Genomic DNA, 56,623 nt, shown 5'->3' with positions numbered 1-56,623 from the left:
ATTTCTGGTCACCTCCGGAGCCTTCAACGGCCTCGGGAGTCTCAGAAATTTCTCCTGTATAAATATCCTTCTTCAAAACCTTGACAAGTCTGAATTTCTTCATCTTGCTCAACGGTCTGCATTCCTCGATCTCTACTGTGTCTCCCATTCCAGCAAGACCATTGGGATCATCTGCGTGATACTTCTTAGTAGTTTTCATCGTCTTCCCATAGAAGGGATGTATATGCGTTCTTGTTACACTTACTACAATCGTTTTATCCATCTTGTCACTTACTACCGTTCCTACTAGTGTCTTTCTTGGCATGGCGGACTACCTCCTTATCCCCAGCTCACGACCGCGAAGGATAGTCTTTATCCTGGCTATGTCGCGCTTTACTACAGTTATCTGGGAATGGTTCTTCAACCTGTTCATTTCCAGCTGGAACCTGAGGTCCATCAGCTTTCTTTTTGAATCTTCGAGCATCTGAGTGAGTTCTTCATCGGTGAACTTTTGAAGTTCGACTGCTTTCATCAGAGCTCACCTCCTATCTGATACCTCGGTACTATCTTTGTTCTGATAGGTAACTTAGAAGCAGCTTTTTCGAGAGCCTCTTTCGCAAGCTGGTCAGGCACTCCTCCTATTTCGAACATGATCTTCCCGGGCTTCACGACAGCTACCCAGCCTTCGACATCTCCCTTTCCCTTCCCCATTCTCACGCCAATACCTTTTGATGTAATAGGTTTGTCAGGGAAGATTCGAATCCAGAGATTACCATTCCTCTTAAGTGTTCTCGTAATCGCAATTCGGCAGGACTCGATCTGCTGAGCAGTTATCCAGTGTGGTTCGAGAGCCTTTATTCCCCATTCACCAAAGTGAACGATTGTCCCGCCTTTTGCCTTGCCGTTCATCTTACCTCTTTGTTGCTTCCTGTATTTTACCCTTTTGGGCATTAACATTATGAACTACCTCCCCTCTTGCAATTACACCTGTACGTCGCCTTTGTAGATCCATACCTTCACTCCGATTATTCCCATCTTAGTAAAGGCTGTGGTGTAACCGTAGTCCAGATCAGCTCTGAGGGTCTGGAGAGGAAGTCTTCCTTCCAGGTACCACTCTGTCCTGGCAATATCAGCTCCGTTCAGTCTTCCGGAAACCATTATCTTGATACCTTTAGCTCCCTTTCTCATTGCAGTGAATATCGCTCTCTTCATGGCTCTCTTATAAGAAGCTCTCTTCTCAATTCTTGACGCAATATCCTCAGCAACAAGAATCGCATCGGTCTCGGGTGTTTTCACTTCTTCGATATTCAGCTGGAACTGCCTGGTTATAAGCTTCTCCAGCCGCTGCCTTAGCAGCTTCACTTCACTGCCTTTCTTTCCAATCATCACACCAGGTCTGGCGCACTTGATGGTAATAACCACCTTACCTGGCTCCGGCCTTTCGATGTAAATGTCGGAAACTCCGGCAGCCATGTAATTCTTCTTAAGAAAGTCCCTTATCTTAAGATCTTCGAGTAGATATTCTTTGTAGTTCCTCTCGTTAATCCATCGGGCTTTCCAATCTTTACTTACACCAAGCCTGAATCCATAAGGATGTACCTTCTGACCCACTTATGTCACCTCACTCCTGAGGATTGCTAGTTTCTTCGCGGTTTGCTACAACAACGGTTATGTGGCTAAATCTTTTCTGCTGAATATCTGCTCTTCCTCTACCTCGCGGCCACAATCGCTTCATTCTCGGACCGTCATCAACTACAGCTTTTTCAACATAGAGACTATCGATATTCAGTCCAAAATTGTTCTCTGCATTTGCTACTGCAGAGCGCAGAACTTTGTAAACCAAACGGGAGGCCTTTTTTGGTGAGAACTCTAGAATCTGAAAAGCCTCGCCCACTTCCTTATTTCTTATTGCGTTGACAACTGATCTCGCCTTTCTAGGGGAGATTCTGACAAACTTCGCAACTGCCTTTGCCTGAGTGACAGGAGTTGCTGCTGCTTCTTCTTTGCGCTTCCTATGGAAAACAGAACGCTTATCTCTCTGCGTAGCCTGCGCCATCTCAGCACCCTCCCTCATCTTACTTCACCCTTCTTGCTTTTCTTATCGGCATGCCCACCGAACCTCCTGGTGGGAGAGAACTCACCCAGTCTGTGACCAATCATATTCTCTGAAATGTAAACAGGTATATGCTTCATCCCGTTGTAGACAGCTATTGTGTGTCCGATCATTTCAGGAAGAATCATGGACGCCCTGCTCCAAGTCTTTATGGGTTTCTTTTCTCCCTTTTCATTCAGCTCTCTAATCTTTTTCAAGAGACTCGGGTGTACGTATGGGCCTTTCTTCTTAGATCTCGACATCTTCAACTACACCCCCTGATCAATTCTGGTTCCTGCGCTTCACTATGAGGTTATCTGAAGGCTTCTTGTTCTTCCTTGTCTTGTAACCTCTGGCCGGCTGGCCCCAGGGGCTCTGAGGAAGGTGTCCCTTAGAACGCCCTTCTCCTCCACCCATCGGGTGATCGACCGGGTTCATCGTCATGCCTCTGACCGACGGTCTAACTCCAAGCCATCTCTTTCTACCTGCTTTTCCATGGACCTCATTCGAGTGTTCTTCATTTCCGACCATGCCGATAGTTGCCATGCATTTCACAACTACTCTTCTCAACTCACCAGACGGCATCCTAAGAAGAGCGTATCTTCCCTCTTTTGCCATTAGCTGTGCGTAGGTACCCGCAGCTCTCGCAATCTGGCCGCCCTTGCCTGGTATAAACTCAACGTTATGCACGATCGTGCCGACCGGTATTCGCTCCAGTGGCATTGAATTTCCAACTGAAATTTCAGCCTGGTCGCCGTTCTGAATACCATCTCCGACCTTCAAACCCTTCGGAGCCAGCATGTATCTCTTCTCACCGTCGATGTATTGGAGAAGAGCAATCCTCGCCGTTCTGTTCGGGTCATACTCTATCGATACGACTTTCGCAGGAATACCTATCTTGTCTCTCTTGAAATCGATAACCCTGTAACGCTTTTTGGTTCCGCCACCCTGATGTCTAACAGTTATCCTTCCATGATGGTTTCTACCCGCGTTCTTGTTGATTGGCTCCAGAAGAGACTTTTCCGGTTCAGTCTTTGTAACTTCCTTGAAGTCTGGAAGAAGCATAAACCGTCTGCTTTTGGTGACGGGATTAAACTTTCTCAATGCCATATCATCTCACCTCACCTTAGTGTTGGCCTTCGAGTTCTTTAATCCTGTATCCAGTCACAAGCGTAACGATTGCTTTCTTCCAGGACCTCGACTTGCCAACAAAGACACCGCGCTTCTTTGGTTTTCCCTTCATGTTCATGATATTTACCTGTTTAACCTTCACATTGAAAAGCTTCTCAACGGCGTCTTTGACTGTCTGCTTATTGGCATCTCTATGAACCTCAAAAATGTACTTGTTCAATTCACCAGAAGCAACTGTCTTTTCAGTGATCAACGGTCTGAGGAGAACGTCTCCGTAATACTTCTTTTCAGTCATTACCCGAGCACCTCCTCGATCTTACGAACAAGATCAGTAGTGATCACAAGCTTTTCATGATTTACTATGTCGTAGACGTTAAGCCCGTCGATATTCGCCTTACTGGTGACGGCTGTATTTCCGGGATTGTCTGCGATTATTACCTTCACGCCATAGATGTTTTTCCCGGAGAGTCTAACGTTCTGATACTCATCCTTCTGCCACGGCAGAACGAAGAGCGTCTTCTGCGACTTATCGAGTCCAAGGTTACTCAAGACCTCCCTGAGCTGCTTCGTCTTTGGTTTGTCGAATTTGAGATCATCCAACACAATTAAATTGCCTTCATTGAGTCTGATACTTAGAACTGATCGTAGCGCAACCTTCTTCATTTTCTTGGTCATATTGAACGACCAGTCTTTTGGCTTCGGTCCATGAATCACTCCACCGTGCCTCCAGAGTGGACTTCTGGTTGAACCGACTCTGGCTCTTCCTGTGTGTTTCTGGGCCCAGGGTTTTCTTCCCCCGCCCCTAACCTCTGATCTTGTCTTCGCCGAAGCCAGTCCGGCACGTCTGCCTGAAAGCTGCATATTAACGTATCTGTACATCAGATCCTTGTTAGGTTCAACGTTAAAAACGCTTTCACTCAGTTCTACTGTGCCAACTTTCTGGCCGGCCATATTCACAACGTCGGCTTGAGCCATTGTTGCGTCCTCCTTCCAACACATTTTCGGGGCTATCTGTTTGCGCTCTTGATTATTAAGAGGCCGCCCCTCGCTCCTGGAACTGCGCCATAAATGGCTAAGAGTCCATTCTCTGCATCGACTTTTACTACGGTTAGATTCTTTACTGTCTTCTTTTCGTTACCGTACTGACCGGGCATCTTCTTGCCCTTCCAGATCTTCGCCGGATCAGTGTGGTTACCTACTGAACCTAGCTCTCTGTGGAATTTCGAACCATGAGAAGCCTCTCCGCCTCTAAAGTTCCATCTCTTCATCGCGCCGGAAAAACCTCTCCCCTTCGAAAATCCAGTCACATCTACCTTCTCGCCTTCAGAAAAGACGCCGACTTCTATGATATCACCAACATTGAAGTCATTGACGTTACCAAACTTGAACTCTTTGAGAACTCTATGTGGTTTGACCTTTGCTGCTTCAAACTTTTTCACCAGAGGCTTTGTAAGTATTTTCTTTGCTCTTTCCGGTGTAAGCTCTTCGAATCCAACTTGAACGGCGTCGTATTCGCCACCTTCACTCGTCTTTTTCTGTACTACTGTACATGGACCGGCTTTCACTACGGTAACTCCGAAGGCTTTTCCATCTTTGTATATAGTTGTCATACCGAGTTTTCTACCCAATATACCTTTCATCTATCACACCTCCGAAGTCTCTTTACAGTTTAATCTCCACGTCTACACCCGCGGGGAGGTCGACTTTCATAAGAGAATCTATCGTCTTTGGTGTAGGATCTAGGATCTCAATCAACCTCTTATGAACTAGCTTCTCAAACTGCTCTCTTGCATCCTTGAACTTGTGTGGCGAAGTTAGAACAGTGTAGAGCGTCCTCTCCGTTGGCAATGGCACCGGACCCGATACCTTAGCATTGGTGAGCTTTACAGCTTCGACAATTTTCTTGGCCGACAAGTCAAGCAGTTTATGATCGTAAGCCTTCAAGCGAATCCTGATTTTTTGCTTGGCCATGCCTAAATGTTCCCTCCTTCTGTTAACAGGGAAGGGAGATTACTCCCCCTTCTCCTGGAAAGACCGTTAATCACTCAATTATTGAGCTGACGACTCCGGCGCCAACTGTCCTGCCACCCTCACGGATTGCAAATCTCAAACCCTTTTCAATCGCAACGGGGTAGATAAGCTGGATAGTCATTTCAACGTTATCGCCAGGAATAACCATTTCGACACCCTCGGGAAGATCCGCGATTTCTCCAGTAACGTCTGCTGTCTTAATGAAGAACTGAGGCCTGTAACCCTTTGTAAACGGAGAATGGCGACCTCCCTCTTCCTTCTTCAGAACATAGACGTTTGCAGTGAATTTCTTGTGAGGTGTTATTGATCCTGGTTTTGCAAGTACCTGCCCTCTCTTGACTTCTTCCTTTGCCACACCTCTCAGAAGTGCCCCGATATTGTCGCCGGCCTGCCCCTCATCAAGGAGTTTTCTGAACATTTCCACACCGGTACATACTGTCTTCTTCGTCTCATAGGAAAGTCCAATTATCTCAACTTCATCACCGACATGAACAGCTCCGCGCTCGATTCTTCCAGTAACTACCGTTCCTCTTCCTGTAATGGTGAAGATATCCTCCACTGGCATGAGGAATGGCTTGTCAGTTTCTCTGACAGGCTCCGGGAAGTAATCGTCGCAGGCATTCATCAGCTCGTATATGCTCTCTGTCCATTCATTTGGACTATCTGCTTCAAGTGCCTTCAGCGCAGAGCCCTTGATAACTGGAAGCTCGTCACCAGGGAACTCATAGGAGGAAAGAAGCTCTCTTACTTCTTCCTCAACCAGTTCGACCAATTCTTCATCGTCGACTGCGTCGACCTTGTTTATGTACACCACCATTGCGGGAACGTTGACCTGTCTCGCAAGGAGAACGTGTTCCCTCGTCTGAGGCATGACACCGTCAGTAGCAGCGACAACAAGAATAGCCCCGTCCATCTGAGCGGCTCCGGTGATCATGTTCTTGATATAGTCAGCGTGACCTGGACAGTCGATGTGGGCGTAATGCCTTTTGTCAGTCTGGTACTCGATATGAGCAACGTTGATTGTGATTCCTCTTGCTTTTTCCTCCGGCGCCTTGTCAATTGAGTCAAACGGGGAGAAGTCAGCAAGACCCTTGAATGCCAGACTCTTTGTAATTGCCGCAGTAAGAGTAGTCTTACCGTGGTCAATGTGTCCAATCGTACCGATGTTAAGATGTGGTTTTGAACGTTCAAATTTTTCCTTAGCCATGGTTTCCCTCCTCCAAAAACTTATTTGGGATCTCTATCTTCCAAGAATCTTATCTGCAATTTTCACTGGAACTTCCGAATAGTGGGAGAACTGAATAATGTGGATTGCTCTTCCCTGCGAGAGGGATCTGCAAACTGTCGCATAACCGAAAAGCTCGGAAAGAGGAACGTGAGCCTTAATAATCTTGAGACCAGCCCTGGTCTCGAAACCCTCAATCTTGGCTCGCCTGGAATTCAGATCAGCAATCAAGTCTCCCATATATTCTTCAGGCGTATTAATCTCTACAGCCATTATCGGTTCAAGCAAAGAAGGACTCGCTTTGCGTACAGCTTCTTTGAAGGCCATCGATCCAGCAATACTGAAAGCAATCTCCGAAGAATCCACTTCATGGTAAGAACCGTCCAGCAAAGAAACTTTCACGTTGACCATTGGGTAACCAGCAAGAAATCCCGAATCCATCGCTTCTCTGACTCCACGCTCAACAGGCTTTATGAACTCCCTCGGAATTGTTCCGCCAACCGTACTGTCTTCAAAAACGAAGTTGGAATTCTTGTCAGTGATGGGCTCAACACTTAAGATCACATGCCCGTACTGACCCTTGCCACCGGTCTGTCTTATATACTTCGCTTCACCAATGGCTTTCGCTCTTATTGTCTCTCGATAAGCGACCTGTGGGTTTCCAACCCTTAGGCCAACGTTGAACTCTCTCTTGATTCTCTCAACAATTACCTCAAGATGAAGTTCCCCCATTCCCGACAAGATCGTCTCTCCCATCTCGGTGTCAACATAACTCCTAAGGGAAGGATCCTCCTCTACGAGAGCAAAAAGCGCTTTACTCAGCTTAGAAGCATCATCTTTAGTCTGTGGTTCTATCGCAATCGAGATTACAGGTTCCGGAAACTCGATCTTCTCCAAGATAATCTTTTCATCAGCACGACCCACTGTTTCTCCGGTCATGGTATTCTTTAAACCAACGACTGCAACTATATCCCCGGCACGTATATAGTCAACCTCTTCTCTCTTATCTGCATGCATAAATAGTAGTCTGGAAATCCTCTCCTTGACGTTCTTGTTTGCGTTAATTACGTATGATCCCTTCTCTAGAGAACCTGAATACACCCTTAAAAAGGTCAATTTTCCAACAAATGGATCAACCATTATCTTGAAAGCCAATGCAACAAAGGGTCCGTTCTCGTCCGGGTGAACCTCAATTTCATTTCCACTGTCAATTAACTCTCCTATTACGGGGGGTAGATCCTTCGGCGATGGCAGGTAATCGACAACAGCATCGAGCAGCAGCTGAATCCCCTTGTTCTTAAAGGCAGATCCACAGAGAACCGGAGTCAATAGTCCCGCAAGAGTAGCTTTCCTTATTGCCGCTTTCATTCTATCTGACGGAAGATCCTTACCCTCTATATATAACTCCATGAGTTCTTCATCAAACTCAGCGACGTGAGTAACCAGATCTTCACGAGCCTCTTCCACCTCGTTCAGCATACTCTCAGGTATCATGGAGACTCCGTATTCCGTCCCGTTTTGGTTAGTCCATCGAAACGCTTTCATCTCGACAAGGTCAATAACGCCTTCGAAGTTTGCCTCAGAACCAATTGGGAGCTGAATTGCCACGGGGTTGGCCTTCAATTTAGCAATCATGGAATCAACTGCCGCCTTGAAATCAGCTCCGATTTTATCCATCTTGTTCATGAAGGCAATTCTAGGGACATGATATTTGTCTGCCTGTCTCCAAACTGTCTCGGACTGCGGCTCTACTCCAGCCTGAGCGTCAAACACGGCAACGGCGCCGTCAAGAACCCTCAACGATCTTTCGACCTCAACCGTAAAGTCAACGTGCCCGGGTGTATCAATAATATTAATCCGATAATCCTTCCAAAATGCTGTAGTTGCTGCAGAAGTGATAGTGATGCCTCTTTCCTTCTCCTGGTCCATCCAATCCATTGTTGCGGTACCTTCGTCAACACTACCGAGCTTGTAATTTTTTCCAGTATAGAAGAGAATACGCTCGGTGGTAGTTGTCTTACCCGCGTCTATATGAGCCATTATTCCTATGTTTCGGGTCTTTTCTAGGGTCGTGACTCTCTCTTTCACTATCCTTCCTCCTGCCGAACTGCCTCTACCATCTGAAATGAGCGTAAGCCTTTCCAGCCTCCGCCATTCTGTGCACGTCTTCTCTCTTCTTAACTGCGTTTCCCTGTCCATTGTATGCGTCAACAAGTTCCAAAGCGAGCTTCTCTTTGAGTGGTTTGCCCGACTTCGACCTAGCGGATGTTACTATCCATCTTATCGCAAGCGCAACTGCACGTCTTTCAGGAACTTCGAAAGGTATCTGATATGTAGACCCCCCAACTCTTCTTGGCCTTACTTCCAAAAGAGGCTTCACGTTGTTAAGAGCTTTCTTAAATGCCTCCATCGGGGGCTGCTTAGTTCTCTCAGAGAGAGCTTCGAGTGCTCCATATACCGTTGCTTCTGCCTTGCTCTTCTTTCCATCAATCATTATCTTGTTGATTAATCTTGTTACTACTGCGTCATTGTAGATTGGATCAAGTACTACTTCTCTCTTCTCAGACTGACGTCTTCTCATCTAGAACTGCCTCCTTATTTCTTCGGCCTCTTGGCGCCATATCGACTTCTCGACTGCTTCCTGTTCGCTACACCTTCAGCGTCTAAAGTACCTCTCACTATCTTGTATCTTACGCCAGGAAGGTCCTTCACTCTTCCACCTCTCACAAGAACTACGGAATGCTCCTGCAGGTTGTGACCTTCACCAGGAATGTAGGCCGTTACTTCTGTCCCATTTGAGAGACGTACTCTCGCGATTTTCCTCAGAGCTGAGTTCGGCTTCTTAGGTGTCATTGTAGAGACCCTTACACAGACTCCTCGCTTCTGAGGATTGTTTTCAAGAGCCGGAGAAGCAGACTTCTGCTTCAACTGTTTCCTTCCGTGTCTTATCAATTGATTTATAGTGGGCATCTGGTTGCGATTCGCCTCCTTATAAGCATTTTGCCGAAAGCAATTGTACAATGCGCTGGTGGTACTGTCAATTGAAGCTAGCTGAACGGGATGTTTCAGGTAGAAAATGTTACCTAAGAGTTACTTCAAGTTTGAAGATTCTCCGACTAACTGAAAAAACGAAAGTTGCTGATTTGATTGCCCATTCTTTATTGATTCATCGAGCTCTTGAAGAAAGACGATTAGATTCTTCAGAAACAACCTGGAATGCAAAAGACTGAGATTTACTCTCTTCTCTCTCATGTTTGAAAAACTGTACCCCAGAAGTTTTGCAACTCTTGCACTAGCTATACCGGTCGAACTAGAGATATCTTTTATCTCCGTCCAAGTCACTCCTGTTCGTCCTTTTCTCTTCTCCAGTATCGTACCCAAATCAATAGCAAGCTTAGCCAGTACCGAGGAGAAGTAAGTAAATGGAACCGATGATTCCTTGGCGAAGCTAAGAAAACTCTCATCATTACTCAAGAAGCAAACCGCAAGGAATTCAACCTCTGTAGCGATATCGAAATCGATAAACTTCTCAACAGTTTTCTCATCTATTTCGGGAGAGAGTACGGATAATTTTTCAAGTTCACGGAGGATTCTGAATTCTTTCTTTCCCACTCTGCTTAAAATGACCTCAGCAGCAGCCCTAGAGATCGTTTTCCCGATAAGTTTGGCAATTTTCATTGTGTGCAACTGCCACTTGTCGTCTTCCCACGGCTTAGGAAGAACGAAGATGTGCTTTTCTGACTCAACATCTATGTTCAAACGTCCCTCGATGAAAACATCGATCTCCTCACCTAAGGAAAAAATCAACGCCTCAACGGCCTTCCTCTCCTCTTTCTTCCAAAGATCAAATTTGGAGAGCTTCACAGGTTTCGGTCCGAACATCCCCACGGTCGAAATAGCCGTCCTGAACTTTACGCTCTTGTCAGGCATATCTTCGCTTATGTGGAAAAAACCCGTTGCTCTCTCTCGAATGAAGAAGTCTTTCAGAACCTCACTGTCCCCCGTTATCTCGTATATCATAGCTTAATGCTCCTAACCACACTTCAAATCTATCTTCAACAGGCTGGCCTATCTCCGGATACTGGCTTATGACACAACCCGAGCCGTGAATTACTATCTTGTCGACCCCATAGATCTCCGCAATTTCTCTTACATCTAGTAGTGAGTATCCTCCTAGATCGGGCATCTTCCAGCTGTAAACACCTTCGTAGATCTCTTTTTCAACACCTATCCCGTATAGATTTCTCACAATTGACGCAAACATCGGAGCCGCTACGAATCCTCCGTAGTAAGCGCCTGCCTTCGGTGTATCTATCATTATATATAAAGTGTATGTCGGATTTTCAACAGGAAAGAAACCGTAGAAAAGTGAATAATAAGTCTCTTCGTTATACCCTCCCGGTCCAGCCTTTTGAGCAGTTCCGGTCTTCCCGGCTATTCTGATTCCATCAACTCTGGCCATTGTGCCGGTTCCCTCGATCACTACGCTCTCAAGTATTGGAAGCATGGTTGAAACTAGTTCTGGGGAAAACAGAGTCCCATCAACTTTCTTAGGAATGTTTGTCAGCCCCTCACCGCTCCTTATGGCTCTGACAAACGTTGGAGTAATGAATTGCCCCCCTGAAGGAAAGACATTGAGAGCTTTTACCATCTGGAATATGTTAACCCCGAGACCCTGACCTATTGGGAACTGGTAGGGAGAAATCAAAGACCAATCCTTTGCCCTGGGTAGAATTCCGGGAGTCTCGCCAGGAAGATCTACTCCTGAGAGCCTACCAAACCCAATATTTCTTAACTGATTGTACATTTCCTCCTTACCAAGAGTATTAAGTATCTTCCCGCCCACCTGAACTGCAGCAACGTTGCATGAATTGATGATTGCCTCCCTGAAAGTCTGAACACCGTGTCGTTCGCCCTCTACATCTCTGATAACTATGTCGAGTCCAGGAACAGGCTGGATCCTTCCAGTGCATTGAAAAGTCATGGTTTCTGTAATAGATCCGCTTTGCAACGCCAATGAGTAGATCAACGGTTTTATTGTTGAACCTGGTTCAAAGATTCCCATCAATCCAACGTCCCAGTCGTAAGCACCTGCATACGCCAGTATCTTTCCCGTCTTGCTCTCTATGAGGAGCGCAACTCCACCGTCTGCCATGTTCTTCTCGACGGTTGTCATTAGTTCTTCGTATACCATCTTCTGAATGTCTATGTCAATCGAGAGATATATGTCATCGCCATTTGTTGGTTCTTCTCTCCAGGCACTTGTGAGCGTCCTTCTTATCAAACCGTCCTCTTTGCCTGAAAGATGCTCGTTGTAGCTTAGCTCTATACCATTAAGCGGAACCCCGCCCTTGTCAAGCTTACCGATTATCCTATCTAAACCATATTCTCCAAAACTCAATCTCTCCCTCTGCATTTCCAGGGAGATATACCGTCTTGTTATCGGTGTAATTCTTCGTTGCATCTCATCGTTAGTCGGCGCAGTGCCAAGAAGGAGAAAACTCTTTGTGCTCTGAAGATTTTCCTGAAGCTTCTCATAAGAAATGCCGAAAGAAAGCTCAACATTCTTGAGAACACGATCCACTTGATCGGACGAAGTCGCAAGTCGTAGATACCCAAGATCAAGCCATGCTTCATAGATCAGTGAATCACTAGCTAGAAGTCTGCCTCTTGAATCGTAGATAGAGCCTCTCAGAGCAGGAATCTTGTTTACTCCGAGCATCACCGGCAAATCCGGGTCAGTAAACAGGGAGATATATCCCGCTCTTACCGCGAAGACTCCTACACAAAGTATAAGAAGAACATACAACAGTGTAACTCTGCTAGCCAGTCTCTTGATTTAAGATCCACCTCGACAAAGTTCTACTTTTCTGCTCTCACCCCAACAACCGTCTGTAAATATGAAATTTCCCTAGAGACATCTCCTAGTCGAGACTTCATGACTGTGATGCTCTGCTCTCTATTCGTCGCCACCTCTGTAATTTTATCAACTTCATTGCCAAAATAGAACGGGAGAGCAATTGAAACTGCCAGTGAAAGAAAAATCACAAGAACTTGCAGAAAACCAAATAAACCCCATACTTCACTGTTCGTTAAGGCTTCGCCGCCCTCACGCGCCAGCGATTTCCGCTTCGCTGTTATGGCTTGCACGAGATGTTCCTCCCTTCAAATCCGCTCCGCTGCCCTCAACCTTGCACTTCTTGCTCTTAGATTGAGTTCTACTTCTTCTTGTGACGGCTGTATGGGTTTCTTCGTAAGGATCTTCAACTCTGAGTCCGATTTCTCCCTGAATACCCTTTTTGCTATGCCGTCTTCCAAAGAATGAAATGAAATAAAAACGATCCTACCGCCTTGCTTAAGAAAACCGGGAATGCTTCTCAGGACACCTTCGATGTTCTCTAATTCCTTGTTAACTACAATTCTTATCGCTTGAAACGTCTTTGTTGCGAAATGTCTTTTCCTCTTGTACCTTTCGGCCGGTGGCATTGCTGCTTTCACTGCATCGTGCAACTCTCTGGTAGTAGATAAAGGTCTTCTGTTAACTATGCATTTCGCTATTCTTCTGGCAAATCTCTTCTCGTCACCATACTCAAAGATGATCCTCGACAGTTCACTTTCGCTGTAGCTGTTCACAACATCTGCTGCTGTAATCTTATTTGAGAGATCCATACGCATATCGAGCGGTTCGTCCAGTTCGTACGAAAACCCTCTTCCTTTAGCCTTCAGCTGAAAAGTGGAAGTGCCAACATCCAACAAAACTCCGTCTACCCTTTCAACGCCTGCCTGCCTTAATACTGTTTCGAAATCAACGTAAGAAGAATTAAATAGTCTGAACTTGCCCCGGTATTCTTCGAGATTCTGCTCCGCTAAATCCAGAACCTCACGGTCTACATCCAGTCCAATGACTCTTGCCTGACCGTTGGTGGCCTTCAGTATTGCCTTTATGTGACCACCCTCTCCAGCGGTACAATCAAGATAGGTACCCTCAATACGTCCACCAAGCAAATAATGGAGCGCTTCGTGAACCATAACGCTCCTGTGGTGTTCATCATATTGCCTGGACACTGAATTCACTCCGCTCGGAAGAATAATAACATTTTTCTATAGCCAAAGTCAAACTCATAGCGATATTCATTCGAGAGATTTTTCTATTGATGAGAAGAAAAGCAGTTCCTTCTCAATGAATTCGTCTATCTCTCCATTCATTACAGATTGAATGTCGCCAGTCTCCGCATCTGTTCTGTGGTCTTTAACCATTGTGTAAGGCTGGAATACGTATGATCTTATCTGATTTCCCCACGAAATATCTTTTTGATCACCCATTAGCTTGAGTTTCTCGTTACGCTTTTTCTCTATCTCGATTTCAAATAGCTTTGCGTAGAGCATCTTCATTGCATTTGCCTTGTTTTGGTGCTGAGACCTTTCCGTCTGACATGCAACAACTATTCCTGTTGGAAGATGAGTAATTCTAACGGCAGAGTCTGTTTTGTTCACATGCTGCCCACCGGCACCGCCGGATCTGTATGTATCGACCTTGAGGTCTTCAGGTTTTATCTCGATTTCAGGTACTTCATCCATCTCGGGAAAGACACTAACAGAAGCAAAAGAAGTGTGTCTTCTGTGATTTGCATCAAATGGAGAAATTCTTACTAGCCTGTGGACACCCGCCTCAAACTTCAGCTTTCCATAGGCATGTGGACCAGCCAAATTCAGGGTTACACTCTTGATTCCTGCCTCATCTCCAGGCAATTCATCGACTATAGTTATTCTGTATCCATTTCCTTCGGCCCATCTCATGTACATCCTCATTAGCATTGACGCCCAGTCCTGGGACTCGGTTCCTCCGGCACCTGGGTGAATTGACATAAAACAGTTGTTATTATCGTACTTTCCGCTCAGGAGGATCGTTAGCTCAAACTCCCTGACCTTCTTTTCCGCCGATCTTACAAGCTCTTCAACGTTCTTGACGAAGCTTTCGTCTTCTCCCGATAGCTCAACAGCAATGTCAATGCTTTCAAACTCCTCTTCCACATCCCTTAGAAGAGCAAGGATTCCGCGGAGCGACTGCGCATCTATTCCCAGCTTGGAAGCCTCTCTTTGGTCGTTCCATATTGAGGGATCACTCATCCTTTTTTCGATATCCTTCAGTTTCTCATCTATCTTCTCGAGATCAAGAGTCTCTCTTATTGAATCGAATTTCTCCCTCAGCTCTTGAATTCTCAAGTTTGTTTCATAGCTAATCAAGTTACACCTCCGGACTAACGTTTCACCTTGAACCTTTTTGTGCCCTTCTTCTTGCCGCCAGTGTCTGCCTTTTTTTCTCCTCCGACTCCACTGAAATCCGAGTGCATAGCTTGAAGACTTCTGAATTCCTTGTCGGCGTTTTGCTTGGCCTTATCACTATCGACTCTAACTATTCTGACTATGGCACTGGCAATGTCATCATAAAGAGAATCGGTCAACTGCTGAAAAAGAATGAAAGACTCTTTCTTGAATTCTATCACAGGATCTTTCTGACCGTAAGCTCTTAAACCCACCGAGTCTTTGAGGTGCTCAATAGATTCTAGGTGTCTTCTCCATCTCTCATCGATCATCCTTAGCATAATGTACTTCATCACCTGAGGGAACTCATCTCCAAATGAAGCCTTCTTTTCGGCATAAATCTTCTGCAGAAGCGACAAGGTTACGTTTCTAAGCTCCTCGACGTTCTTAATGTCCTTGAGCCGCTCAATGTCCCCTGCAGGCAGGAAACTGAAGGAGACTTTAATATCTTCAAAAGAAGGAAGCTGCGCAAGTCCCGACAGTCTTCTATCAACTACATCTTCAATAATCTCAAAGACATTCGAATCGATCTCTTCGCCCTTCAATACCCAGTTGCGGTGAGCATATATGGCGCTCCTCTGCTGATCAATAACCGAATCGAGCTCGTAAAGGCGTCTCCTAATCTCGAAATGCATTCCCTCAATCTTTTTTTGAGCAGACGAAATAATCCTGCTTAGAAGCGAATGCTCTATTGGTTGACCTTTTTCGATCTTGAGGGTATTCATAATCGATTGCATTCGTTCGCCACCGAACAGTCGAAGAAGATCATCTTCAGTAGAGAGGAAGAATCTTGACTCTCCTGGGTCGCCCTGTCTACCTGATCTGCCAACTAGCTGATTGTCAATTCTTCTGCTCTCGTGCCGCTCCGTTCCAAGAACGTACAGTCCTCCAAGTTCCACAACCCCATCACCAAGTTTTATGTCAGTTCCTCTCCCGGCCATATTAGTGGCTATAGTAACGGTTTTTCGCTCACCTGCATTAGCCACGATTTCTGCTTCTCTCTCATGGTATTTTGCATTTAAGACTTCATGAGGAACCCCCTTTTTCTGCAGCATTTTGCTCAGGAGCTCACTCTTTTCTATTGAAGTAGTACCAACGAGCACTGGCTGTCCCTTCTCATATCGTTGAGCGATCTCAGCAGTGATCGCTTCGTTTTTCTCCTCCCTTGTCTTATAGATTGCATCTTCTTTATCCAGCCTAATTACTCTCTTGTTCGTCGGAATAACGGCGACCGGAGTATTATACATAGAAATGAACTCGGATTCTTCAGTCGCGGCCGTACCGGTCATTCCCGATACCTTTTCATAGAGCTTGAAGTAATTCTGAAAGGTAATAGTTGCGAAAGTGACTGATTCCTGTCTTATCTGCACGTTTTCTTTGGCTTCTATGGCCTGATGAAGACCCTCAGAGTACCTTCTTCCAGGGAGCAACCTGCCGGTGAACTCGTCAACAATGACAACTTCACCTTCATTAGTAACAAGATAATCAACTTCTCGTCTGTAGAAAATCATAGCCTTCAATGCATTCAAAAGATGGAAGATGTAGTCATAATTACTGGGGTCGTAAAGATTTTCTATCTGAAGAAGCTTCTCAGCCTTTTCTATTCCTTCATCTGTAAGGGTCACCGTTCTGTCCTTTTCATCGACAACAAAATCTTTTTCGGCCTGAAATCGCTTTGCAAAGAAGGCGAACTGTCTATACAGACTTGACGAGTCCTGAGCGGGACCAGAGATGATCAGTGGCGTTCTCGCCTCATCTATGAGGATTGAATCGGCCTCATCTACAATCACGTAGTTGTGGCCTCTCTGAACTTTGTTCTCGAGAGAGTAGACAAGATTGTCTCTCAAGTAGTCAAAACCAAACTCATTTGCAGTTCCATAAGTTATATCGCAATCATAGGCTTTTTTTCTCTCCATAGGCTCCATTGCTGCTTGGATGAACCCAGCTTGCAACCCAAGATACTCATAAACCGGCCCCATCCATCCCGCATCCCTTTTTGCAAGGTAATCGTTCACAGTTGCGAGATGACAACCCTTACCTGACAGAGCATTTAGATACAGGGGCATCGTTGCCACAAGAGTTTTTCCTTCACCGGTTTTCATTTCTGCGATCTTGCCTTCGTTTAGAGAAAGAGCACCCATAAGCTGCACGTCAAAGGGTCTCATCTTCACTGTCCTCTTGGCAGCTTCTCTTGCCAGCGCAAAGGCCTCCGGCAGAACAGACTCAAGCGACTGGCCCTCGTCAATCCTGGCTTTGAATTCCTCAGTTTTCTTCACGAAATCTAGTCGATCGTACTTACTGACCTCTCGCTCTAATTCATTTATCTTTTCAACTGTTTTTGAATACTTCTTGAGAAGCATTTTGTTTTTGTCGAATATCTTCGAGAAAATCCCCATCAAATCACCTCAATAGAAACGTAGCGCGTGAATCATATTACCGTTTTCATAGAAGGTTTGCTGGTAGAGGAGAGCGCTATCTACAGAAATCCCCATGAGAGATCTAAAAACCTTCTTCATGTCAATAAATGCATGCAAGATATCGTTGTCCATGCCCAATCTTCTGACGAATTCGTAACTTGTGTTACTACTCAAAACCTCTGCATTAGAAAGCAATCTGTAGTATTCGTCGGGTGTAAGCGAAGTGAGCACGGTTGTCTCGGCTGAGAAAATGAAATATATGGTATCAAAATCATTCTCAAGTTCGTAGATACGGCTGCCCCTGTACGAGGACTGAACCGCACCCCACTCTTTGAGCGGTCCTTCGAGTCTTTCGGTATCCGGGCTTCTGTTAGTAAACACCGCTGTTACTCTCGGAGTCTCAGAGACCAAATCACCATATATCCTTGTATTTCCTGTGCTTTCTCTCGAGAGAAGGACAACAAAATCCGCAAGTTCTCTGTAAGGTTCGAGATCAAGCTCAAACCAGTGAGCGAGCTCCTTCCTCAAGGTCTCTACAGATGAGGAAGGAAAGAAAACCGTGTAGTCACCAAGAGTTGCCTTTGATGCCTCTACCTCCTTGGCATCAGACAAGGAAATCATCTTCTCAAGCTCTTCACTGTCCACAAACATCGTATCCTGAACAATCGTAGCTGTAAGTGTATGTCCTTCCGGACGAGCAAAAACCACAGTACTTTCGATTGAAAAGGTAGACTCAAGTCCCAGATCAAGCTGAAATCGGTCTCCATCAATATAACCGGCAAGAGTGAAGTCATAACTCTTCTCCGCAACCTCTCTGCCCTTACCGTTTGACTCCAGTAACCTACCACCTTCTCCAGCATATGTCTTCATAGCCAGAGTAACAGCCTCTTTATTACCGCCGATTATTAGGTAGTCATCTGCGGCATTGTAGAAGAGAGTTCCTGTACTGCTCCTCAACTCGTTAACTGTCTCTCCAGGTTGAACGAATATTGCCATATCCAGAAGGGCTGCCGTAGCTTTCAATAACTGAAAGGAATTAGAGGTTCTCCAAGCTATGAAAACTCTGTTCCTGGTGAGCTTCAGTTTCTCAAGGAGATAAAACGGATCAAACATCAGCAGATCATCAAGAGAGAGATCGATACCTTCGCCAACGAGAAGAATGTCATTATTCAAAGCGTTCTTAAGAAAACTCGTATCGACCTCCGCATTGTATCCAGCAGCATCGATTATCCCATAAAAGGCTCGTTCAGCACCGAACCCGTCATCCCCGAGATAGGCACCGAAAAAATTGGTGCTGTCCCTGAGAACTTCCATCGTTGATCTCAACCCACGAAGAATGAGAAAATAGCCGACATCTTCAGGAACGAAATCGAAAATATCTTGTGCCACTAATGCGGAAAAAGAAACAAGCACCAGCATAAAAACGAGTAAGGATTTCAAGCTCTCCCGGATCACTCAAGTGAACCGGGGTTTTCCCTCCCTTCAAACCAATTGGTTGCTATCCCGATCGAAAAACGCGAAAGCCTTCTCAATCAAATAGTCATAGTCTAACTCAACAAATGTCTCCCCAGCAACCGAATAGAGAAGATACTCGATGTTACCTCTTTTGCCTTTGATTGGAGAAAACGTTATTCCTACGGGAAACATGCCACTACTAACAAAAGCCTTTACAAATACTTCTATAACTTCGCGATGAGCCATACGTGAGCGCACCAATCCCTTCTTAACAACACCCGGACCAACTTCAAATTGTGGCTTTATTAGGACCACCGCTTCTCCGTTGTCTTTCAGAAACATCCTAAAGAGCTCTGCCAAACCTGCTGTAGAGATGAATGATAAGTCCGCGGTCAATAGATCAACTTCGCCCCCAAACTGCTCAATAGAGAAATCTCTTATGTCAGTTGACTCAACTGACAAGATTCTGCTGTCCTCTTTAAGTTTGTTACTGATCTGGTCTTTCCCAACATCTACACAAATCACACTGGCTGCACCATTTTCCAGCAGAAGTTGTGCAAAGCCACCGGTTGATGCACCAACATCAAGTACTCTCCTACCTTCAGGTTTTATTCTGAACTCATCGATAGCTTTCTTCAGTTTGTAATACCCTCGCCCTACCGGCATAAAGGAGTTCGAGGCGACTATTTCTCTGTCAGAATCCACCTTGTAACCCGGCTTAAGAACAATCATACCATCTACAGTAACTTTTCCGCTCCTGATCAGTTCTGCTGCTTTCGTTCTACTCTCAGACAGCCCAAGCCCAAACAATAGTTCATCAAGTCTACGTTTCAAACTCATCAAACACCGCTTTGTAGAATACAAGTCCCTGAGGAGGGGCAGTTCCTGGAAGCGTTGATCTATCCTGTGAAGAAAGGAATTCAGAGACGGCTTCTTCAGAAGTGCTCCCGGTGCCAACTTTCACAAGCGTACCGACGATATTCCTTACCATTCTCTTGAGAAAGGAGACTCCCTCGACCCTAATGAGTATAAGACGAGGGCTCGTCCTGACAATTCTAATGGCTGAAACGGTCCTTATTGGATTTCTGTCATCCCGGCCAGTCCTGAAAGCAGTAAAGTTGTGTTCTCCAAGAAGTCGACTCCCTGCTCTCCGCATCGATTCAATATCCAGAGTATACGGGAACCACCAGACAAACCTTCTTCTGAAGATGTCCGGTTCGCTTGAATTGAGAATGTAATAGTGATAGATCCTCTTCTTCGCAGCAAATCTTGGGCTGAAATTCTCCGCTACTTCATACACTTTTCTAACATACACGTCCGCCGGAAGATTCGCGTTGAGCGCAGCTTTCATTGTTGGAGCATCCAATCTATCGAGGTTCGAATCAAAAGCGATTACCTGACCATAGCCGTGAACTCCCGTGTCTGTTCGACCGGCTCCCTGACTCGAGACTCTGAACTTGTGAATTCTTTCCAGAGCTTCTTCGAAGATGCCCTGTACAGTTCGCATATCCGGCTGATTCTGAAAACCGAAGAAATCGGTCCCGTCATACGACACTACTGCAGCGAATCTCTTCACAGTCATTTTGAACCCGTAAGATCTAGCATCTCGGTGTAGAGATAAACCATTGAAGAGAGGTCCTTTCCCATTCTCTGTAAATCCCCATTATAAACAGTCCACAAAACCCTTCCAACTATGGTCTCGACGTACTTTATCAAGGAGTTTTCAAGCTCCTTCTTCTCGCCATCACTTAGCAGAAGGCCTCCAACTTTTCCTGCAAGCCATGAGGAAAAGCCCTGATCATTAAATCTCAGAGTTCCCTCTTCATAATCCTTAAGCATTTTATAGACTTCCTCAGTTGTCTCTCTTACGGAAAGATTCTTAGAAAGCACTTCGAGTATCGTTGGATCGAAGTAACCTTCAAGCGCTTCAGGAACTTCCAGCTCGTACTTGAAGTAAAGAAGGTTCGCATCACTGTGCTTTCTTTCGAAAGAGATCTTGCGTCTAGTAGCACTTTCAAGGCCATAAGCGCTAAGACAACTCCAGTATTTGTGTTTGAGTAAATCGGTTGAATGCTCAGTGGACCACGTGGTCATAAAGCCTGTCTTAGTTCTGTGATCAAATGTTGCTCTCTTTGGAGAGAGAAAATCATCCCCACGGTACAAAATGTGAGCGTACCTGTAATTCATAGGCCTACAATCCCTTCGATCAGTTCTTTTAGCTCATCGATTTTTCTTCTTGCTTCATCATTGGTTACTCCCTTTGCCATGAGATAGAATTTGATTTTTGGTTCTGTCCCCGAAGGTCTTACAATAATCTTAGAACCATCCTCCATCTCCATAGAAATCACATCGGCCGTGGGGAGATCACCCGAGTCTTCCATATAGTCTTTGAATTTTCTTACCCTAAAACCCCCAATTGCAGATGGCCTACTTTCCCTAAGCCCTTTCATGATTGCTTCTATTCTTTCCTTTCCCTCTATGCCTTCGTAATCCTTGTTAACGAGTGCCTCGAGATAATAACCGAACTCCTTATAGATCTCTTCAAGATACTCTATCAATGAAAGTCCTGACCGCTTCAAGAAGCCCGCGATTGTACAGGCAAGAGCAGCAGCGCTAACAGCATCTTTGTCTCTTGCATGCCTTCCGTAGAGAGAGCCGTAGCTCTCCTCGAAACCGAAAAGATACTTTCCTCTTCCTTCGATTTCTGATTTCTCAATGATCTCTCCAATGTACTTGAACCCGGTTAGGGTCTCTCTTACTTTTACACCGCTTCGAGCAGCGATACTCTTAACCAAATCCGTTGAAACTATCGTCTTCACAATAAACGCATCGTCAGGCAGGGACCCTTTCAATCTCTCAAGAATGAAATGGGTCATTATCACGCCTGTTTGATTTCCATTGATCGCGATGTACTTTCCATCTTGCCTTACCATTATGCCCAACCTATCGCAATCCGGATCCGTCGCAATCAGAAGATCGGCATCGGTTTCACCTGCAACATCAAGAGCCATAGAAAATGCTTTCGGATCTTCCGGGTTTGGACTCTTCACGGTTGGGAAGCTACCATCAGGTATAGCCTGCTCCTCGACACGTTTCACTCTGTGGCCAAGATCGGAAAGTGTCTTGTAGACAGGGTAGTTGCCGGTTCCATGAAGAGGGGAATAAACAACGCTAATTGATTCAAAATCGTTACAGAGGTGGAGAACGTTTTCCTTCACAATCTCCAAAAATCCATCAAGAACAGAGTTCGGTATGTTATAAATTATCTCTCTCTTCGGCGAGTAGTTTTCGAAAAAGTCTGATCCATTAACGCTTTGAATTATCTCTTCAGCGTAACGGGGAACCGCTTGAGTTCCATCTGAAGTGTAGACCTTAAAGCCATTGTACTGAGGTGGATTGTGACTGGCAGTAATTACAATTCCTCCACTTGCCTTAAGCTCCCTAACCGCAAAACTTAGGACTGGAACAGGCATTGGCTCAGCAAAAATGTGAACCTTGATACCTATTGAGGAGAGGACCTCGGCCGACACTTCAGCGAAACGAGAAGATTTGTGCCTTGTATCAAAGGCTATTACTACTGACGGATCTATGTACTTATCAGAAATCCAGCGACCGAAGCCAAGAGAAGCTCTTCTTATTGTGAAAATGTTCATACGATTTGTTCCGGCACCAAGAACCCCTCGCATTCCACCGGTACCGAACTCGAGATCCAGAGCAAACCTATCCCTAACTTCTTCCGGCGAAAGCATCTTGAGCTCTTCCTTCATCTCTTCCGTAGAATTCTTAAGCCATCTTTCGTACTCTTCAAAGATTCTCTGGCTATTTCTAAGCACACTACCACCTTCCAACTGCTTTCAAATGATTTACTTCCCCATCATTCAAAACCTCAATAACGTCAAGCCTTGTTTCACTAAAGGTTGGCTTTTCAGTTGATATGTATCTCTGGGCAGCCAACTCGAGTCGCCTTAGCTTTCTTTCGTCAACTCTGTATCTCGGCAATCTGAAAGAACTCCCTCCCTTGACTTCAACAAAGACCATCGTCCTTCCTTCAAATGCAACAATATCTATCTCACCAAATCTATACGAGATATTTCTCGCAATTATCTTGTATCCTGACTTCTTAAGATACCTGCAAGCAAGTTCTTCATATCTTTTACCAGAAGCGTTGCTCATTTCTCCCCTTTGTATATCCTTGGAACTTTGAGATAGTCTCCTTCCCGCTCAGGAAAAAGATCACGAATTAGCTTTGCACCTTCAAATTCCATCGGAGCGTCTTCTCTTGGTTCAAGACTCTTCTCGACTGGAGATATCATTTCATCGGCACTGGGATCAACTTGATCTAGAAGCGTCATGTACTGCAGAATCTCTTCGATGTCCTTCTTAAGACTCACGCGCTCCTGTTCACTCAGTTCGAATTTTGCAAGTCCTTCAAGATGCTTCAGCAGTTCATCACTTATTCTGGTTTCCATTCTACTCCTCCTCAATCCTGACCTCTCGAAGATACATCGCAGCATGCTCGGGAGGCATAGGGTTTATGTAGAAGCCTGAACCCCACTCAAAACCAGCGACCCTTGTGAGTCTTGGAACTATCTCCAGATGCCAGTGATAGTGAGCGGATTGCTCCATACCCTTGATTCCCGTATGCAACATGAAATTGTAGGGCGGATTATCGAGAGCCTTGTGAATCCTCAGCAACATATTCTTAAGTATCACAGAAAAAGTATCGATCTGAGAAGCAGAGATCTCTCCGAAATTGTCTTTATGAACCTTCGGAACGATCCAGGTCTCAAAAGGAAACCTTGCAGCAAATGGTTCGAAAGCAACAAAATCATTATTCTCCTCAACCACTCTCGTCCCTTCCAGTCCTTCCTGGTTAACCATATCGCAGTAAACGCATCTTTCTCTGAAACGGTAGTAGTCTGCAGCACCAGCGATCTCTTCAGCAACTCTCTTAGGCACAATTGGAGTAGCTATCAACTGACTGTGGGAGTGCATCAGGGATGCCCCAGCTTCTCTTCCATGGTTCTTGAATATCAACACGTATTTGATCCTATTATCCTTTTCAAGCACCTGATGACGTTCTTTGTATGCCCAGATCACTTCCCTAACCTGCTCATACGATAGAGTAGCCATAGATGCATTATGATCAGGTGTCTCGATAATCACTTCATGCGTTCCAAAACCCTTTATAACATCGTACATTCCATGGCCAAAGCGATCCGGTTCTGTACTTGAATCAAGAGCTGGAAACTTGTTCTGAACTACCCTAACCCACCATCCCGGGCTGTCTTTCGTAGTATCCGCAGGTCTGAAAGCCATGACTTCAGGTGGAGTGGTGTGCTCATTTCCGTAATCAAACGGACAGAAAGCCGATTCCGCTTTCTCTCTGGCATTTATGAAATCATGAGGCCTTCTAGCTCTTTCAGTAGCTATTATTACCCATCTCTTTATTATCGGATCCTTTCTTAATTCAGGCATTACCTTTGACCTCCAGCATCTCGCTGTATAGAGATATGTAGTTCTTCGCCGAAGCGTTCCAAGAAAAGTCCTCACTCATGGCATTGTACACTACTTTCCTCCAGCAGTCCGGCCGACTGTATACTTCGATAGCTCTATCAATTGCTTCAAGAAGTCTACTAGCTTTGTAATCAGAAAAACCAAAACCATTTCCGGAATTCAAACCGTCAAATTCCTTCACTGTATCTGCCAATCCACCGGTGAATCTAACTACAGGGATCGTCCCATACCGCATGGCAAACATCTGACCCAAGCCGCAAGGTTCATATCTGGAAGGCATCAAGAACATATCTGCGCCCCCGTAAATCTTCTGGGCAAGATCCAAATCGAAGGTTAGCTTTGCAGCTACCCTATCTGGATAAGCTTCTTCAAGCTCCTTAAACATGAGTTCGTATTTCCTCTCACCAGTCCCCAGAACTATTAGTTGGACGGGAAGCTTCATCAGACCATCCTTAATCTCCTCTATTAGGTCGAGCCCTTTCTGATCAACAAGTCTTGAGATCAATCCAATAACTGCCGTATTGTTTCTGGGAAGACCTACCAATTTCTGCAGATTGCATTTGTTTCTCTTCTTGTTCTTAAGATTATCAAGACCGAAGTTAGCCCACAAACGCTTGTCGTTTTCGGGATCGTATTCGGAATAATCGATTCCATTTAATATTCCAACCAGATCATTGTTCCTTCTGGAAAGGATTGCCTCCAGCCCCGCACCGTACTCAGGAGTCTGGATTTCTTTTGCGTAGGTAGGGGAGACCGTACTAAGCTTATCGGAGAATTCAATGCCCGCCTTAAGGAAATTGAGGCCTTCTTGCACCGAAATATCTTTTTGATAATCTTTCTTAATCCCCGAGAGTTCAAAATAACTGTCTTCATAGACACCTTGATAAGCTAAGTTATGAATTGAGAGGACTGTTTTAATTCCGGCTTCGGCTTGCTTAAGATAGACTGCCATGAGACCGGTATGCCAGTCGTTGAGATGAACGATATCATAACCTTGCTCAATCGCAAAGGACGTGGCTGCATCGGAAAAGCTCATTGCTTGAAGAGCTAAATCGGTTGAGCCATAGACCTCCTTGGAGTCCATAAGATCTTCATTTCTCAGCAGAAAGACACTCACTTCACTTTGAGGCAATTTAGTCTTATAGATATCAAAGAAGCGAGGGCTTCTTAAGAATCTTGTCTTCTGGACCCTTCCCGTCTTTGATAAAACGCTTCTATCTATCGATCCATGAAGAGGCATTAATATATCAACATCCACTCCCAGCTCTTTCAAGTACTTCGGAAGGGATCCAGCTACATCAGCAAGACCTCCTACTTTTGCTAATGGATACACTTCGTAAGAAACAAACAGCACTCTCATGTAATCACCTCTTGAATATCGGCAGGTCATGAGAAAAGATCACAGTATCTGCCATGTCGAAGTACTTCATTACGAAAGCAGCGGCCTCGTCTGTCCGCATACCTTTTCGCATTTCGTGATACTGTATTTGCCTTGTGCATATATCTCCACAAATAAAGACATTGCCACAATTACTTGTTTCAAGAAAAAAAGAAACATGATCTCTCGAGTGAAAAGGAGACTCCAGAACTTCTACTGAATCTAGAAGCATGTCTCCATTCCTGAACGGCTCGACTCTATTCCAGGAGAGAACTATCTTCTGGTACATGGCTCCAACTATAGGACCAAATGAACCGTAGTCTCTGCTACTGTAACTCTCATGCAGATGAACTTTTGCGTTCGGGAAAAACATGCTGTTGAAGGCGTGGTCTAGATGAAAGTGAGTCAGAAATATGTCGGTAATTCCATCTGGGGAAAGACCCAGAGAAGTCAGTCTATCTTCAAGAATCTCTAGAGAAGGGAAACCGCCCGGATCGACGAGAATCTTTTTTTCATCTTCCACAAGAAGAACACAGCTACTCGTTGGAGAATCCAGCATTCCCGGCACATATACCAAACTGCCGGGAAAGAGGAGATTCAAGTCCAAGTTACATCACTCCTCGAAAAATCAAACCTACTGTCCCTATAATTATACAGTAAACGGCAAACAAACTCAGACGTCGCTTCAGAACAAGTTTCTTGAGAAGCCACAGTCCCATTACTCCGGTCAGGAAAGCAAGAATGGAAGACAATAGAACCGTACTGACAGGAAGATTAACTCTTGAAAGCTCCAGAAGACCTGCTCCTAGAGTAACCGGGAGGCTCAAGAGGAACGAGAATCTAACGGCGTCTCTTCTAACCATACCGACAAGTAAGGCTCCGAAGATGGTGAAACCACTCCTGGATATCCCCGGAACTATAGCCGCCGCCTGAAAGATACCGATTGAAAGAGCCCCTGCAATAGAGAGATCCAATATCTTGCGATCACCCTTAAGCCTATCCGATATGAACAACATAGTCGCGGTCACAAACAACATGGTAGATGCAAAGGCTACATCTGAAAACAGTAGCTTTATCTCGTCCTCCAGCAGAAAACCAGCTATAACTGCCGGAATGGTCGCAATCAGAAGCAACAATATATACCTGATTGAAGAGTCCCTCTTTTCTGGCTTACCCAAACCAGAGAATATGGTCCATACATCCTTAAATGTGAACAACAAAACGGCAAAGAATGTTGCAAGATGCAATACAGCAAAAAACGCCGCCTTAGATTCAACATCGAGCGGAACATTAAGAAAACTTGAAAAAATAGTCAGATGTCCAGAAGACGAAACTGGAAGAAATTCAGTTGCTCCCTGAACCGCACCTAGAATGAGGTAACTTGCAAAATCAGACACCAAAACCCTCCTCTTCACTTATGCTCTCAAAAGAAACGCCCTTTTCTTGAAGTATTTCAGCGATCATTCCTATGTCCGATTCATCTGTTCTGATAACGACCCGTCTTTCATCCTCTGATTCTGCCGCTGACGTGATTATCGAAAGGATATTTACCTCTCTTTCGGCAAGGTAATCTACAACATCTCGCAACGCTCCTGGCTTGTCCTCCAGAATGACAGAGACTCTTGTTCCTGGCTTGTCCATTGCAGTGAACTCCATCAGGCCTTCAAGAATCTCGAAGACTCCGATAGCTCCCACCACCAAAAAATCATTGTCAACTACAGGAAGAACATAGTCATGACTCTCGATAAGCATTAGTGCGGCATCTTCAATGAAATCAGAGTCTCGACAGTAGAAGACCGGTTCTGCAATAACCTCTGAAACGGGCGTTGCAGGATCAACATCTTTGATATCATCCACTTTTGCAACGCCTGCCAGTCGCCCGTCACTATCCACCGAGATTATATACGTGAGCCCAGCCGACTTTCTGTCGCTCAAAATCTCACCTATAGTACAGTCATCACTAAACAGTGGATAAGTCCTGTTTGTCCATTTGCAAATGTTCATAAAACCGCCTCTTTCCCTGCTAAAGACTTTATTTTACTCAACACAACAATTATAATTGTATCAGTGTGATCTTTGACCCTGCTGGGGAGGTGTCTCCATGTTTCAAGGATACGTAAAGCTACTAGAACTCGCAACAAATCTCTTCACAATGTATAGGTGGAACAACACACCCACTCTTCTAAGGACTAACGAAGCAGAGAATGCCTTCATCTCAGCCCAATACAGTTTACTGATGTCAGAGATGGCCAGGCTGAGTGGCCTCGATATCAACCAGAAGGAACTCTTTCAGAGACTGGTTTTGAAGGAACTGCCAAAATGCCTTCTTTCCGACATCTCTGTTGACACCAAGGTTCTGATAAAATCTCTTTCACCAGATAAATGGAACGATGTTTTTTCGAGAACCGTAGAGGAAATCGTTCAATACTTGCCCGAAGAACGGCACAACCCATTCTATCTGTCTATGGTCAATTCAAAAGATGATTCTGTCGAGGGCAAAATAATCCAGACGGGAGATCTCTTGTCTGCCAGACTAGAGGCGGGCCTACATGCAAGGAGTTTCCCGGACTTCTTCAGCCGACCATTGAAAGGTCTCGAGAAACGAATCGAAATCTTCAGAGACTTCGAACCTTACCGCCTTATCATGGACACCCCATGGCTTGAACGCTACACCAACGCTTTGATCGTTCTGTTAAGAGCTGTCCGCTGGAATCGGCTGAATAGAAACGTTCCAACCACTGTAGCAGCCCATTCATCCTATGTTACAATAACTGCATACATTCTTTCCTGTATTGAGGAGGAGAAAGGCACTGCAATAAACCCCGTTGAATCTGTAAAACGCGCCCTTCTGCACGACATTCCAGAAAGCATGACCGGTGACATAATCACACCAACAAAGAAGAAAGTCCCTGGATTCGATGAGGTAATCGCTCAAGTTGAAGAGCAGATGGTTACCGAGAACCTGCTGGACGGAATGCCCGATGAACTTATCAAAGAGCTTAAACTCAGAATGCTGGATCCATTTGAATCATTGGAAGGCAGAATTGTGTGGGCAGCCGATCAGTTCGCAGCTACTGTAGAATGTCTCATGGAGATCCGTTCAGGAAACACACAATACGCCTTTAGAGATGCTATGAACAGAATGCTGGACGACCTTTCAAAATCCGATCTAGAAAGTGTCCAGCTTCTAACTCAATCGTTTAAATGGAGCCTGGACTGGACTGGCCGCTAGTTAAATCGCCTTGAGAAATCTCCCAAATCTGTCAATTCCCTTCTTCAGTTCTTCAACCGAACTGGAGTAAGACATTCTTATGAAGCCTTCGCAACTGAACGCACTTCCCGGAACCATCCCCACTTTCTGCTCCTCGAGAAGCCCAAGAGCAAATTCGTTGGAATTCACATACCTTCGGCCAAGGTATGGTCTGATATCTATGAATACATAAAAAGCTCCCGCAGGCTTGCTGAATTTGAGTCCAATCTCAGAAAGCCTTGATACAACCAAATCTCTTCTCTTCCGAAACTCCTCAACCATGGAAGAGGTATCGACCTCAAACGCCTTCAAGGCTGCATACTGAGCCATAGTATTAACATTTGATGCAAGGTGGCTCTGGATTTTAGATATCTCTTTTGCCAGCTTAGTGGATGTGGCGGAATAGCCTACTCTCCAGCCCGTCATTGCGTATGTCTTGGAGAAAGCGTTTATGACCGCTGAACGTTCCTTCATTCCATCCATCGAGGCTATTGATAAGTGAGAACCATCGAATACAAGCTTTTCATACACTTCATCAGAGATGACAAAGAGATCTTCCTTTATGCAAAGGTCTGCCAGTTCCCCTAGGAAACTCTCTGGATAGATCGCCCCGGTCGGGTTGTTCGGAGAATTTATCATAATCGCTTTCGTTTTGTCGGTAATGGAACTCTCAATTTCGTTGATCTCAGGAATGAAGTCTCTCTCAACATCAGCCTGCACAATGACCGGTACACCACCACAGAGAAGAATCTGCGCCTCATAACTTACCCATGCAGGCGAAATGATTATCACCTCATCGCCAACGTTGACCAAAGCCTTCAGAACGTTGTAGATAGCTTGTTTTCCACCGTTCGCAACAACAATCTCTTCGGGTGAGTAAGTCATGTTGTTTTCCTTCTGAAGTTTCAGAGCTATCGCCTTTCTCAACTCATCTATTCCAGCGGCGTTCGTATACTTCGTTTTTCCCTCATTGAGAGCTTTTATTGCTGCATCGACAATTGGGCGGGGAGTAGGAAAATCCGGTTCACCAGCAGTGAACTTTACAACATCCTCTCCTGATCGAGCGAGTTCCAACGCCTTCTTATTGAATTCCAAGGTCGCCGAAGGCGTTACAGAAGAGACAAAGTGCGACAAATCCATTGGAGCACCTCCGAAGTTATAGTCAGTATCCTCATTTAGATCTTATTGATTATCTCGAGAACCACTAGTGCGAAATCGCTAAGACTGTCCTTCTTGCACAGTCTAGCGCCGGCTTCTCTCTTTCTCTTTCCATTTACCAGTGCAGAACCTACCGCCATTACAATCTCAGTCATCCCATACTCCAGCTTTTCGATGAACTCTATTCTGAAACTTGGAATGACATCCCTTATTGCTGCAACCGCTGATTCCACGATTGCCATGTACTTCTCATCGTCACCAATGTCTACAATTGACGAACCCTCAAGTTCTCTTCCCTCATAATCTAGCATTACCGTTATGTCTAGTTTTCGCATCGTTGCACGCGTCTCGAGGCTTTTAAGTTGGAAGTTGTAACCTTGGACTTCTTCCTTCTGGTAAGGTCTTACAACCGAAGCTTCCTCTTCATCGTCTGAATCCAGGGATATCTGTGCAATAGAGACGATCTTCCTATCGATCTTGACACCCGTTGAAGCGTATATTGCCGTTTCAATATCTCTTACCAACTGCTTTGCCGGTTTGGAAATGTCCGCCAAAACGTGAATCTCGACCATTTCGCCGTTTTCGTCATAAACTATTCTGGCGCTGTGCACCCCCGGCAGTTTCGAGATGATGCTGTCAACTGCTAGCTTGCTAGGCATTCAATCAACCCCCTCGACCTTCAGAAAATCAATGCAAACAACAAAGATAGACCTAGAAACCCTCCTGCTGCCAACAGAGAGTACCAGCCTTTCCTATCGTAAGGTTTGTAATCTTCAGGCTTCACTTCGCTCTTCGGCCTACGCACCTTCTTAGTTCCAATTTCGAAGAAAATCAGTGACAGAAAGAGCGCTCCCATCGCGATAACAAAAAAGAAATTTGAAACAAACTCCATTAAACTACCCCCGTACGAACCCACCGTCCCGCCACAACGGGAGAAGATTGTACATGTTGATTCTAGCACAAAAGCTTATATCATCACCAAACCCTAGAGAGAGAAGTCTTCTCGCGTGAAAGCCATTCTCAATGAAAAAGCTCTCCAAATCACTCTTGGCCGATTCATACAGGAGCGAAGCTAACGTGCAACCATCATCGGTACAACCCATTCCCAATCCGGATACAATTGCACCCGCAAGCAAGACATCCTCAAGTGAAACTCTTCCACTAGAGCCGGCGCACTGGAGCTCAATCCTGCCGCCTTCACTCTCAAGAAACCCGTTTATTCTTTCAAGATTCAAAAAGGAGGCAGCAACAAGCCTTCCCGCACGTTTCGACAAAAGTGCAGCGTTTGTCCCATTCGTTGTCGTCATAACCAACTCTTTTCCAAAGATCATCTTCTTGCAGAGAGCAACTGGGGAGTTTGCCAGATCGAATCCCTCTATCTTCATCGATCCTCTCTCTCCTCCAAGAAGCACCTCACGATCTCGCTTTCTGCACTCCAAAGCCTCCTCGACCGATTCCACAGGAATCACTTTTTTTGCGCCAAGATGAAGCGCCGTCGTGATAGTACTGGTCGCCCGCAAGACATCAATTACAACTGCGATATCGGTTTGTTCGTCAAGGACACGGGGAACGAAGTTCACTCTCAGATTCATAATACCTGCTCTTCTTCCAGATGACGCCAGAGATTCAGTTCATGAACCTTTGTTTCCCCACCCTCAACAATGATCGAAGACACTGAACAGTTATGCATTGAGAGTCTATAATGGTTCTCCAGAGGCAGGCCCATTGAGTAGCAGATGACAGTCCTTATTAGCAAAGCATGAGAGACGGCAACTACCTGTTTTCCCGCGAAAGCGGTTGATACGAACTTAAGAAAGCTAACCGCTCTTCTCTGCACTTCGCCAAGGGACTCTGTTTTTGCAATGTCAGCCCACGGATCCTTTTGCCAATGTTCAATTAGATTGCCGTGATTTCTGAAAGCCTCGCTAATTTCGAGGCCATTCCACAAACCAACATCGGCTTCGCGGAGGACTGGATTGACGATTGGCTTGATCCTGAGAGTTTGACCAATAATCTCTGCCGTCTCTCTTGCTCTCTTCAAGTCACTGGCATAGAGAGCCGCCGGTCTTAGACCGATCTTCCTGAGAAACTCTCCAGTCTGTATAGCCTGGTTCCTGCCCCTTTCTGAAAGTGGAATATCCGATCTTCCCTGCCAGCGATTGCTGTTGTTCCACTCAGTTTCTCCGTGCCTGACGAAATAGATCTCCATTATCTCCTCCATGTACTACTTCCAGATTATCTCATCTGAGTCAATTTCCGAAGGCTTTGCATTGGGGACCACTGTCTGAGAGTCTTTAGATTTGATTATGACTTTTTCGTAATCGGAGCCTGCAGCAAGAAACCTCCTATCAATTTGACCGTGGAAAACTCTGTTCACCTCTGTAATGCGCTCTTTCATTTCCATTGGTCTCCCGCTCTTGAACAGCACATAGCCCTGAAGAGGCGCTTGCCCGGCTATCTCCACAAAGGACCTCCCATCAGTTACAAAGCTTCTGCCGAGGTAGTCTACCCTTTTGAACGCAGCGATTCCCGTTCTCAAACGTGCAAGAGCCGTTGTTAGTTCGAAATCAGTCGGTCTTCGGGAAATGTCCGGCGGCTGTATCTCCGTCAAATTGAAACCAAGAACTTCAACTTCCATCATCGCTCTATCAATATCTGTATCGCTCTCCCTTGCTTCTTGTTCATCTTCCTTGTACCCGAACACCGAACGAATCGATTTCAGTTCTGGATTAACTCCGGCCAGTGCATCATTCATTCTCTTCAACAACTCGTTTCTTGGACCGAAGCGATCGAGGTAGCCACTCTTTATTAGTTTTTCCAGGTCCCTCGCCTGACAACGGGACCTATTGTTTCTGACAAAAGTGAAAAAGGAATTCTCGTCTGGAACCGGTTTCAAGTAGTCGATATTTAGCAGCCTGGGAATCGAAACTGTCACATAATCTCGACTTTGCACTGATCTATCTTCTGTACGTAATGAAAATCCCCTGTCTCTTATCTCAGCAACAATGCGCGTGAGAGAGTTTCTGGGTAATTCAACTAAGATAAGCGGATAGAAGACTTCGGGGTGATTCGCTTTGAAGTATGCCAACCAATAAGAGATCATTGCATAACTTAGACTGTGAGACTTGTTGAATGCATATCCAGCGAAGTCCATAAGGAAGGACAGCAGTTTCTCTCTTCTTTCAGGAGTGAGTTTGCTGTACCCGGGTGAAGCTCTGAACAAGCTATTCACAACCTCTTTGTCTTTCTTTGAAAGAGCTCTTCTCAAAAGCTCTCCATCGTCTGCTTCAAGAGAAAGCAAACTGGAAGCGATTTTGAGAACCTGTTCCTGATAAACTAGAAGGCCACCGGTCTCCGCAAGCACTGGAACCTTTCTTTTAATTCTTTCCAGATCAGAGGGATTTCTGGATAGTCTGAGGAAGCGTTCCGTGACTCCCGATTTGATTGGTCCAGGTCTATTGAGGGCGATCGATATCGACAAGTCTTTCAACGATATAGGTTTGACTGATCTAACAACCTTCGTGGCGTACGGGGCCTCGAGCTGAAACACGCCGGCAGTGTAGCCTTTTTCCAGTATTTCGTACGTTCTAGCATCGTTCGTAGGGGAATGCCAGGGCTCCTTGCCCTTCGCCATCTTCTTAAGAAGCGAAAGGTTCCTGAGTCCCAGAAGATCGATCTTCTGCAAACCCATGATGCTGAGAGAATTCATATCCCATAGAGAGACAGGAAGATCACCGCCTGAATCGAGTGGAATCAATCCGGAAATAGGGTAATCAGACAGAATTAGGCCCGCTGCATGAATTGAAAAACCTGAGTACAGACCCACAATGCTTCTTGACATATCAAAGAGCTGTTTCATGTCAACGTCCCCTTCAAACGCGTAGGGAAATCTTTGCCCTTCTTTGCTCCACTCGATTAGCCTCGATATTCTTTGCCCATCAATACCGAGCTTTCTGCCAATTTCCCGAGCCGCCCCCTTGAATCCGTAAGTAGATGCCGTCCTAATGAGGCATAGATGATCGCTTCCAAAGTGGTCTTTCAAACTTTTTAGAAGTGCTTGCCTCGATTCATCATCAACGTCAAGATCAATATCTGGTGGATCTTCGCGCTTCAAACTCAAGAACCTTTCAAAAAAGAGTTCTTCTTCAACGGGATCAATACGTGTTATTCCAAGCAGATAACTTACAAGTGAACCAACGGCCGATCCCCTTCCAGGGCCAATCCAACAACCACCGGTCTTGGCTATCTCAACGATCTTTGAGACAGTCATGAAATAATCTTGAATTCCCTTTACCAGAATCACCGAAAGTTCCCTTTCAAGTCTTATAGCGTAACTAGCTCCAAGTTTCTTTGATCCGATTATTTTCTCGAGCAACGCGGAGAAATCCTCAGGCTTTGATCTAACAGGAAAAACATGATTCAGCTTCCGTATAGCAAACTCCTGAGGCAATTCAGAAAGGAGTTTGCCAAGGTCTTTCTCCATATCCAGATAGCGTCTTTCATCAGGCAAAGAGTAGTCGGACGTTTCGAGGACATCCCCCAAGGATGTGTATGTTCTGAACCTTTCGCTATTTTGATCAAGATAACGGCACTCCCAGATTGGGTTCTTTGACGAGGGATCCAGATTGCGAGGTTTTCCCAAAACATGCACCAAGTCGTCGGATTCGATAATCTCGCTTTTCATAAGTTCTCTGAACCCTTTTTCGCTTCTGGCAATCCAATAATCATTTCCTTTGTGCAAACCCGGTACAGTTACTATGCCTGCACGGGAAAGCGCTGTATGCCATTTCACAAAAGACGACAATGAAGAGTCAACTATGACACATCTTTCATATCCGTTTTTTTTCAACTCAGCAATCGTCTCGCCCAGCTCGAGGACAGAACCGAATAACTCGTACTTCGTGACTAGAAAAGCAGTCTTCATGCCTTCTTCTCCACCAATTCGCTTAGATTAACTATCGCTTCCTTCATGTCTTCAGGAAGTGTTGCCAAGAAAGTCATTCTTCTCCCGGACCGAGGGTGTAAGACGGTTAGTCTTAGTGCATGGAGCATCTGCCTTCTCACTCCAAATATCTCGTCATCTCTTGCCTTTCCGTAGACTGCATCACCCAGAAGAGGGAAGCCCTTTTCTTTCATATGAACTCTTATTTGATGAGTTCTGCCAGTTTTTGGACTCACAAGAACTAAAGAGGCAAGTTCAGAAAAGTTCCTTAGTGTCCGAAAATTCGTAAGAGATTCCTTACCGTTGCAATTTATTGACATCTTCAGTCTGTTTACGGGATGACGTGCAATGGAGTAATCTATCTTGCCAGATGCGGGTGTCTTACCCTTAACGAGAGCAAGATAATCTTTTGAGATCAGCCTGTTCTTGAACTGTGAGGAGAGGGAGACATGAGCAAGATCATTCTTTGCAACGATTATTACGCCGCTAGTGTCTTTGTCAAGCCTGTGAACTATCCCGGGTCTTGTTACACCACCAATACCTTGAAGATCGCCGCAATGATTAAGCAAAGCGTTTACAAGTGTACCGGTTTGTTTTCTCGGAAGAGGGTGAACAATAATACCTGGTTCCTTATTGACAACGATTATGTCTCTATCTTCGAATATTATGTCTAGAGGGATATCTTCTGGTTCTACTGATAGTATTTGGGGCTTGTCCGGCAGTTCGAAAGTTATTATTTCTCCGGACTTCACCTTATAAGCCGGCTTTCTAGCTCTTCCGTCAACAAAAACTTTAGACTCCATAATCTGCCGCTGCACAAAAGTACGTGAAATCCACGGGGGGGCTTTCTCAACTACTATCTTGTCAAGCCTCCAGCCGTCTTCACGCCTGGAGACTGTTATCTCTTGAAGCACTTTTCTCCCTTCGGTATACTGAAAGAGTTAGCAATGCTGCACCGAACACTATACACATGTCTGCGAAGTTGAAGATCGCGGGAAACCCTCTCAGCTCGAAGAAGTCAACTACATGGCCGAGTCTCAGTCTGTCTATCAGGTTATTTCCGAGCGCACCTCCAGCAATCAGACCAATGAAGAAGGACTCCCATTTTGACAACTTCGATGAGTTTGCATTAGAAAGGATCACAATCGTTACGACAATTGCAACAGCTATAAGAGCCAGAAGCCAGGGTTCTTGGTTCTTGAATAGACCGAACGCAACACCCGTATTTCTGACATATCTTAAGCCGAAGAAGTCGCCAGCCAAATCTATTCGCTGAAAATACGTCATTTCATTCTCAACAAAGTACTTACTTACCTGATCAAGAATCAGAGCTAGGGTAATTCCTAGAAGAGAAGGCAATTGTTATCACTCCAAGTGTCGCCTAAACGGGCAGTTCATATCAGCCAAACTGATCGGCAAGTGCCTCCATTTCGGCTTCATCAATATCCGAGTTGTCATAAACCTCCTGAACATCATCGTTGTCCTCAAGAATGTCAAGGAGCTTAAAAAGCTTACCCGCTTCTGAACCCTCAACCTTCAGACTATTGCTTGGTATATAGCTCATCTCGTAAGAAAGAGAATACCCGTTTTCTTCGAGCGCCGTTTTGACATCAGATACCGAATCAGGAAGGGTTATAATCTCTATTGGATCGGTGTCGTCCTTTATGTCCTCGGCTCCTGCCTCGATTGCAAGAAGCTGGAACTCATCAAGGTCGGAAATCTGCTCTTTAGAGACAGTAATGATTCCCTTTCTTTCAAACATCCAACTAACCGCGCCACTCTCTGCCATAGAGCCACCGTACTTCGAAAGGGTATGCCTGATCTCTTGAGCGGTCCTGTTCTTGTTATCAGTAAGACATCTTATAAGAAGTGCTACCCCTCCAGGAGCATACCCTTCATAAAGAGCTTCGGAGAACGTTTGCCCCTCAAGTTCTCCGGCGCCTTTCTTGATTGCCTTCTCCATTGTGTCTTTAGGCATATTCGCGCCTCTAGCCCTTTCTATAGCAGCCCTCAGAGAAGTGTTCGTATTAGGATCTGATCCTCCTTCTCTTGCCGCAACCATTAGTTCTCTGATGATTTTCGTGAAAACCTTGGATCTCTTGGCATCCTGAGCGCCTTTCCTGTGCTTGATATTCGCCCACTTATTGTGACCAGACATTTCGAATCCCTCCTATTTCATCCAGAATATCTGAAGTTCGCTTCCCTTTTACGAGAGCTTCCTCCACAAAAACAAACACCCCTTCGTAAGAAGCGGTACCATCTTTCGAAAAAATCTTGAGTATTTCCTCCGCTGAAACCATTGAGTCTACTGGCTGGGAATATTTTACCATATAGACGGTTCTCAAGGGAGTCACTGTGAGGTCCTTAAATACATCTCCTGCTCTGAATTCTTTGTAACCTCTCTTAGTCTTCTTAGAAACTTTGAGCTCGCTGTCATACGAATCTGGAACATAGCGCTCTTTCGGAAGTGTAAGCGATAATCTGTAGGAATCAATCAGATTATCTATTCTTGTGTAACTCGAAGGAATATACCATGCTTTCTGAGCCTTTAGAGTGAAACAAGAGGAAAAGTTTAGGGCTTTCACTGGGTCAGAGACTTCTGTCTCTGTCTCGAGGAAAACATAATGCGCAAAACTTGCCACCCCTGTTGGAACTGCCTGAGAGTAACCTGTTTTGACCCGAGGGTGGAATCCCTGAGTGTAAGTAACGGGCAATTTCGATCTTCTGATTGTCCTTTCTATTGCCGTAACCGTCTCCTGATGCGAAAGAAATCTTAGAAGACCTCCACAGCAGAAACGAATTACCAATCTCTTCTTAATCAATCAAACCTCCGAAGGCACCTGATGCATATCAGACCCTTTGTCCCATGGGTCCTGTGCAGTTATAATTGTATTCGATTCACCTTAAGTTTTCAACGATACAAGATGCCAAGAGGTGAGGGGAATGACATGGATGATAATGTCGGATTCTCATGACAGCATTACAAGAATTTCCGAGGCTGTAAGCGTGGCAATAGACCGCGAGGTAGATGTTCTTATTCACTGCGGAGATCTTATTTCGCCGTTTGCTGCAGAAGAGCTGTTGAGGTTCAGCGGGGAGCTTCACGTAGTAGTCGGAAATAACGACGGAGAGTTGATTGGCTTAAAAAGTATGCTTGGTGATTCGTTAGTGAAGGGCCCCAATGAAATCGAGATCCAGGGTTATAGCGTGGTTGTGATGCATGAACCTTTTGGGCTTAAAGATACTGTTAGAGCAGATTTCTTGCTTTACGGGCATACTCATAATCTTGACATAAGACTTGATTCCAAACCAGTTATAATCAATCCTGGGGAATGCTGCGGCTACCTCACAGGAAGACCAACAGTGGTAATAATCGAACCGGAAAGCCTAAAGTATGAGCTAATAGAACTCCAGTAATCACAGCCTTTAATATAACATCACTTTAACCCCGAACAGCAGGCAGATACGTATAATTGGACAGCAAAAATACAGTTTGCGACTGAATGGAGGTAATTACCGGTGGAAAAGAATTTCGTTAAGAAGGAAGAGAATGTTGAGACATTTCTCTTTTCCTTTGATTCAGAAGAAGTAAGACAGGCAGAGAAGGATGTAGCCAAATATGTGAACCAACAATATTCAATACCAGGATTCAGAAAGGGAAAGGTACCGCTGAACATAGTGAGGAACTTTTTGGCAGAGAGCTTTGAAGAAATGGTCCTCGAAGTCCTGTCAGACAAGATTGAGGATGCGATCAAGGATGAGAATCTTCTTATACCTGCTGTGATAAACGATCAGAAGATGGAGGGAGAGGGAGCAACCATCGAAGTCATGCTTCACAGAGATCCGGAGATCAAGATTCTCGATTATGCAAACCTCGAGCTGAAAATACCAAAGAAAGACGAAGTTGTTCTAAATTATGTGAACAACAGACTGGAAGAACTTAGAAATGAGCATGCAATATTAGAACCTAAGGACGGCCCAGTCGAGAATGGAGACATAATCAAAATCGAGTATACTATTGTAAAAGATGGAAAAAAGATAGCCGACAAGAAGGTCCAGGAGTTGAATATCACCCCAGAAGACGATAGACCTATAGTGAAAAATGTGATCGGAAAGATGAAGGAAGAATCGGTTGAGTTTACGAGAACATTTGAAGACTCCGATAACGAGTACTTCTATTCTGTAAGGATTTTGGAAGTGCTTAAGAAGAACCCTCTGGATCTAGATGACGAATTTGCGAAGACAGTGAATGCTGAAGCGAACTCACTTGAGGAACTCAGAGAAATCGTCGAAAAGGAGGGAATGGAGTCTTTCATCAATTGGCAGAAAGACTTCCTCAGGCAACAGGCAATGGATAAGATCAATGACCTCGTAGAGATAGAGATCTCAGATTCGACACTTGATTATTTCGTTCAGAGAACAATAGAGAATTCAAAGAAGGATAAGAGTTATGAGAACTACTTGAATCAGGCCGGAAGCGAAGATAAGCTTGTCGATAACTTCAGAAAGGGTGTATTCGATGAGATAAAGAAGACGAGGTTCATTCATGAGATAGCATCCAAAGAAGGGTTTGAGGCAGAAGAAGAGGAAATTGAAGCCTTTGCTGAAGAGATGGCTCCATATTGGGGGATTTCTGCCGACAGAGCAAAAGAAATGGTGAGCACTCGTGAAGACGTTAGAAGTGATATCGTTTCCACGATCATCAGAAACAAGGTTCTGGATGCTGTTGTAGAAAAGGCTTCTATTAGTGAGATGGAACCCCAATCTGAAGAAGAGCAACAGGAGGCCGCTGATTTGCACGAGAACTCCTCTCAAGATTAGCATGCTCAAGTTTTTCGTAAGTGAAATACGTCCTGAAGCCAAAGCCTTTCGAAAACTGGAAACAGGGGGTTTACATGAAGAAGAAAGTAGTTCTGATATCGGTAGCTGTTGTTTCCGTAGTTGCGTTGTTTTTTCTTTTGAAAGCGGTATTCAGCGGGGAGTTAATACTTAATCCAGTAATAGTCGAAAATCTCGGCCCCTTTTCAATCAGATGGTACGGAGTGATGATCGCGGCAGGGATCATCGTTGCTTACCTTATAGGAAGACACCAGGGTCTCAAAGAAGGAATAGAGGAAGACTACATGATAGAAGTAGTCTTTATCGGGATTATTTTCGGAGTTTTGGGCGCAAGACTCTACTACGTAGCGTTCAATTTCGATTTCTACAGGGGCGACTTCTGGAGTATCTTGAGAACATGGGATGGTGGTCTTGCCATCCACGGAGCTTTCTTTGCAGCTCTGATTGTGGTTTTTTTGTATGTAACTTTAAGAAAAAAGGCTAAGCTATCCTTTCTGCAGGCCACGGATATCTTCACTGCCGTTTTGCCACTGGCTCAGGCTATCGGACGTTGGGGAAACTTCTTCAATTATGAAGCATATGGCGCACCTACCGAGCTCCCATGGAAGATGTTTGTTCCGTTAAGATACCGGATGCCAGGGTATTCTGGAGATGAGTTTTTCCATCCGACTTTTCTTTACGAGAGCCTCGCAAATGTCGCCATCTTTTCCTTTCTTTATTGGTATCTTGGTAAGAGGAAGAACTACGGTGAAGTCACTGCGCTGTACATGATCTTCTATTCTATCGTTAGATTCTTTGTTGAAGGACTGAGACTCGACAGCCTTTACATAGGTCAAACAGACATAAGAACGGCCAAGGTAGTTTCAGTTGCTTTGTTGTTTGCTGGAATCATTCTGCTCATTGTCTCTCGTTATAAAGGGAGACCAGTGAAAACAGCTTCCTAAATGCATCGGATCTGTGTGAAAGTTCATTTTTGACTGAATCGCCTAGGATACCAAATGTTTCGGAGAAACCAGAAGGGATAAATATCGGATCGTAGCCAAAACCATCTTCTCCCGAAATCTCTAGGGCAATGGAACCTTCAACCTTGCCTTCTACACCAAGCAACACCTCTCTTGAAGGATCATAGAAGAGGGCTGCACAGATGAATCTGGCAGTCCTTTCTTCTTTGCCTTTCATTCGGCTAAGAATTGCCTCCATCTTTCGTGGATAATCTTTACCCTCCATGAATCTGGCTGAGCTAATCCCGGGAAAGCCTCCCAAAGAATCAATTACTAGGCCCGAATCATCTGCAAGCAAAGGGACACCCAATTCCTTGTATGCTTCGATCTTCTTAAGAGAATTACCCATGAAGGTCTCCGCATTCTCTATAACCTCTCTAACCGTTACAATAGTTGCAATAGAATCAATCACGATATTCTCCGGCGAAAGTAACCGCACCTCCCTAAGCTTGTTCTCATTTGAAGTCACAAGATACAGCTTCACCGTCTAATCTCCTTAATCCTTTCAACAACAATCGATGGATCTTTCGCTCTAAATACGGCTGCCCCCATAACAAGAATGTCCGCTCCCAGATCAACCAAATCCTTCGCGTTTCCCAGACTCACGCCCCCATCTACTGCAATAACGAATGAGAAACCTTTTTCAGAACGAATTCGGTCGAGAACTCCGATCTTTGCGGCAGCTTCGGGGATGAATTTCTGGCCTGTATAGCCCGGGTTGACTGTCATAACCAGAATACCATCCACAAAGGGAAACACTTCTTCGAGCGAAGAAACAGGCGTTGAAGGGTTCAGCACAACGAATGCGTTAGCCCCATTCTCCCTTATCTCCCCAAGCAGTCTGTGAAGATGATAGTTTCCCTCGACATGTACGTGGAGGTTTTTGGCACCGAGTAATGCGTAATCCTTAACATACTTTGAGGGCTCCTCTATCATCAAATGTACATCCAATGGAGGATGATCAAGTCTTCCAAGTGCCTCCATAATAGGTACTCCGAAAGTAATATTGGGGACAAACATTCCATCCATAACATCTATGTGAAGAAAATCTGCTTCGCGTACTTTTTTTACTTCGCAGGCCAGATTTGTAAGATCTGCAGCTAGAATAGAGGGAGATATCTTAGCCATGTTTTCTTCCTCCCTTCTCTCTTTCTCTTTCCTTCAGTTCATTATACATATTCAGGTAACTGTTGTAGCGACTCTTATGAATACTCCCAGCTTCGACCAGCTCCTTGACATAACAACCGGGCTCATCAATGTGATTGCAATCGGAAAATGCGCACATTTCATTTTCCTGAGTAATCTCCAAGAAATAGCTCTTTAGGTTTTCCGGAGTTATCTCGGGCATTTCAAGATTAGCAAAACCTGGAGTGTCAGCAATCAGTCCTCCAAATTCGAATTGAAGCAGTTCAACATACGATGTTGTGTGTCTCCCTCTCTCAAGACCTCGAGATATTTCTGACACCCTCAACTTTAGACCGGGATTCAACGTGTTAAGCAAACTGCTCTTACCAACGCCCGACATTCCCGCCATAACGCTTACCTTACCCTTCAGAATCTCTCGTAACCTATCAATGTTGATCTGCTCTTTTGAAGAGACGTGGCAGATATCGTAGTATTCTCCATAGATTTCACAGAAACTCTCTATTTCGTCTCCGTGCAGCAGATCGACTTTGTTTACAACTATTACTACCGGAAGTTTTGCGAACTCTGCCAGAACTAGAAAACGGTCAGTAACCGTATTCTGAACAGCCGGTTCCTTCAACGATAGTACAAGAAGTATCTGCTCAATATTGGAGATTCGCGGTCTTAATAGTTCAGTCTCTCTGGGAAGAATGCTTTCTATTCGACCCTGACCGTTACCGCTCAATGCATACTCAACCCTATCTCCTACAATAGGTCTTATCCCCTGCATTCTAAAACGCCCAGGCATGGTGCAAACAAGTCTTCCTCCTGTTTCGCTATCGACTACTTCCATATTTCTGCTTCCGAATCTAACGACTACTCCTTTTCTTCTATCCAAGCCCTACCTCCTTCTTTGCCTGAGCTGACCGCAAGCTGCATCGATATCACTTCCCTTTTCATGCCTCAGGGCACTTTCAAACCCTGCTTTTCTTAGAGTTCCAACAAAAGAAACTACTACATTTTCTGAAGGTTTGTCGTAGATCTTATTGACGGGATTCACCGGAATTATGTTTATGAATGACTTCAACCCTCGTAGATATTCCACAAGGTGCTGCGCCTCTTCTTTGGAATCATTCACTCCCTTTATCATTGCATATTCAACGGTTATCCTGTTACCGGTGATGTGCTGATAGTATTCTAGAGCCTCTCTAAGAGTTGATAACGGGTACTTCCTGTTAACAGGCATCAACTTACTCCTTAGTTCGTCTCTTGCACTATGAAGCGATACTGACAGTCTAACATCCATTTTCGAATCGGCCAACTTCCTTATCGATTCTGGAATACCAGATGTTGATATGGTGAATCGCCGCGTTCCAAGGTCTCTCCCTACGGGATCGTGGAGAATGCTTATCGCTTTAAATACATTGTACTCATTCAGAAAAGGCTCTCCCATACCCATAAAAACTATGTTGTCAACAGGTTTATCACTGATCTTTTCCATGAATACAACCTGGCCGACAATTTCGCCTGCAGACAGGTCTCGAGTGAAACCTCCGGCTCCCGTAGCACAGAAGGAGCAGTTCAGCGCACAACCAACCTGTGAAGAGATGCAGAACGTAGTATGAGTTGGATGCCTCAGAAGCACTGATTCAATGTGATTGCGATCTTCCAGCTTCCACAAGAACTTCTCAGTGCCATCATCGGCCACCTGTCTTTCCTCCATTTTCATAACCGGAAAGGGAAGAAGCCCGAAGAGTCTTTCCCGAAGACTAACGGGAAGATTTGTCATCTCCGAATAGTCCACCGCCTTCTTCCTGTAAATCCAGTCAAAGATCTGCTTTGCTCGAAATGTTGCTTCTTCTAAGGAAAGCATTTCCTCTCTTAGTTCATCCAAACTAAAAGAAAGTACGTCCTTCACTTCTTCCTCCTAAGTCTTGCCACATAACAGACAAGGGGAGCTTTCCATGGCTGCAACCAGTACCCTCTTCCATCGAATCTGGCAACTATATTCCTTTCCGAGAAAAAGTGGCCCATTTTGCTTGATTTGAATTCACCGAGAACCCCAATAGCCATATCATTTTCTTCTCTAGTGATCGCCTTACTATAGTAGATGAAATCGTTATGTTCTTTTGAGAAGCTCTTCAGAAGAGTCTTGGCCTTATGAGACGCAGTATCAAGCGAGTCGCGAGTCAGCGTATGAAGAAGCCACGGCATTGCGTTGATTCTGCCGGTTAGGCTGCCACTGTGCTTGGCCACAGGAACTCCCACTTCTGTAAGTATATACTCGACTTCATCCAGAGTCTCTAGGTTCTCAATTGAGCTTCCCTTCTGAAAGACAGTGCAAAGCTCAGAATACTCACTCTTGTCAAAGATGAAACCCTTCTCTATCAGCTCATCCTCTTTGCCTGAAGCCAGGACTGTTTGAGTCGGAGGTGTCTGATTGTACTCGAGAAGCTCCTCGACATTGTCTATCCATTCTACTTCTCTCCAGTATTCTACTAGCCACTCAGGATGGGAGTAAAAAACATTCAGCGGCTGATTTTTCGAATAGCCGGTATCGGAAATCTTTCTCAAAATTGCGTTGACAAGGTCCCTGAACTCCCTTACTCCCACCAAATTCACTGAAGAATTTACAGCAGCATATTCAGGTACGGTATCCAGAAACATGATTTGAAATATACCAATCCTCAAGGCGTTCCTTACCGCCACAGGAAGTTTGTTGGGTTTTCTCAGAAACCGCGAGAGCTCGTAGTCTATTCGAATCCTCTTTCTAAGAACTCCGTAGATCAGGTTCACACAGAAGGACCTATCACTCGAAGAAAGGGTGGAGAGTGCCATCTCCACCTTCTTAAAAGAAATATACCCGTTAGTATCAAAAAAGGATAGTGTCTGGAGGGCTATGGAACGTGCCCCCTGCATTAATCTCTTCCTGATCCAGATAGGATAAGCATTCTCAACAACTGAAGAATAGCAGTGGCCGCAGAAGCCACATACGTCATTGCAGCAGCTCCCAAAACAGAACTCACGGCTTTAAGCTCATTCGAAGGCATCCCCATGGACGAAAGCAGCTTTTTTGCTCTTGAACTTGCGTTGAACTCCACCGGCAACGTAACCAGTGTAAAGAACACGAACGCAGAGAATACAACTATCCCAATTCTTATAAGGATCTGAGAAACCATGAGGAGACCTATGATGAAAATTATCCAGGAAAGAGAAGAACCTAACTGGGCAACAGGAACAACAGCATTTCGAACAACAAGGGGTGCATACTTTTCTTTGTCCTGAATTGCATGGCCTATTTCGTGCGCAACCACACCCAGCGCAGCTATCGATGTGCTGTTGTGAGTAGTATCAGACAGACGCACCACCTTTTTCCTTGGATCAAAGTGATCGGTAAGATTGCCTCTGATTCTCTCTATCTTGACGTCATGTAGACCGGCGTTGTCCAATAGCTGCCTAGCAAGCTGAGTGCCGTTGAATCCAAAGCTCGACTTGATCTTCGAATACTGTGAAAAGCGAGAACTGACGGTGAACTGGGCGTAAGCTGCCAGGATGATTGCAGGAATAAGTATGATGAACGTTGGATCCCAAAACAACTCAACCACCTCCTTACTCAATTATATAACCAGTGAATCGGGTGGTCAACGTAACACAATCTCTACCTGGATTCATAATTGACTCGCAAGCCGCAGTTCTGAAGAGTGACAGTGATCTTGATGCTTCTTAACCTGCGACGTGAATGAAGATCTTCACTCAAACTTCCAGTTCAACCTTCTTTGGCGAATCGAGAGAACTCAGTAGAATCTCAGTTGCTTCAAGGAGCTGAAAAAAAAGCAGGCTCACATTCAACTAAGACACTCACCAAGGAAGTACGCAGAGTTATCGATCCGTCTTCAGGCCATGACCGGAGAAGACTGAAACAATCAATTCGTGAGAACTACTGGACGTGACATACTTCTTAAGGCCTGCAATCGTTGCTGCCGCAGTTGGTTCAATGAAGAACCCACGTCCTGCCATTTCGATTCCCGCCTCAACAATCTCGTCTTCAGCAACACCAATAAATGTTCCATTGCTTCTGGTAACGGCCTTTAGTATTTGCGCTCCCCTAACTGGCCTTTCAATTGCGATTCCTTCAGCAATGGTCTTCTCGATCTTCAGGGGCAACGGCAGATCAGACTTCTTATTGAACGCTTGCAAAAGAGGAGAGCAATTCTTCGATTGAACCGCAATGATTTTCGGAACTTTGTTAACTACGCCTTCAGAACGCAATTCGTCAAATCCTATAGCCACTCCGAGGAGAAGTGTCCCATTGCCCACTGGAACGACTACTGCATCTGGACTCTTCCAACCAAGCTGCTCGCATACTTCGAAGGCAAATGTCTTTGTCCCGTGAAGAAAGAATGGATTGTATACATGGCTAGCATAGAACTCCATACTTGCAGTTTCGAGAATCTCCCTCGCCACATCATCTCTAGATCCCTTGACCAACTTCACTCTCGAATTGTAGGCCGCGATCTGGTTCAACTTGCTCTGAGATGTGCTATCAGGGACGAATATCTCACAACGCATACCAGCTCTGGACGCATAAGCAGCGATTGAGCAACCAGCATTACCCGACGAATCTTCGACTACCGATTTCACTGAATGTTCGCGCGCATAGCTTATGAGAACACTTGCTCCCCTATCCTTGAATGAGCCCGTCGGAAACAGTGTGTCATTCTTGATAAAAACGCTTCTTCCTCCAATTACCTCTTCGACTAACGCAGTGCACCCTTCAGACATAGAGACAATAGAGCAATCAAACTCGATTGGTAAAGCTTCACGATAGCGCCACATATTGTGAGAGCGTTTCTCAATCTCATGCACTGGAAACCGAGATCTAAAATCGAGATCGAATGTCCCTCCGCATGAGCACCTGAATTGCCTCGTATCTGCAGGATACCTCCGGCCACACTTAGAACAGAGAAAGTGACTCATTTTCCACCGCTCATAGCAGACGAAAAGAAACATGAACCAACAGCTACGACCAGAGTATTAATCGCCGTCTTCCTCACAACAATACCTCCATCTGTTAACTGCTTCTTTCTCTGCCATCGAACCTTGTTGAAAATATCGTTGGAAGATCGAAGTCTCTCTTCGCTACCTTGATACCCCAAATCTGAGTATAAGCCTTTCTTCCCATCACAAGTCCTTTGTTCATGTCCGCTTCAAGTTTCTTCATTCCCTCTCTGAAACCCCTTTCGGATACCAATCTCAATGCTGAATAGGCCTTGCTTCTGTATTGGTCATAGTGATGCTTCTTGAACTCAAAGGTGGTCTTCACTTTTGTAGTATAGATGCCTTCGAATCCAGCCTTCTTCATAGCCGACATTATAGCTGAGTTTCCAGGATATCTTTCCCTATCTATCTCCAATGTCTCAGGAAAATACTGAGTCAAAGTTCTCTCTCCTATGTCCTGGCATGAATCAGTTACCGTGAGAACACTTCCATCGATTTGCATAACTCTGTAGCTCTCCATGAAGAGGTTTTCAAGATCGGAAATGTAGTGGACAAGATTTATGTTAAAAACAAAATCAAACTGAGAATCCTCGTAAGGAAATGCTTTATTGGCATCAGCTACTCTCAGATCGACGGTTCGATTCTTCTTTTCAGCCTCGGAAATCATTGATGGACTAATATCGAATCCAAAACCATCCGCATAGAGCAGTTCTGATAGGACGCTCACGTAATCAGCAGTCCCACATCCAACTTCCAGTATTCTGTCGGCGTAGTGCACTCTGTTGAAAATGTGCTCAACCAACTTCTCGTTGGGATATCTGTGCTGAGAGTATATTGTGGCTAACTTATCGAAGTCAAAGCTCTTTCTCGAATTCATATAACCTCACCTCTTGAATAGTCTAACAAATGAGTTTGACAAAGCCGCGCGAATATCCGCAGTCTGTTTCACTTGTAAACTGCTATGTTAAATTATATCGATAGTGAACCGGCAAGTTTGTGTATAAGTGTATAATGGGAACAAAATGACAATTTGCGGAGGCCTTTGATGACTCTAAAGAACGTCCTTAGAATCCTTGGAGCATACGCGTGGAGTTTTGGGGAGACTCTAATCGACAAACCAACTTTAAACAAGTCCATGCTGTCAACCAACATAAAGTTCTATACCACACTTAAATGGATCAATATACTTTCCTCGTTTCTCCTTTTCGTACCGGTATTTGGATCTCTTGGCGATTTCCATCTACCTCATATGCTAGGTTACCTCATCATGGCGTTTTTGGGCTACTCTACCTGGATATTCCAGGGTATTACAGGAGTTCCGATTTACGAGGAGACGCGGTTTCTCATATTGATGCACCTCACTCTTCATAGTTTCTTTGGCTTGTGGCATGAATTCTACAACAAATTCGCCCTTTTCGACGATTTCCTTCACATTTTCGGTGGATTCTGGGGGGCCTTTTTTCTTTTTCCGTTTATTTTCGGCTCGGCGATCGCCTGGTCGAACCTTCCCCAAAAGGCAGTTAGGTGGAAGGTCTGGCTCTCCGGAATATCAATTGTCAATATGATAGGTGTATTTTGGGAAATAGGTGAGTTCATCTCCGACAAGATCTTTGGCGGTTATCCCGGTTACCGTATGGCTCAGGAAAATAGTCTCGACGACACAATGCTTGATCTCATATATAACAATATCGGCGCAACGATCGGAATACTGGTCTTCTGGTGGTACCTAAAAAGGTCGAAGGACATAAACACATTCGTGAAGGATATGGGAAAGAAGCTTGGAGAGTTTTTTAGCGAAGAGAGTACGATTCTAGGTCCCTAAGACAAGCTCAATTTCGATAGCAAGAACACCAAATCTTTGTTCGTCGTTATCTGAAAATATAGATCTGATTCCCTTCGGCAAGCTATCAACATCCTCGCCGGGTCTTTCAACGTCATACGAATCAAACAATTTTTCAAAAGTCGCAAATGATCTTACCCCCAAGACCTGCACTTACAAAGTCTCTCCGCTACTGATTTTTGTTAAGACAATTACATCTCCGGCCGAAATCTTCTTTCTCTTATCATCGTTGAGTCTCACTTCAACCGTCTTCCTGCTGGCCCTAATGAGTTCAAAGGGTTCTTTGAGAAGTTTCATGGGGATCTTCACAGATCGTACTTCCTCTTATGGTCAACAAACTTCTGAATCCCAGGCAAGTATGTATTATACTATAGTTAATTGCTCATTTGCCGTAATTCTTCTTGTGAGGTGCGCCGGTTTGAGGGAGTCATGGGAATACTATAACGAAATTGCAGGTAGATATGATTATTTGTACGAAGAACCCTACTGGAGGCTTTTCCACGTCATTGTTGAAAGACTTCTGGCCGACCATGTCGAGACCTTGGGAGAGGTACTTGATATCGGTACTGGAACAGGAAGATGGGCATTGTATCTTGCAGAAAAAGGCCATAGAGTCACAGGAGTGGATCTCGCCGAAGAGATGTTGAAGGTCGCGTCCATGAAGGCCGAGATAGCCGAACTCAACGTGAGGTTTCTCAGGTCGAACGCAGATAACCTTCCATTTGAAGGGGAGAGTTTTGACTACGTTCTTGCAATGGGCGATCTTCTTTCTTATGTCAAAGACTCGACGAAAGTACTCAAAGAAGCGTGCAGGGTACTTAAGAAAGATGGGGTACTTATAGCTACCGTTGATAATGCTTGGGCCTTCTTGCAGGATTTCCTCTCAAGGGGAGAGTATTCGATGGCCAAGGCTCTCATTGAAGGTGGAGAGGTCCCCATAGGAGATAGTTCACTCAGCAGAAAGGTCTTTGTGACCAGACCTTTCTTTCCGGGCGAAGTTGAATTTCGCCTGAGCGAGAGTGGGTTCGATCTAATTGACACAGCATCGGTTGTTGCCTTCTATCCGTATGATGAGAGGGCACTGGCCTCAAGAATAAGCGCGGCGGCAGACTGGGAATACAAATACTGCAGAAACCGCGAGACTTTTGCCCGTTCCGAGCATCTCTTCTTTTGCGGGAGAAAGAGGTGAAGAATGGCAAAGAGACGAAGAACTTCCCCTGCGCTCGCTATCGGTCTTTTCCTGATAATGGCGGCGATAATCGGTTTCATATTCTCGCTAATTGCCATCAACAAAGTTGGACAGATGGAAGCCGAGCTTACTCAAATGCGCAAGCAGTATGATCAGGAGTTGCTGTCAATAGAAGATGATTTCAAGGCAAAGCTCGCAAGTGTTGAAAGACTTCTTGGATCGGGAGGGACACTGGAGCAGTATATAGTTGCAAAGAACTTTCTCTCGAACACAACGGTAGATCTGGAAGCCATAATCACAGAGGCTCAGAAAGCGAGCGATAGACCGTATTTCAGGGTTTTCGTAACGGGCACCAAAGATATCTGGGTTGGAATAAAAAAAGCTTCTACTGACTCTGGGTATTTCTTTCAGAAGAATTTCAAACCAGGCCTTTCTCAAGAGAAGTTCTACTACTTCAAGAATCCAGAGGTAGAGACCAAGTATACAATCATGGTCGGAAAAGACGCCTACCTAAGGGCAGGTGCACCGGAATCAGTCTATCTCATTTTTTTCGGATTTGATTCGGGCAAACTTGTCAGGATGCCCTCAGTCGAGATCACAAATCTTTCAAAGGACCTGAATCTGTATATACCCGGATCATGATCATCCAACTCTCGTTCAAGCCATTCTGAAGGAAGTCTTGGGCGAAGTGTAACAGCAAACGTTTTCCACGAAGAGCCCTTGAAACCACTCCAAACAAATGGAGAAGACCATCCGCAAATGACTAAGACTCAACCGCAGAGTCCTATTCAGTACGCAAAGCTTCCACAGGATCTTTGCTGGCAGCTATCCTTGAGGGTATCAACCCTCCAATAACTGTCAGCAGAATGGTTGCTCCACTGAGCCCAAAAAAATGAATCAGATCCGGGCAAGCCACATTGGCAAGACCCGTTAAACTTTCGATTACCGAATTCATCGCCGGCACCAGCAATGAGCCGATAGCTACTCCAATCACGCCCGAAAATGACCCTATAACGAAATTCTCTGCGTTGAATACAGCACCGATGTCCTTCTTCCTTGCTCCAAGCGCCCTGAGAATGCCTATCTCCTTTGTTCTCTCTGTCACTGAGATGAACGTTATGATTCCTACCATTATTAACGAGACTACCAGTGAAATCGCAGCAAACGAAAGCAGTACTAGTGTCGAGGCGTTCAACACACCATCCAGCAATCTTGAAATTGTTGATGCGAGATCAATATAGACAACTCTTTCATTTTCCGCTTTGCCTTCGTTCCAGGCATCAAGATGCTGGAGAATCTTTTCCTTGGATTTGAAGTCCTTCGGATAAAGTACTACGGAAACCGGTGTCTCAAATGCTCCGAGCTTCTGAAGGGTATTTCTCTTTGTCACAGGCAATGAAATCCCCCCGACAAGACGGGCCGTGATATCGGGCGGGATAACCGAAAGAACGTTGAAGAGATCTGAAGCGAATTGCTCTCCAGTGAAAACATTGATGTAGAGATCCTTCTGAGTTCGTACTATTTCAGACTGCCGTGCATTCTCAATAAACATCTGAGCCAGTCGATCGGAATAAGTAATTCCTTCATCAAGAACCGAGAACTCAATGTGCTTCTTTGGCCTAATAATTCCTACAATCCGTAAAGTGATTCCATAGTCACCGTAGTACAGTTCAATCAGATCGCTCAAAGACGTCCTGGGAGAAAAACGCATTCCATTCCTCACGTAGAAGTCATCGTTGTAGATTGCCTTAATCTCGAGTCCAAGAATATCTCCAAAATCGATTCTCTCTCTTTCATAGTCAATTCCTATGGCCTGAAGGACCTCCTTAGACAACCTGTTGTTTCGGCCTACTATTAGCAGCAGATCAGTTGGCTCTACTGGGAGTGAGCCGGCTACCAGATCGAAATTGCTTTCCAGATACCCAGGGGTGTCGGGATCCCGGTTCTCCGGATATGCGGTGAAGTTCACCTGTGTTTGATCTACCGTCTTCGCCATATCTCCGAATCTCGCAACCAGATTCATGTTAACGTGCCGCGTGTAAGTGAACCCCGAAAGAAGCTTTGGATCTATGCTCTCAACGTAGTTCAAATACTCTTCGGACAGATCGTTGTTGTGAATCAAGATCTCATCGCTTGGATCATACGGATAGACGAACCGACCGTCATACTCTAGCAATTGGGGCTTCTGGGACTCAATGTCAATAGTTGTCTGACTAATCATTATTGGAAACGTAGATAGAGTCTGAGCTTCAAAACCCGATAGCTGTTTTCCAAAACCGCTTGAAAGCGAAAGAACAAGAAAAATTCCGATAATTCCAATGCTTGAAGCTAGAACCGTGAGCCCCGTTCGCCACTTCTTAGTGAGAATATTGGTTGCGGAAAGCTTGAGAGCTGTCGAGAAACCCATACTCGTCTTCTTAAGTTTGAGTTCTGACTTGGGATCATCTTCCGAGCATGGTCTTGTGTCTGAAACAATTCGACCATCCTGAAGCGCGATGATTCTGTCAGCAAAATCCTCTGCAATCTGTTCGTTATGAGTAACCATGATTACCAACTTGTCACTGGCTACTTCCTTTATTAGCCTAATCGTCCGTTCGCCAGTCACAGAATCTAGAGATCCAGTAGGTTCGTCGGCCAGGATTATCTCAGGGTCGTTTGCCAGAGCCCTTGCAATAGCCACTCTCTGCATCTGCCCATTTGAGAGCTGACTTGGCTTCTTGTGAACCTGATCGCTCAAGCCTACTCTTTCAAGCAAACCGAGAGCCCTCTTCTTTCGCTCTGAAGACGACACTCCACCGAGAGTCATAGCCAACCCAACATTGTCAAGGATGGAAAGGTGAGGAATCAAGCCAAAACTCTGAAAAATGAACCCAACGCTTTTGTTTCTATATGAATCAAGTTCCCAATCCTTGAACTCCTTGGTTGATTTGCCTTCTACAACCAGATCACCCGAGTCACATCTATCTAAACCTCCAATAATATTCAGTAATGTAGTTTTGCCTGAACCGCTGGGACCGAGTATGGCAACGAACTCACTTTTTGGGAAACAAACTGAGACTTCACTCAGTGCTTCTTGTTTGAGTTCACCGGTTTCGTAGATTTTTGATACTTCCTTCAGCTGAAGCATTGAGAATCACCCTCTCAAAATGGAATCAACAGGCTATAGACCCATTATATTACTCATTAACCCAATCCAAGAAACTCTTTACCAAAGACCTGAAATTCTTGTTACCGGCTCCAGATATCTTCTTTTTTGCGAACAAAACTCCACTTTTGATACATAAGCAAGAGCCGCTTCTAGGTCGCTACCATACTGGTTTTTCTCACTGCAAACGAGAAGTCATCACAATCCGATAATGAGGCTGTTCTTTACTACCTCTAGATAGAAAGAGTCATGTGGCGTGTAATCTATCTTTGATGAGAGGCGAAAGATGAGAATACTCGCTTTGCTTATGTACGCAACAGCGGTTGTTCGCACAACTCTCGCTTTTTCGGGAAGTTTTGAGACGGCAAGAACCGAAGAAATCAACGGTGTTATCAGAGTATCTGAAGGATTAGTCATGATCGGTCTTTCGAGAAATTCGATGAGCCATATATAGAGACTCTTGTTTTGAAGATCGATTTCTCGGGTGAAGTCTTGTGGGTAAAGAAGTACGGAACTCCCGGAGATGATATCGGCAGATGCCTAACCGTCACTGACGAAGACAGTATTCTTCTGGTTTCGCGTGTCGAAAATGCAGGCAGTGAAAGGCTTATGGCAACTCTTGTCGAGAAAGACGGGATCAAATTTGACAGAAATTCTATGGTAAGAACAGAGACTATTTGCCAAGGAAGGCATGTACCACGAGAGATGACTTCTTGATTGCCGATCAATGCTTGACCGACAAGAATTACTTCCAAGCCTTTCTGATCAAGACCGACAGTTCGGGGAAGCTTTTGTGGGAAAGAGACTTCCGAAAGAAAAATTTCGATGCGGCTCTCGATGTTAGCACAGATTCAAGCGGAAGCATTTTCCTTACAAGTTATTCCTGGAAGGAAGACAGTCAATCACTCTGGTTAGCGCTCCTGGACCAGTCTGGAAAGACTGTCTGGAGAAATCGATCGTGAGTGCTGAGTATCTGAATCTTGAACGAAAGGCAATTATCGAATTTGAAGACGCTGTTCTTGTAGTGGGAGTTGCAAGCGACTTAGCTGGAGTTAGATTTCTCGCATGGATAGACACAACTGGAGAAATGATAAGAGAAACTGTTCTTGATGAGAGATTTCCCGCGAAGATCTCACTCTTCAAAAGCAATGAGAGCTACGTGGCTCTGCTCTTATATAATGCACTTAATGATGAAGGTTATAGATTGCTTAGGATAGACGGAAATGGCTAAGTAGTTGATGAGTATGCATTCAGTACTAGGTTGTTCGAACCACGATCATTTACGGAGATCGACTCGGATACGCTTCTAGTTGTGGGCGTGATATCAGAAGAAATTAACGGAAGACAAGCAAACTGGACATCCGTTGACTTTTGATCGCTGAGGGTCGGCAAGGTTTAACCAGAGATGGTTTCACATCCTTATTGTGGGAACAGGGACTAACGACGAATTCTGAACCACGGTAGTGGATTACAGATAACTCGCACTGAATTGCTTACAAAGATGTTTTCGGTTCAAGTTACTTTAGGATTCGTCGGCTCTGTAAAGATTCCCCATTACTCGCAGACCAAAGTCATCGAACCATCGAGAGAACGGCCTGTCGAAATTCAAGTTGATCCGGAAACTCCTATCAAGAACTTTCTTAGTCATGTTCAAAGAAAGAACAGCCAGACTTAGCGGCATCTCTACAAGAAAGCTTACGATACCTTCAACTTGAGCCTATTCAGAAGCTGAGACAACGGTTCTTACCTCCGACCGCCAAGATAGAAAACAGTCCCAGTCTCGACCTGCCACTTTGTCAATAGAAATCTTATTGTCAAATCTGCATTCAAAACCATCGGAACTCACGAGAGGCTCTTGTGACTCTCCCCACTGCCTCATAGGGCATTAAGAAATACGCGGTACCAGCTGTGTAACTCGCAGCTATAATTCCAGGAATGATCAAACAGGTATTTGCTCTTCCCTTTCTTCTCAACATTTTCCTACTATCTTCTAGCATGGTCCAGTCACCAGAGGTACAGTACCCAACTCATATGAAACGGAGGGCATCAGGAGTTGCATCTACTTCTCGGTTATTCACGGCCTTCAACAAAACGATCATCAAAATGGGGTTCCTGAATGATCCCTGAAAAAAGGAAAAGTAAGACCAATTCGCATACCTATTCTAAGAAAAACCGGATGGAAAAGTTTCGTGGCCTGCTAGCCAAAGGGTTACTCATGAAGGAGAGTAACCTCTTCAGGACGGATGAAGATCTATAGAACTCTTGTGGCTACGATCATTTCTAAAACAGTGTAAGGATCTTTGAAAGCAGCCATATCACAGCAAAGACCAAGAGCCCGACAAAAGCAAGGCTGAAGATAACACGCAGACCAAACAAAGCAAGCTTCACAGCAAGACCTAAAAAAACCAACCCTACGAAAATCGCAAGAATCAGTATCGCTACATCCATGCCATTACCTCCATATCACCTAGAGTTTACTGTAGTTAGACCTTTTAATGTTGAACCCGGCTTCTATTAAATCAATACAGGCTGCTACTACCTCTTTGTCATAGAGTATCCCTGAGTTCTTCATTATCTCTTCGATTGCTTCCCCAAAACCTTTTGATGCCCTATATGGTCTGCGTGACACCATAACTTCCACCAAATAGGCGACAGCCTCGATTTTGGATTCCAACGAGAGTTCAGATCCTGCGAGGCCTTCAGGATAACTGGTTCCGTGACCCTCTCGTGATGATGCTTAACGATATCGGCTATTGGACCTCCCAACTTCACATCGCGAAGGATTTCGTAACCCATCACTGGATGGCGTTTTATCAAAGACCACTCCAGATCGGTTAGATTTCCAGGCTCAGATAGAATCTCAGCCGGAATAGAAACCTTTCCCACATCGTGAAGCAGACCGACGATTCTTACAGCTCTGACGGAATCTTCTCCAAGCCTTAGTCTCTCTGCTATTTCGGTTGCCAATCGTCTAACATTCTCCTGGTGACCGGCAGTATAGGGATCTCTTACTTCTACTACTTTGGTAACCAACTCAACTGCTCCTCCAGAGCAACGTTTACCTGTCTAAGAGCTTCAGCCAGTTTGCTCTTTGCGGCGAGCGCTTCTGTAATGTCCACAACAATCAGGATAAGCATTTCCAACCCAGGAGAACCTAGAGGCGAGGCAAAGATCTCAACATCTATGACAGTACCGCTTGCTTGTCTTTGTCGGGTAACCGCATGAAGCGTCTCTCCAGTGGCTAGTCTTTCTACTTCTGCCAACGCCTTGCTATCCGTTGCGAGATCCCCAATGGAAAACTTTTTCAGTTCGTCAATTGAGAACTCGTAAAACTCGCAGGCTGCAGCATTTGCATCGATAATGGCTCCCGTAGGTGGATCTAGAAGCAGCATAACCGCTTCGTTCATTCTGAAGAAGTCTCCATAACGCTGCTCGCTGGTAATCAGCTCGTCTTCTTCAAGTGCAAGCGTAAGAATATCCCCGACGGATGCAACAAATTGCTTCTCATCAGGAGTCCATTCTCTATTCGTATTCATGTCACAAAATAGAGAGCCGATTATATTACCCCTTCTCTTGAGTTTATCACTTA

General features: G+C 44.9%; 66 protein-coding genes and 1 pseudogene (2 of these 67 running past the window's edge). 10 read left to right on the top strand and 57 right to left on the bottom strand.

Going from position 1 to position 56,623, the window contains the following annotated elements; genetic code table 11:
- Positions 1–2, bottom strand: partial view of a 50S ribosomal protein L14 gene (gene rplN, locus RJ60_RS03180; RefSeq protein WP_099828914.1) — a 2-nt sliver only. Its footprint begins 367 nt before the window's first position; a 2-nt sliver of its 369-nt coding sequence is all that appears in the window; only part of the start codon is in view: it crosses the left edge, with 2 bases visible at positions 1–2; its stop codon lies beyond the left edge, outside the window.
- Positions 1–304: the 5' portion of a 30S ribosomal protein S17 gene (rpsQ, locus tag RJ60_RS03175; protein ID WP_099828913.1), read on the bottom strand. 2 nt of this gene lie to the left of the window's left edge; the window shows 304 of its 306 coding nt (coding positions 1–304); it begins with the start codon at positions 302–304; its stop codon straddles the left edge of the window (only 1 of its three bases is visible, at position 1). Before rpsQ ends, rplN begins: the two co-directional genes overlap by 4 nt.
- Before the next feature lie 6 nt (positions 305–310).
- Positions 311–511 carry a 50S ribosomal protein L29 gene (gene rpmC, locus RJ60_RS03170; RefSeq protein ID WP_099772028.1) on the bottom strand — a complete coding sequence of 67 codons (201 nt, stop codon included), beginning with the start codon at positions 509–511 and terminating at the stop codon, positions 311–313.
- A complete protein-coding gene (gene rplP / locus RJ60_RS03165) occupies positions 511–936 on the bottom strand; it encodes a 50S ribosomal protein L16 (protein ID WP_006492352.1) in 426 nt (141 codons plus the stop codon). Before rplP ends, rpmC begins: the two co-directional genes overlap by 1 nt.
- A gap of 24 nt (positions 937–960) precedes the next feature.
- On the bottom strand, positions 961–1,590 hold the full coding sequence (rpsC, locus tag RJ60_RS03160) for a 30S ribosomal protein S3 (RefSeq protein ID WP_099828912.1): 630 nt from the start codon (positions 1,588–1,590) through the stop codon (positions 961–963).
- A 10-nt stretch (positions 1,591–1,600) separates the two neighbouring features.
- On the bottom strand, positions 1,601–2,035 hold the full coding sequence (rplV, locus tag RJ60_RS03155; RefSeq protein ID WP_099829017.1) for a 50S ribosomal protein L22: 435 nt from the start codon (positions 2,033–2,035) through the stop codon (positions 1,601–1,603).
- 14 nt (positions 2,036–2,049) lie between these two features.
- Positions 2,050–2,334 (bottom strand): 30S ribosomal protein S19, encoded by a 285-nt coding sequence (gene rpsS, locus RJ60_RS03150; RefSeq protein WP_039882973.1) that lies wholly within the window; start codon positions 2,332–2,334, stop codon positions 2,050–2,052.
- Positions 2,335–2,353: 19 nt separating this feature from the next.
- Positions 2,354–3,181, bottom strand: a complete 828-nt coding sequence (gene rplB / locus RJ60_RS03145) for a 50S ribosomal protein L2 (protein WP_099828911.1) — start codon at positions 3,179–3,181, stop codon at positions 2,354–2,356.
- Between the two features lie 16 nt (positions 3,182–3,197).
- Positions 3,198–3,497, bottom strand: coding sequence for a 50S ribosomal protein L23 (rplW, locus tag RJ60_RS03140; RefSeq protein WP_099828910.1), 300 nt, complete (start codon positions 3,495–3,497; stop codon positions 3,198–3,200).
- Positions 3,497–4,177, bottom strand: coding sequence for a 50S ribosomal protein L4 (rplD, locus tag RJ60_RS03135; RefSeq protein ID WP_099828909.1), 681 nt, complete (start codon positions 4,175–4,177; stop codon positions 3,497–3,499). Before rplD ends, rplW begins: the two co-directional genes overlap by 1 nt.
- A gap of 32 nt (positions 4,178–4,209) precedes the next feature.
- Positions 4,210–4,842, bottom strand: coding sequence for a 50S ribosomal protein L3 (gene rplC / locus RJ60_RS03130; RefSeq protein ID WP_099828908.1), 633 nt, complete (start codon positions 4,840–4,842; stop codon positions 4,210–4,212).
- A 22-nt stretch (positions 4,843–4,864) separates the two neighbouring features.
- On the bottom strand, positions 4,865–5,173 hold the full coding sequence (rpsJ, locus tag RJ60_RS03125) for a 30S ribosomal protein S10 (protein WP_006492343.1): 309 nt from the start codon (positions 5,171–5,173) through the stop codon (positions 4,865–4,867).
- 70 nt (positions 5,174–5,243) lie between these two features.
- On the bottom strand, positions 5,244–6,440 hold the full coding sequence (gene tuf / locus RJ60_RS03120; protein ID WP_099828907.1) for an elongation factor Tu: 1,197 nt from the start codon (positions 6,438–6,440) through the stop codon (positions 5,244–5,246).
- A 33-nt stretch (positions 6,441–6,473) separates the two neighbouring features.
- Positions 6,474–8,498 (bottom strand): elongation factor G, encoded by a 2,025-nt coding sequence (gene fusA / locus RJ60_RS03115; protein WP_243392227.1) that lies wholly within the window; start codon positions 8,496–8,498, stop codon positions 6,474–6,476.
- Positions 8,499–8,571: 73 nt separating this feature from the next.
- Complete coding sequence (rpsG, locus tag RJ60_RS03110) at positions 8,572–9,039, bottom strand: 30S ribosomal protein S7 (protein WP_099828905.1); 468 nt, start codon at positions 9,037–9,039, stop codon at positions 8,572–8,574.
- Positions 9,040–9,053: 14 nt separating this feature from the next.
- Positions 9,054–9,428, bottom strand: coding sequence for a 30S ribosomal protein S12 (gene rpsL / locus RJ60_RS03105; protein WP_006492338.1), 375 nt, complete (start codon positions 9,426–9,428; stop codon positions 9,054–9,056).
- Positions 9,429–9,548: 120 nt separating this feature from the next.
- Positions 9,549–10,478 (bottom strand): DNA polymerase III subunit delta, encoded by a 930-nt coding sequence (locus tag RJ60_RS03100; RefSeq protein WP_099828904.1) that lies wholly within the window; start codon positions 10,476–10,478, stop codon positions 9,549–9,551.
- Entirely contained in the window at positions 10,450–12,267 is a 1,818-nt protein-coding gene (locus tag RJ60_RS03095) for a penicillin-binding transpeptidase domain-containing protein (RefSeq protein ID WP_243392221.1), read from the bottom strand. The genes RJ60_RS03100 and RJ60_RS03095 overlap by 29 nt, the downstream gene beginning before the upstream one ends.
- A 53-nt stretch (positions 12,268–12,320) precedes the next feature.
- Positions 12,321–12,608: a hypothetical protein gene (locus RJ60_RS03090; RefSeq protein WP_099828902.1), complete on the bottom strand. Its 288-nt coding sequence runs from the start codon at positions 12,606–12,608 to the stop codon at positions 12,321–12,323.
- A gap of 15 nt (positions 12,609–12,623) precedes the next feature.
- The gene (gene rsmH / locus RJ60_RS03085) at positions 12,624–13,523 is read right to left on the bottom strand and encodes a 16S rRNA (cytosine(1402)-N(4))-methyltransferase RsmH (protein ID WP_099828901.1); all 900 of its coding nucleotides are present in this window, start codon (positions 13,521–13,523) and stop codon (positions 12,624–12,626) included.
- A gap of 66 nt (positions 13,524–13,589) precedes the next feature.
- On the bottom strand, positions 13,590–14,702 hold the full coding sequence (gene prfB, locus RJ60_RS03080) for a peptide chain release factor 2 (RefSeq protein ID WP_099828900.1): 1,113 nt from the start codon (positions 14,700–14,702) through the stop codon (positions 13,590–13,592).
- 14 nt (positions 14,703–14,716) lie between these two features.
- The gene (secA, locus tag RJ60_RS03075; RefSeq protein WP_099828899.1) at positions 14,717–17,176 is read right to left on the bottom strand and encodes a preprotein translocase subunit SecA; all 2,460 of its coding nucleotides are present in this window, start codon (positions 17,174–17,176) and stop codon (positions 14,717–14,719) included.
- A 9-nt stretch (positions 17,177–17,185) separates the two neighbouring features.
- Positions 17,186–18,637, bottom strand: a complete 1,452-nt coding sequence (locus RJ60_RS03070; RefSeq protein WP_099828898.1) for a hypothetical protein — start codon at positions 18,635–18,637, stop codon at positions 17,186–17,188.
- 42 nt (positions 18,638–18,679) lie between these two features.
- Positions 18,680–19,492: a TlyA family RNA methyltransferase gene (locus RJ60_RS03065; protein ID WP_099828897.1), complete on the bottom strand. Its 813-nt coding sequence runs from the start codon at positions 19,490–19,492 to the stop codon at positions 18,680–18,682.
- Complete coding sequence (gene truA, locus RJ60_RS03060; RefSeq protein WP_180977910.1) at positions 19,476–20,228, bottom strand: tRNA pseudouridine(38-40) synthase TruA; 753 nt, start codon at positions 20,226–20,228, stop codon at positions 19,476–19,478. The genes RJ60_RS03065 and truA overlap by 17 nt, the downstream gene beginning before the upstream one ends.
- A 2-nt stretch (positions 20,229–20,230) precedes the next feature.
- A complete protein-coding gene (locus tag RJ60_RS03055; RefSeq protein ID WP_099828895.1) occupies positions 20,231–20,839 on the bottom strand; it encodes a hypothetical protein in 609 nt (202 codons plus the stop codon).
- The gene (locus RJ60_RS03050; protein ID WP_099828894.1) at positions 20,836–22,485 is read right to left on the bottom strand and encodes a phospho-sugar mutase; all 1,650 of its coding nucleotides are present in this window, start codon (positions 22,483–22,485) and stop codon (positions 20,836–20,838) included. Before RJ60_RS03050 ends, RJ60_RS03055 begins: the two co-directional genes overlap by 4 nt.
- 1 nt (position 22,486) lies before the next feature.
- Positions 22,487–22,825 (bottom strand): YraN family protein, encoded by a 339-nt coding sequence (locus RJ60_RS03045; RefSeq protein WP_099828893.1) that lies wholly within the window; start codon positions 22,823–22,825, stop codon positions 22,487–22,489.
- A complete protein-coding gene (gene gatC, locus RJ60_RS03040) occupies positions 22,822–23,121 on the bottom strand; it encodes an Asp-tRNA(Asn)/Glu-tRNA(Gln) amidotransferase subunit GatC (RefSeq protein WP_103133984.1) in 300 nt (99 codons plus the stop codon). The genes RJ60_RS03045 and gatC overlap by 4 nt, the downstream gene beginning before the upstream one ends.
- A 1-nt stretch (position 23,122) precedes the next feature.
- Positions 23,123–24,130, bottom strand: coding sequence for a galactose-1-phosphate uridylyltransferase (gene galT / locus RJ60_RS03035; protein WP_103133983.1), 1,008 nt, complete (start codon positions 24,128–24,130; stop codon positions 23,123–23,125).
- A complete protein-coding gene (locus RJ60_RS03030; protein ID WP_103133982.1) occupies positions 24,123–25,529 on the bottom strand; it encodes a glycogen synthase in 1,407 nt (468 codons plus the stop codon). The genes galT and RJ60_RS03030 overlap by 8 nt, the downstream gene beginning before the upstream one ends.
- 4 nt (positions 25,530–25,533) lie before the next feature.
- Positions 25,534–26,154, bottom strand: a complete 621-nt coding sequence (locus RJ60_RS03025; RefSeq protein ID WP_099828889.1) for an MBL fold metallo-hydrolase — start codon at positions 26,152–26,154, stop codon at positions 25,534–25,536.
- Position 26,155: 1 nt separating this feature from the next.
- The gene (locus RJ60_RS03020) at positions 26,156–26,944 is read right to left on the bottom strand and encodes an undecaprenyl-diphosphate phosphatase (RefSeq protein WP_099828888.1); all 789 of its coding nucleotides are present in this window, start codon (positions 26,942–26,944) and stop codon (positions 26,156–26,158) included.
- Positions 26,937–27,551 carry an ACT domain-containing protein gene (locus tag RJ60_RS03015; RefSeq protein WP_103133981.1) on the bottom strand — a complete coding sequence of 205 codons (615 nt, stop codon included), beginning with the start codon at positions 27,549–27,551 and terminating at the stop codon, positions 26,937–26,939. Before RJ60_RS03015 ends, RJ60_RS03020 begins: the two co-directional genes overlap by 8 nt.
- A 97-nt stretch (positions 27,552–27,648) precedes the next feature.
- Between RJ60_RS03015 and RJ60_RS03010 the strand changes: the two genes are divergently transcribed.
- A complete protein-coding gene (locus RJ60_RS03010; protein WP_103133980.1) occupies positions 27,649–28,779 on the top strand; it encodes an HD family hydrolase in 1,131 nt (376 codons plus the stop codon).
- Here the strand turns inward: RJ60_RS03010 and aspC are convergent, their stop codons facing one another.
- The 10 genes from aspC to RJ60_RS02960 are packed head-to-tail and all read right to left on the bottom strand — an operon-like array spanning position 28,780 to position 37,719.
- Positions 28,780–29,937, bottom strand: coding sequence for an aspartate aminotransferase (gene aspC / locus RJ60_RS03005; protein ID WP_103133979.1), 1,158 nt, complete (start codon positions 29,935–29,937; stop codon positions 28,780–28,782).
- A 35-nt stretch (positions 29,938–29,972) separates the two neighbouring features.
- A complete protein-coding gene (locus RJ60_RS03000; RefSeq protein ID WP_103133978.1) occupies positions 29,973–30,614 on the bottom strand; it encodes a hypothetical protein in 642 nt (213 codons plus the stop codon).
- Between the two features lie 20 nt (positions 30,615–30,634).
- Positions 30,635–30,847 (bottom strand): hypothetical protein, encoded by a 213-nt coding sequence (locus RJ60_RS02995; protein ID WP_099828883.1) that lies wholly within the window; start codon positions 30,845–30,847, stop codon positions 30,635–30,637.
- A gap of 4 nt (positions 30,848–30,851) precedes the next feature.
- Entirely contained in the window at positions 30,852–31,547 is a 696-nt protein-coding gene (locus RJ60_RS02990; RefSeq protein ID WP_103133977.1) for a 2-phosphosulfolactate phosphatase, read from the bottom strand.
- Entirely contained in the window at positions 31,544–32,164 is a 621-nt protein-coding gene (locus tag RJ60_RS02985; protein WP_103134089.1) for a histidine phosphatase family protein, read from the bottom strand. Before RJ60_RS02985 ends, RJ60_RS02990 begins: the two co-directional genes overlap by 4 nt.
- A gap of 15 nt (positions 32,165–32,179) precedes the next feature.
- Complete coding sequence (locus tag RJ60_RS02980; protein WP_103133976.1) at positions 32,180–34,879, bottom strand: DNA polymerase III subunit alpha; 2,700 nt, start codon at positions 34,877–34,879, stop codon at positions 32,180–32,182.
- Complete coding sequence (locus RJ60_RS02975; protein ID WP_103133975.1) at positions 34,876–35,811, bottom strand: RluA family pseudouridine synthase; 936 nt, start codon at positions 35,809–35,811, stop codon at positions 34,876–34,878. Before RJ60_RS02975 ends, RJ60_RS02980 begins: the two co-directional genes overlap by 4 nt.
- Complete coding sequence (gene lspA, locus RJ60_RS02970; protein ID WP_099828878.1) at positions 35,780–36,256, bottom strand: signal peptidase II; 477 nt, start codon at positions 36,254–36,256, stop codon at positions 35,780–35,782. Before lspA ends, RJ60_RS02975 begins: the two co-directional genes overlap by 32 nt.
- A 40-nt stretch (positions 36,257–36,296) precedes the next feature.
- The gene (locus tag RJ60_RS02965) at positions 36,297–37,055 is read right to left on the bottom strand and encodes a YebC/PmpR family DNA-binding transcriptional regulator (RefSeq protein ID WP_099828877.1); all 759 of its coding nucleotides are present in this window, start codon (positions 37,053–37,055) and stop codon (positions 36,297–36,299) included.
- The gene (locus tag RJ60_RS02960; RefSeq protein WP_103133974.1) at positions 37,039–37,719 is read right to left on the bottom strand and encodes a TIGR03936 family radical SAM-associated protein; all 681 of its coding nucleotides are present in this window, start codon (positions 37,717–37,719) and stop codon (positions 37,039–37,041) included. Before RJ60_RS02960 ends, RJ60_RS02965 begins: the two co-directional genes overlap by 17 nt.
- Before the next feature lie 121 nt (positions 37,720–37,840).
- On the opposite strand from RJ60_RS02960, the gene RJ60_RS02955 reads away from it, so the two are divergent.
- The 3 genes from RJ60_RS02955 to lgt all read left to right on the top strand — a co-directional run bounded on the left by RJ60_RS02955 (position 37,841) and on the right by lgt (position 40,680).
- The gene (locus tag RJ60_RS02955; RefSeq protein ID WP_243392220.1) at positions 37,841–38,314 is read left to right on the top strand and encodes a metallophosphoesterase; all 474 of its coding nucleotides are present in this window, start codon (positions 37,841–37,843) and stop codon (positions 38,312–38,314) included.
- 102 nt (positions 38,315–38,416) lie between these two features.
- Entirely contained in the window at positions 38,417–39,718 is a 1,302-nt protein-coding gene (gene tig / locus RJ60_RS02950) for a trigger factor (RefSeq protein WP_099828875.1), read from the top strand.
- A gap of 74 nt (positions 39,719–39,792) precedes the next feature.
- A complete protein-coding gene (lgt, locus tag RJ60_RS02945; protein WP_103133973.1) occupies positions 39,793–40,680 on the top strand; it encodes a prolipoprotein diacylglyceryl transferase in 888 nt (295 codons plus the stop codon).
- Here the strand turns inward: lgt and rdgB are convergent.
- From rdgB to RJ60_RS02905, 8 genes are all read right to left on the bottom strand, one after another.
- Positions 40,634–41,221: an RdgB/HAM1 family non-canonical purine NTP pyrophosphatase gene (rdgB, locus tag RJ60_RS02940; RefSeq protein ID WP_103133972.1), complete on the bottom strand. Its 588-nt coding sequence runs from the start codon at positions 41,219–41,221 to the stop codon at positions 40,634–40,636. The genes lgt and rdgB overlap by 47 nt on opposite strands.
- A complete protein-coding gene (gene rpe, locus RJ60_RS02935) occupies positions 41,218–41,865 on the bottom strand; it encodes a ribulose-phosphate 3-epimerase (RefSeq protein WP_103133971.1) in 648 nt (215 codons plus the stop codon). The genes rdgB and rpe overlap by 4 nt, the downstream gene beginning before the upstream one ends.
- The gene (gene rsgA / locus RJ60_RS02930; RefSeq protein WP_258006163.1) at positions 41,858–42,760 is read right to left on the bottom strand and encodes a ribosome small subunit-dependent GTPase A; all 903 of its coding nucleotides are present in this window, start codon (positions 42,758–42,760) and stop codon (positions 41,858–41,860) included. The genes rpe and rsgA overlap by 8 nt, the downstream gene beginning before the upstream one ends.
- 3 nt (positions 42,761–42,763) lie before the next feature.
- The gene (rlmN, locus tag RJ60_RS02925) at positions 42,764–43,780 is read right to left on the bottom strand and encodes a 23S rRNA (adenine(2503)-C(2))-methyltransferase RlmN (RefSeq protein WP_103133970.1); all 1,017 of its coding nucleotides are present in this window, start codon (positions 43,778–43,780) and stop codon (positions 42,764–42,766) included.
- The gene (locus RJ60_RS02920) at positions 43,777–44,781 is read right to left on the bottom strand and encodes a transcription antitermination factor NusB (protein WP_099828869.1); all 1,005 of its coding nucleotides are present in this window, start codon (positions 44,779–44,781) and stop codon (positions 43,777–43,779) included. Before RJ60_RS02920 ends, rlmN begins: the two co-directional genes overlap by 4 nt.
- Complete coding sequence (locus RJ60_RS02915) at positions 44,781–45,458, bottom strand: zinc metallopeptidase (protein ID WP_099828868.1); 678 nt, start codon at positions 45,456–45,458, stop codon at positions 44,781–44,783. Before RJ60_RS02915 ends, RJ60_RS02920 begins: the two co-directional genes overlap by 1 nt.
- A 283-nt stretch (positions 45,459–45,741) precedes the next feature.
- Entirely contained in the window at positions 45,742–46,698 is a 957-nt protein-coding gene (gene thrC / locus RJ60_RS02910; RefSeq protein ID WP_243392218.1) for a threonine synthase, read from the bottom strand.
- A 235-nt stretch (positions 46,699–46,933) separates the two neighbouring features.
- Positions 46,934–47,737 (bottom strand): class I SAM-dependent methyltransferase, encoded by an 804-nt coding sequence (locus tag RJ60_RS02905; protein WP_099828866.1) that lies wholly within the window; start codon positions 47,735–47,737, stop codon positions 46,934–46,936.
- Between the two features lie 168 nt (positions 47,738–47,905).
- Here RJ60_RS02905 and RJ60_RS02900 point away from each other — a divergent pair, with 168 nt between their 5' ends.
- Positions 47,906–48,682 carry a hypothetical protein gene (locus RJ60_RS02900; RefSeq protein ID WP_099828865.1) on the top strand — a complete coding sequence of 259 codons (777 nt, stop codon included), beginning with the start codon at positions 47,906–47,908 and terminating at the stop codon, positions 48,680–48,682.
- A 171-nt stretch (positions 48,683–48,853) separates the two neighbouring features.
- Here the strand turns inward: RJ60_RS02900 and RJ60_RS15500 are convergent, their stop codons facing one another.
- Positions 48,854–49,009, bottom strand: a complete 156-nt coding sequence (locus tag RJ60_RS15500; protein ID WP_165775329.1) for an ASCH domain-containing protein — start codon at positions 49,007–49,009, stop codon at positions 48,854–48,856.
- A gap of 49 nt (positions 49,010–49,058) precedes the next feature.
- On the opposite strand from RJ60_RS15500, the gene RJ60_RS02890 reads away from it, so the two are divergent.
- Together RJ60_RS02890 and RJ60_RS02885 are read left to right on the top strand one after the other, a co-directional pair.
- Positions 49,059–49,889, top strand: a complete 831-nt coding sequence (locus tag RJ60_RS02890; protein WP_258001728.1) for a class I SAM-dependent methyltransferase — start codon at positions 49,059–49,061, stop codon at positions 49,887–49,889.
- A 3-nt stretch (positions 49,890–49,892) separates the two neighbouring features.
- A complete protein-coding gene (locus tag RJ60_RS02885) occupies positions 49,893–50,531 on the top strand; it encodes a hypothetical protein (RefSeq protein ID WP_099828862.1) in 639 nt (212 codons plus the stop codon).
- 142 nt (positions 50,532–50,673) lie between these two features.
- Here RJ60_RS02885 and RJ60_RS02880 read toward each other — a convergent pair whose 3' ends face one another.
- On the bottom strand, positions 50,674–53,016 hold the full coding sequence (locus RJ60_RS02880; protein ID WP_099828861.1) for an ATP-binding cassette domain-containing protein: 2,343 nt from the start codon (positions 53,014–53,016) through the stop codon (positions 50,674–50,676).
- Between the two features lie 304 nt (positions 53,017–53,320).
- On the opposite strand from RJ60_RS02880, the gene RJ60_RS15495 reads away from it, so the two are divergent.
- From RJ60_RS15495 to RJ60_RS02865, 3 genes are all read left to right on the top strand, one after another.
- A complete protein-coding gene (locus RJ60_RS15495) occupies positions 53,321–53,488 on the top strand; it encodes a hypothetical protein (protein WP_180979892.1) in 168 nt (55 codons plus the stop codon).
- Positions 53,489–53,499: 11 nt separating this feature from the next.
- Positions 53,500–53,751: a hypothetical protein gene (locus RJ60_RS02875; protein ID WP_103133969.1), complete on the top strand. Its 252-nt coding sequence runs from the start codon at positions 53,500–53,502 to the stop codon at positions 53,749–53,751.
- 241 nt (positions 53,752–53,992) lie between these two features.
- On the top strand, positions 53,993–54,265 hold the full coding sequence (locus RJ60_RS02865; protein ID WP_103133967.1) for a hypothetical protein: 273 nt from the start codon (positions 53,993–53,995) through the stop codon (positions 54,263–54,265).
- A gap of 1,049 nt (positions 54,266–55,314) precedes the next feature.
- On the opposite strand, the gene RJ60_RS15390 is transcribed toward RJ60_RS02865, so the two are convergent.
- The 3 genes and pseudogenes from RJ60_RS15390 to RJ60_RS02855 all read right to left on the bottom strand — a co-directional run.
- Positions 55,315–55,482: a DUF4175 domain-containing protein gene (locus tag RJ60_RS15390; protein ID WP_146024480.1), complete on the bottom strand. Its 168-nt coding sequence runs from the start codon at positions 55,480–55,482 to the stop codon at positions 55,315–55,317.
- A 19-nt stretch (positions 55,483–55,501) separates the two neighbouring features.
- Positions 55,502–56,067 (bottom strand): annotated as a pseudogene (locus RJ60_RS02860) (HD-GYP domain-containing protein).
- Positions 56,052–56,623: PAS domain-containing protein (locus RJ60_RS02855; protein ID WP_146028887.1), on the bottom strand; the 572-nt coding region annotated here is incomplete at its 5' end. The gene RJ60_RS02855 and the pseudogene RJ60_RS02860, both read right to left, overlap by 16 nt.

Source organism: Mesotoga sp. B105.6.4 (genome assembly GCF_002896535.1).
Lineage (GTDB): Bacteria > Thermotogota > Thermotogae > Petrotogales > Kosmotogaceae > Mesotoga.
Note: the sequence above shows the minus strand (reverse complement) of the source record. Positions and strands in the feature narration are given on the sequence as shown.

Excerpts from the sequence above, each read along its gene's own strand:
- rpmC (WP_099772028.1), bottom strand. The coding sequence starts at position 511 with ATGAAAGCAGTCGAACTTCAAAAGTTCACCGATGAAGAACTCACTCAG.
- rplP (WP_006492352.1), bottom strand. The coding sequence starts at position 936 with ATGTTAATGCCCAAAAGGGTAAAATACAGGAAGCAACAAAGAGGTAAG.
- rplV (WP_099829017.1), bottom strand. The coding sequence starts at position 2,035 with ATGGCGCAGGCTACGCAGAGAGATAAGCGTTCTGTTTTCCATAGGAAG.
- rpsS (WP_039882973.1), bottom strand. The coding sequence starts at position 2,334 with ATGTCGAGATCTAAGAAGAAAGGCCCATACGTACACCCGAGTCTCTTG.
- rplB (WP_099828911.1), bottom strand. The coding sequence starts at position 3,181 with ATGGCATTGAGAAAGTTTAATCCCGTCACCAAAAGCAGACGGTTTATG.
- rplW (WP_099828910.1), bottom strand. The coding sequence starts at position 3,497 with ATGACTGAAAAGAAGTATTACGGAGACGTTCTCCTCAGACCGTTGATC.
- rplD (WP_099828909.1), bottom strand. The coding sequence starts at position 4,177 with ATGGCTCAAGCCGACGTTGTGAATATGGCCGGCCAGAAAGTTGGCACA.
- rplC (WP_099828908.1), bottom strand. The coding sequence starts at position 4,842 with ATGAAAGGTATATTGGGTAGAAAACTCGGTATGACAACTATATACAAA.
- rpsJ (WP_006492343.1), bottom strand. The coding sequence starts at position 5,173 with ATGGCCAAGCAAAAAATCAGGATTCGCTTGAAGGCTTACGATCATAAA.
- tuf (WP_099828907.1), bottom strand. The coding sequence starts at position 6,440 with ATGGCTAAGGAAAAATTTGAACGTTCAAAACCACATCTTAACATCGGT.
- fusA (WP_243392227.1), bottom strand. The coding sequence starts at position 8,498 with ATGGCTCATATAGACGCGGGTAAGACAACTACCACCGAGCGTATTCTC.
- rpsG (WP_099828905.1), bottom strand. The coding sequence starts at position 9,039 with ATGAGAAGACGTCAGTCTGAGAAGAGAGAAGTAGTACTTGATCCAATC.
- rpsL (WP_006492338.1), bottom strand. The coding sequence starts at position 9,428 with ATGCCCACTATAAATCAATTGATAAGACACGGAAGGAAACAGTTGAAG.
- RJ60_RS03100 (WP_099828904.1), bottom strand. The coding sequence starts at position 10,478 with ATGATATACGAGATAACGGGGGACAGTGAGGTTCTGAAAGACTTCTTC.
- secA (WP_099828899.1), bottom strand. The coding sequence starts at position 17,176 with ATGGGGATTTTCTCGAAGATATTCGACAAAAACAAAATGCTTCTCAAG.
- RJ60_RS03065 (WP_099828897.1), bottom strand. The coding sequence starts at position 19,492 with ATGAGTTTGAAACGTAGACTTGATGAACTATTGTTTGGGCTTGGGCTG.
- RJ60_RS03055 (WP_099828895.1), bottom strand. The coding sequence starts at position 20,839 with ATGAATTACAGGTACGCTCACATTTTGTACCGTGGGGATGATTTTCTC.
- RJ60_RS03045 (WP_099828893.1), bottom strand. The coding sequence starts at position 22,825 with ATGAGCAACGCTTCTGGTAAAAGATATGAAGAACTTGCTTGCAGGTAT.
- gatC (WP_103133984.1), bottom strand. The coding sequence starts at position 23,121 with ATGGAAACCAGAATAAGTGATGAACTGCTGAAGCATCTTGAAGGACTT.
- galT (WP_103133983.1), bottom strand. The coding sequence starts at position 24,130 with ATGCCTGAATTAAGAAAGGATCCGATAATAAAGAGATGGGTAATAATA.
- RJ60_RS03030 (WP_103133982.1), bottom strand. The coding sequence starts at position 25,529 with ATGAGAGTGCTGTTTGTTTCTTACGAAGTGTATCCATTAGCAAAAGTA.
- RJ60_RS03015 (WP_103133981.1), bottom strand. The coding sequence starts at position 27,551 with ATGAACATTTGCAAATGGACAAACAGGACTTATCCACTGTTTAGTGAT.
- RJ60_RS03010 (WP_103133980.1), top strand. The coding sequence starts at position 27,649 with ATGTTTCAAGGATACGTAAAGCTACTAGAACTCGCAACAAATCTCTTC.
- aspC (WP_103133979.1), bottom strand. The coding sequence starts at position 29,937 with ATGGATTTGTCGCACTTTGTCTCTTCTGTAACGCCTTCGGCGACCTTG.
- RJ60_RS03000 (WP_103133978.1), bottom strand. The coding sequence starts at position 30,614 with ATGCCTAGCAAGCTAGCAGTTGACAGCATCATCTCGAAACTGCCGGGG.
- RJ60_RS02995 (WP_099828883.1), bottom strand. The coding sequence starts at position 30,847 with ATGGAGTTTGTTTCAAATTTCTTTTTTGTTATCGCGATGGGAGCGCTC.
- RJ60_RS02990 (WP_103133977.1), bottom strand. The coding sequence starts at position 31,547 with ATGAATCTGAGAGTGAACTTCGTTCCCCGTGTCCTTGACGAACAAACC.
- RJ60_RS02985 (WP_103134089.1), bottom strand. The coding sequence starts at position 32,164 with ATGGAGATCTATTTCGTCAGGCACGGAGAAACTGAGTGGAACAACAGC.
- RJ60_RS02980 (WP_103133976.1), bottom strand. The coding sequence starts at position 34,879 with ATGAAGACTGCTTTTCTAGTCACGAAGTACGAGTTATTCGGTTCTGTC.
- RJ60_RS02965 (WP_099828877.1), bottom strand. The coding sequence starts at position 37,055 with ATGTCTGGTCACAATAAGTGGGCGAATATCAAGCACAGGAAAGGCGCT.
- RJ60_RS02955 (WP_243392220.1), top strand. The coding sequence starts at position 37,841 with ATGACATGGATGATAATGTCGGATTCTCATGACAGCATTACAAGAATT.
- lgt (WP_103133973.1), top strand. The coding sequence starts at position 39,793 with ATGAAGAAGAAAGTAGTTCTGATATCGGTAGCTGTTGTTTCCGTAGTT.
- rpe (WP_103133971.1), bottom strand. The coding sequence starts at position 41,865 with ATGGCTAAGATATCTCCCTCTATTCTAGCTGCAGATCTTACAAATCTG.
- RJ60_RS02920 (WP_099828869.1), bottom strand. The coding sequence starts at position 44,781 with ATGCAGGGGGCACGTTCCATAGCCCTCCAGACACTATCCTTTTTTGAT.
- thrC (WP_243392218.1), bottom strand. The coding sequence starts at position 46,698 with ATGTGGCGCTATCGTGAAGCTTTACCAATCGAGTTTGATTGCTCTATT.
- RJ60_RS02905 (WP_099828866.1), bottom strand. The coding sequence starts at position 47,737 with ATGAATTCGAGAAAGAGCTTTGACTTCGATAAGTTAGCCACAATATAC.
- RJ60_RS02900 (WP_099828865.1), top strand. The coding sequence starts at position 47,906 with ATGACTCTAAAGAACGTCCTTAGAATCCTTGGAGCATACGCGTGGAGT.
- RJ60_RS02890 (WP_258001728.1), top strand. The coding sequence starts at position 49,059 with ATGTATTATACTATAGTTAATTGCTCATTTGCCGTAATTCTTCTTGTG.
- RJ60_RS02885 (WP_099828862.1), top strand. The coding sequence starts at position 49,893 with ATGGCAAAGAGACGAAGAACTTCCCCTGCGCTCGCTATCGGTCTTTTC.
- RJ60_RS02880 (WP_099828861.1), bottom strand. The coding sequence starts at position 53,016 with ATGCTTCAGCTGAAGGAAGTATCAAAAATCTACGAAACCGGTGAACTC.
- RJ60_RS15495 (WP_180979892.1), top strand. The coding sequence starts at position 53,321 with ATGAGAATACTCGCTTTGCTTATGTACGCAACAGCGGTTGTTCGCACA.
- RJ60_RS15390 (WP_146024480.1), bottom strand. The coding sequence starts at position 55,482 with ATGGATGTAGCGATACTGATTCTTGCGATTTTCGTAGGGTTGGTTTTT.